Here is a 56319-nt window from a genome sequence, read left to right as displayed (position 1 = left end):
CGTAGTACGAGTTCGGGCGCTTGGCCGGGTCCAGCTTCTTGAAGGTGCCCTTGGAGACGAGCTCCTCGCAGAGGGCCTCGTACTCGGACTCCGAGCCGTCACACCAGACGATGCGGTCCGGCTGGGTGAGGGCCGCGATGTCGCCGACCCAGGAGACCAGCTCCTGGTGGTTGGTCGGGACGTCGGAAGTGGTGCCAGCCGCGATGTCGCGCGCCACGATCGCTCCTTGTTGAGGGGTTTGATTGGTGTTGCCCCGTGGGGGCCGCGACCCGGACGCTTCGCGCTCCGCTCATCCGGTGCCGACCGCACTCATCTGATCATCCGGTGGATGTGCGCATATGTCCAGAGGGCCTCTCACGTGAGCATCGCCACTCCGGTCAATCTTCCGTAAAGCGCACTAACGGAAACCTACGCAACCGTAGGTAGCATGGCCGGCATGACTTCTGACGCCGCTGCCGTGGCCGCTCCGGTGGTCGAACCGGCCGATCCGGAGGCCGATCCGGAGGCCAAGCCGCTCATGCGCGGCTGGCTGCACACCGGCATGTTCCCCGCCGTGGTGATCGCCGGCCTCGTCCTCATGGCATTCACCGACTCGACCCGGGCCCGGGTCGCGTGCGGGGTGTACGTCCTCACCGCGTGCCTGCTCTTCGGCGTCAGCGCCGTGTACCACCGGGGTACGTGGGGTCCGCGCGGCGAGGCCGTCCTGCGGCGGCTCGACCACGCCAACATCTTCCTGATCATCGCGGGCACGTACACACCGCTGACCGTGCTGCTCCTGCCCGACTCCAGCGGGCGGACCCTGCTGTGGGCGGTCTGGATCGCGGCGGCGGCCGGCATCGCCTTCCGCGTCTTCTGGGTCGGCGCCCCGCGCTGGCTGTACACCCCCTGCTACATCGCGATGGGCTGGGCGGCCGTCTTCTTCCTCCCCGAGTTCATGCGGACCGGCGGGATCACGGTCCTGGTGCTCGTCATCGTGGGCGGACTCCTCTACAGCGCCGGCGGGGTCATCTACGGCATGAAGCGCCCGAACCCCTCCCCGCGCTTCTTCGGCTTCCACGAGGTGTTCCACTCGCTGACGCTCGCCGCGTTCGTGGCGCACTACGTCGGCATCTCACTGGCCGCCTACTCGCACTAGCGCCGTGACCAGGCCACGACCGGGGGCCGGCCGCGTGCGCGGCGGGGCCCCCGGTCGTGGCCGGCCGCGTCAGGGGCGGGCCGTCCCCAGCTGATCCGCGAGCTCGGCCGGATCCGTCGTGGGGCGGGCGCAGACGAAGTGCCGGCAGACGTACGCCGTCGAGAGCCCGTCCACGAGGGTCCGCTCGGCGAGCAGCGGGAACTCGCCGCCGCTGCCGTCCGCCGCCTGCGGCAGACCGGTCGCCACCACCGCCCCGGGAGCCGTACCCAGCAGCGCGGTGCGGTGCAGCGCCTCCCGCGCCCGGTCCTGCGGATGCCCGACGACGGCGACCTCGCGCGGCCCGTCGACGAGCGCCTCGGCCACCGCCAGCCCGTGCCCGATGAAGCGCGGCGCGCGCGGCCCGAGCGCGTGCACCACGGCCAGCGCCCGCTCGGCCGCCGTGCGGTGCGGCTCCGAGCCGGTGTGCGCGGCGTACGAGAGCAGCGCGCCGGCGGCGGCGGTCCAGCCGGAGGGGGCGGCGGTGTCGGTCGGGTCCTGGGGCCGGCGGATCAGCCGCTCCGCGTCGTGCGCGGTGTCGTACAGCGTCCCGTCCTCGGCGGTGAACCGGTCCAGGACCAGGTCCACGAGGAACCCGGCGAACTCCAGCCAGACCCCTTCGCCGGTGACCGCGGCCAGCGCCAGGAACCCCTCCGCCACGTCCCCGTAGTCCTCCAGCACGCCGGCGTTGGCCCCGACCTGCCCGTCCCTGCTCGTCCGCGCCAGCCGGGCCCGCCCGGCCGCCGCGTCGAAGTGGACCCGTACGAGGAGGTCCGCGGCCTCGGTGGCCCGCTCGACCAGGTCGGGCCGGTCGAAGAAGGCCCCGCACTCGGCGAGGGCGGCGACGGCCAGTCCGTTCCAGGCGGCGACGATCTTGTCGTCGCGCCCGGGCGCGGGCCGGGCGTCGCGGGCGGCCAGCAGCCGCTCCTTGATGCCCGCGAGCCGCTCCGGGGCGATGTCCGGGCCGTCGGCGGGGAGTTGCAGCACGGACGCCCCGTGCTCGAAGGTCCCCTCCCCGGTCACCCCGAAGCAGGCGGCGGCGAGCGCCGCCTCCTCCTCGCCGAGCACCTCGCGCAGCTGGGCGGGGGTCCAGGCGTAGTAGGCCCCTTCCACGTGCTTCCCGGTGGCCGGGTCCTCGCTGTCGGCGTCGAGGGCGGAGGCGAAGCCGCCCTCGGAGGTGCGCAGTTCGCGGACCATGAAGTCGGCGGTCTCCAGGGCCACGCGCCGGGCGAGCTCCGATCCGGTCGACCGCCACAGGTGTGCGTACACCCGACAAAGCAGGGCGTTATCGTAGAGCATCTTTTCGAAATGCGGTGTCACCCACTCCCGGTCCACGGAGTAGCGCGCGAACCCACCCCCGAGCTGGTCGTAGATGCCACCCCGAGCCATGGCTTCACACGTGTCGGCGGCCATCTGCAGCGCCCCCTCGGACCCGGTCCGGGCGTGGTGGCGCAGCAGGAACTCCAGCACCATGGACGGCGGGAACTTCGGCGCCCCGCCGAATCCGCCGTGCACGGAATCGAACTCCCGCGTCAGGCCGAGCAGCGCCTGCGCGAGCTCCTCGGGACCGGGCGTGCCCGCCTTCCCGTAGTCGAGCTTGCGCCCCGCGAGGTCCCGTACGATCCGCTGCGCGACCTCGGCGACCTCCTCGGGCCGCCCCACCCAGGCGGTCCGCACGCCTTCGAGGACATGCATGAAGGACGGCATGCCGTGCTTGGGCTCGGGCGGGAAGTAGGTGCCGAAGTAGAAGGGCTCGGCGTCGGGGGTCAGGAACACGGTCATGGGCCACCCGCCCTGCCCGGTGGCCGCCTGCACGGCCTCCATGTAGACGGCGTCGATGTCGGGGCGCTCCTCGCGGTCCACCTTGACGTTGACGAAGTGCTCGTTCATGTAGACGGCCGTCAGCTCATCCTCGAAGGACTCGTTGGCCATGACATGACACCAATGACAGCTCGAGTAACCGACGCTCAGCAGGACGGGCACCCCCCGCTCCCGCGCCTCCGCGAAGGCCTCCGGGGACCAGGGCCACCAGTCGACGGGGTTGTCGGCGTGCTGGAGCAGGTAGGGGGAGGTCTCGTTCGCGAGGCGGTTCGGCATGGGGCCATCCTGCCGCACCGGGTCACCGCGCCCGACGACCCCGGCGCCGGTGTCCCGCCCCGGGTCGGTCAGTGGCGCAGGAGGGGGGCCAGGGTCTCGGTCCAGGTGGTGCGGGTGCGGGTCCAGGTGGCGGCGCAGTCGGAGCGGGCCGGGGTGGCGAGGTCCTTGTGCTCGGCGGGGAACGCGCCCTGGACGGCGCAGCGGTGGGACTCCGCGCGGGCGGCGTCCGGGGCGTGCACGTCCGTGGGATCGGGGGGCTGCTCGGCGGCCCCGGCGTCGTAGGCGCGGGCTGCCGTCAGGAGGGTGTCGTCGCCCTCGGGGTCGCGGGTCAGCAGCGCGACCTGGGCGAAGCGGTCGGCGGCGTCCTCCTCGGCGCGGTCCCCCTCGTCCGGGAGGTCCAGCGCGTCGATGAGGGCGTGGCCCGCCTCGTGGTACAGCGTCTCCCGGACGGTCTCGGCGAGGTCCTCGTCACGGCCGAACAGGTCGCGCTGCTCGGTCAGATCGTCGTAGCAGAGCTCGATGCGGCGGGTCTCGGGGTCGTAGCCGGTGCCCTCGCCGTGGCAGGACCGGGCGACCACGGTGACCCGGTGAGGGAGCTCGACGTAGTCGTTGAGGTCGTCGACGGTGAGCTCGACGAGGCCCCAGCTGGTCAGGAAGCGGTGGTGGGGCCGGTCGGCCGCCACGGGCTTCTCGTAGCGGACCGCGAAACCCTGTTCCGGCAGGGGGGCTTGCGGCCAATCGCAGCAGGTCGCCGCGGAGAGCAGCGCCGCGGCCGCGCACAGTTCCCGAGTCCCCCAGCGTCTGCCCACCCGACCACCCTATGCGACCGGTTGAGCGTCAACTCCCTCTGAACTAGCTCAGATTCCCTCGCGCTCGCGACCGTACCGAAGGACACTTGTGACACGGTGCCGGAGCTCTCTGAGGGGGATGCCGATGCGGGACAGCCATCGCGGTGAGGCCGAGCGACTGCTGGGACGGGCCGTGGACGAGGAAGCCCGGCGGGGCGCGGGCGGGGCCGCCGGGACCCCGGAGGCCAAGGCGGCGCTGCTCGCCCGCGGCAAGGAGGCGCTGGACGCGCTCGCGGCGAGCGCCTCCGCCGAGTACGAGGCGTACGCACGGGCCCTGGACGAGGCCGCGGCGGGGGACGAGTCGCTGGGCGAGGCCTTCCGGCGTGCGAACACCTCGACGGCGCTGCTGGTGACGGCCGTGGCCGCGGCCGCCGCGGTCGGGGCCGACCTGGCCTTCGGCGTGGCGCTCGGCACGGCGCTGACCGCCGGGGCCGTCACGGGCGTGGCCGGGGCCACGGCCACCGTCGTCAAGGTGACCGCCCTGCACCTGCCGGCCGCGAACCGGCGCGCCGGTGAGCTGGGCCGCCCGGGCGGCACGGAGCAGCTGAAGCTGCAGTGGCTGTCGGCCCTGGAGGTGCGCGGGATACGGCCGTTCCTGGAGCAGCAGCGCAAGGTGGCGGCCGCGGCCGCCCGCGCCACCCACTCCTCCCCCGGCCACACGAACGGGAGCACCGGGGGCGGCTCCGCCGCCCGCCCCACCAACCGCAGCGCCGAGGCCCGCAGGCGGAGCATGCTGGAGCAGTCCTTCGGCCAGCTCCCCGAGCTCGACGGGGTGTTCGCGGGCCGGCGGGCGGAGCTGGCCCGGATCGCGCAGTGGGTGCAGTCCGCCCGGGCCAGCACCGAGACCCGCCCGGTGGTCGTGGTGCTGCACGGCGAGCCCGGCGTGGGCCGCACCACGCTGGCGCTGCACGCCGCGCAGGCGCTGCGGGACCAGTTCAAGGGTGCCTGCGTGGTGGACCTGCGGGGCGGGGCGGCCGAGACTCCGCTGCCGACCCGCGAGGCGCTGCTGCACCTGATGAACCGGCTCGGCGCCCCCCGGGAGCAGCTGCTCTTCCGGGAGGGCTCCTCGGCGGAGCAGCAGGTGCGCAGGCTCGGCGAGCTGTACCACCAGCACCTGCAGGGCACGCCGGTGACGGTGGTCCTGGACGACGCCGTCGACGCCGCGCAGGTACGGACGCTCGTGCCCGAGCGCTCCGAGAGCCTGGTCCTGGTCACGGCACGGGAGCCGCTGGACCTGGCCGCGGGCCAGGCGGCCTGGGTGTACCAGCTGCCGGTGTCGCGGCTCACGGCGGAGGCGGGCGCCGAGGTGGTCCGGGCGGGCGCGCCGGGGGCCGGGGCGGACGCCGAGGGGGCCCCGTACCGCGAGGAGACCTTGCGGGGGCTGCTCGCGCTGGGTGCGGGGCTGCCGCTGGCGCTGCGCGTACTGGCCCCCCTCGGGACCGCGCGGCGCCCCGAGGGCCTGTCGGCCGCCGAGGGCCCCGCGGACGCCGAGGGGGCCGAGTCCGCGGCGGCCAAGGACGCGGCGGGCGCGGGCGCGGGCGCGGGCGGCGCCGGGGACTCCCTGGACGCCGCGCTCGACCTCGCCTACGCGGCCCTGCCCGAGGAGCGGCGCCGGCTGCTGCGCCGGCTGACCCTGGCCGGCCGGGCCTCGCTCGGCGCGGCCGCGGCGGCGGCGCTGATCGACGCGGACCAGGCGGAGGCCGGGCGGCTGCTGCGCGAGCTGTCCCGGGCGGGGCTGCTGGACCACGTGCGCGGGGACCGCTTCCGGATGCACGACGCGGTGCGCTCGTACGCGGCGGCCCGGCTGGCGCGCGACGAGGACCGGGCCGGGGCCGCGGCGGCGCACGAGCGGCTGATCCGGACGTACGCGCAGCTCGCCGACTCCGTGATCCGCATGGTCGACGGGAAGATGTCCACGCGCGCCAACCACTTCGGGAGCCACGGCTTCGCCTCCCTCGACACGGCGCTGCGCTGGCTGGACGACGAGTCGAGCTTCATCACGGCGGCGCTGCGGCATTCGGAGGGCGTGGACCAGCAGGCGGTGCTCGACCTGCTGGGCGCGCTCTGCGACTTCTGCCTGCTGCGCGGAGACCTGTACCGGCTCGGTGAGATCAACGAGCTGACGCAGGCCGTCGAGGCGGGCCAGCAGGGGGAGGCCGGCCGGCCGGGGCAGCCGGGCCGGCTGAGCCGCTCGGTGCAGTGGCGTACGGGCATCGCGGCCCGCCAGCTCGGTGAGCTCGACAAGGCCCGCACCACCCTGACCTCGGTGGTCGACCAGTACATGGAGGCACATCAGGAGGCCGGCGCGGGCATGGCCCTGGTCTCGCTCGGCATCACCCTGCACCACCAGGGCAACCTGCCCGAGGCCTCGGCCCGGATCCGCGAGGCGCTCGTGCTCCAGGCTCCGCCCGAGCTGGCCGGCGACCGGGCGTGGGCCCTGCACGCGCTGGGCTCGGTCGAGCGCGACCGCGCGAACCTCGCGGAGGCGCTGCGGCTGCTGCGCGAGTCCCTGGTCCTGCACCGCGAGAGCGAGAGCGTGCACGGCGAGGCCTGGGCGCACCTCCAGCTCGGCCAGGTGTACCTGCGCCTGGGCGAGGTGGGGCGCGCGGAGGCGGAGCTGCGCCTGGCCCTGGAGCTGTACGGGCGCACGCGCGACGACCGCGGCCAGGCCTGGGCGCTGACCCAGCTGGGGCGGGCCCGGGTCGTCGACGGGGATCCGGGTCCGGCGCTGGAGCGGCTGCGCGACGCGCTGGCCCGCCACCGGGAGGCGGAGGACGCGCGCGGCGAGGCGTGGACCCTGTACTACCTCGGGCAGGCGCTGGAGGAGGCCGGGGAGCGCGACCGGGCGGTGCGGGAGCTGGAGCGGGCCCGCACGATGTTCTCGCGGATGCGGGACGTGTACGGGCTCGCGCACGCCCGCCACCACTCGGGCCGGGTGACGCGCGACCAGCGGGCGGCGCAGACGGGGAACCTGAAGAACTCCGGCTTCGCCCGGCAGCTCCTGATGGACGCGCGGGCGGACTTCCGGCGGATCGGGCTGGCCCACGGGGAGGCCTGGACCTGCCTGGAGCTGGCGGTGGTGGACGCGGGCAACGCGCGCGTGGCGCAGGCGGTGGGCCTGTGCGAGGAGGCGGTGCGGCTGTTCATCTCCTACGGGGACCGGCGCGGGGAGGACTGGGCGCGCTTCCTGCGCTGCACGCTCCTGCCGTACTCGCTCCCGGGGGAGGCGGACGAGGCGCGCACGGAGCTGGCGCGGCTGGCGGCGGCCCCGCACCCGATGCGGGACGGGCGGCTGGAGGACTGCCTGGAGTCCTACGCGGTGATCCTGGCGCGCGGGGTCGACCCGTCGGAGGGCTGGCAGGCGTGGCGGCTGTCGCTCGTCCCGAACCTGCACTCGCGGGAGATCATGGGGATCGCGGTCCCGCTTCCCCCGCACTAGGCCGTGCCCCCTGTGCGCGTGCGGAAGCCGCCGCCCTGCCGGTTGCCGGCCGGGCGGCGGTCGCACGAAGCGGCGTACGGGCGCCGCGGGCCCCTACGGGGTGCGCGTACCGTCCCCCGGGGTGGGCTCCGGGGCTTCCTTGAAGTCGACCCGGCCCATGTGCCGGCTCATCGACTTCATCAGGCCCCACACCCCGAGGGCGAGGGCCGCGAACACGAGGAAGCCCAGGATTCCGGGGGTCACCTTGTCCTTGTCGAAGGTGTCACCCGCCAGCGGAAGAAGCTCGTTCAGTGCTGCCTGCGTAGCGCTCATAGCTACGCATTCTCCCGGATGCCCGCGAAGAGGTCGGACTCGGGGAGGGAAGTGTCCACGAGCGACTTCGCCAGCTCGTACTCCTCGGTCGGCCAGACGTCCTGCTGGATCTCCATCGGCACGCGGAACCAGCCGCCGTCCGGGTCGATCTGCGTGGCGTGCGCGATGAGCGCCTTGTCCCGGATCTCGAAGAAGTCGCCGCAGGGCACGTGGGTGGTCAGCGTCCGCTCGGCGCGCTGGAACTCCTTCCACCGCTCGAGCCACTCCCCGTACGGGGATTCCATGCCGCGCGCGAGGAGCGCCTCGTGCAGGGCGACGGTGCGCGGCTTGTTGAAGCCCTGGTTGTAGTAGAGCTTCCGCGGCTGGTACGCCGGGCCGAACTCGGCCTCGGGGTACTTCTCGGTGTCGGCCGCGTGCTCGAAGGCCGCCATCGAGATCTTGTGGGTCATGATGTGGTCGGGGTGCGGGTAGCCGCCGTTCTCGTCGTACGTGGTGATGACCTGCGGCCGGAAGGCGCGGATCTTGCGCACCAGGCTGCCGGCCGCCTCGTCGAGGTCCGCGAGGGCGAAGCAGCCCTCGGGCAGCGGGGGCAGCGGGTCGCCCTCGGGCAGACCGGAGTCGACGTATCCCAGCCACTCCTGGTCGACACCGAGGATCTCGCGCGCCTCGTCCATCTCCTTGGCGCGCACCTCGTGGATGTTCTCCTCGATGTACTTGTCGCCCTGGAGCTTGGGGTTGAGGACGGAGCCGCGCTCACCGCCGGTGCAGGTCACCACCAGGACGGACACCCCCTCGGACACGTACTTGGCCATGGTGGCCGCGCCCTTGCTCGACTCGTCGTCGGGGTGGGCGTGGACGGCCATCAGTCGAAGCTGCTCGGTCAAGACAGGATCCTCTTTGAGTCGTCAGGGCGTACGCCTCCTATAGTGACCGAATCGGGGGGTGGAAAAATTCCGGGGGGTCGCCCCGGAATTCGGCGGTGTTCGGGCATCTCGAAGGGAACGATCGATGAGTGCGGTGCGCGAAGGGCTGCCCGAGGGCCGCTACGGCCGGTCGGCGGACGAGCGTGCGGACCGCAAGCTCAAGATCGTCGGTTCGGTGCTGGGCATCGGGCTGCTGGGCGTGGTCGGCTGGATCGGCTGGGACTACGTCGGCGGGCAGAACGTCAGCGCCGAGGTGATCAAGTTCAAGGTGGTCTCCGACAGCGCCGTCGAGGTGCACCTCGAAGTGCGCAAGGACGCCTCGGTCACCGGGGTGTGCACGCTGAGCTCGCAGGACGAGGCGCACGGCGAGGTGGGCCGCGCCGACTTCACGTTCGCGCAGAAGGACGAGCGCGTGGACGAGGTCGTGACGCTGAAGACCACCGGCCGGGCCACGATGATCGACCTGATCGGCTGCCGGGAGGCCGGCTCCGCGAAGTAGCGGGGGACGGGAACCGGCCGGGCCGGGCAACACGCCGGGCCGCGGAGCCGTTCCTTCCGGTGGAGCCGCCTTTCCAGGCTCCGCCGCCGCGCCCTGACGCACTTCACACGCTTGGTGTCCTCCCCCTTCCCGTCCCGAATTGTTAGGCTCGTGGTTTCGTCCGCCGCTGGCGGCTTTTGTAGTCCCCTGTACCGACGAGGAGCACCCGTGACCCAGACGAGCGAGAGCGCCACCTGGCTGACCCAGGCGGCGTACGACCAGCTGAGGGCCGAGCTGGAGTACCTCTCTGGTCCCGCCCGCACGGAGATCACGATCAAGATCGCTGCGGCGCGTGAGGAAGGCGACCTCCGGGAGAACGGCGGCTACCACGCGGCCAAGGAGGAGCAGGGCAAGCAGGAGCTCCGCATCCGCCAGCTGACGCAGCTCCTGGAGAAGGCCAAGGTCGGCACCGCGCCCGCCTCCGACGGCGAGGTGGCCCCCGGCACGCTCGTCAAGATCGCCTTCGACGGTGACGAGAACGACACCATGGAGTTCCTGCTGGCCTCGCGCGAGTACGCGTCCTCGGACTTCGAGACCTACTCCCCGCAGTCGCCGCTGGGCACCGGCGTGATGGGCAAGAGGATCGGCGAGGACGCCGAGTACGAGCTGCCGAACGGCAAGAAGGCCTTGGTCAAGATCCTTGACGTCAAGCCGTTCAACGGCTGATCACCCCCTTCGCAGGATTTCGCCCCGCCGGGCTGCTGCCCGGCGGGGCGAAGTGCTGTGCGGGGCGTGATCGGGCGCCGCGTGGTCAGGCCGTCGCCGAGCGGTACTTGCGCACCGCCAGCGTGCGGAAGACCACGATGATCAGCACCGACCAGAGGATGGACGCGATGACCGGGTGCTGCATCGGCCAGGCCTCGGGGGTCGGGTAGCCCGGCGGGAGGTTCCCGAAGAGCTCGCGGGCCGCCTGGACGGTGGCGCTGAAGGGGTTCCACTCCGCGATGTGCCGCAGGAAGGTCGGCATGTTGTCGGAGGGGACGAAGGCGTTCGAGATGAACGTCAGCGGGAAGAGCCAGATCAGCCCGCCCGAGGTGGCTGCCTCCGGGGTGCGCACCGACAGGCCGATCAGGGCGCCGATCCAGGAGAAGGCGTAGCCGAGCAGGAGCAGCAGGGCGAAGCCGCCCAGGACCTCGCCGATGTTGGTGTGGGTGCGCCAGCCGACGAGCAGCGCCACGACCGCCAGGACGACGAGCGTGAGGGTGGTCTGCACGAGGTCGGCGAGGGTGCGGCCGGTCAGGACCGCGCCGCGGGCCATGGGCAGCGACCGGAAGCGGTCGATGAGGCCCTTGTGCATGTCGTCCGCGATGCCCGCGCCCGCGCCGGCCGTGGCGAAGGTGACGGTCTGGGCGAAGATGCCCGCCATCAGGAACTCTCGGTAGGCGGCGGGCGAGGTGTTGCCGCCGACGGAGATCGAGCCGCCGAAGACGTAGCTGAAGAGGACGACGAACATCACCGGCTGGATCACGCCGAAGATGATCATCTCGGGGATGCGGGACATGCGGATCAGGTTCCGCTTGGCCATGACCAGGGAGTCGCTGACTCCCTGGACGATGCCGCCGCGCGGGCGGGGCGCCGCCAGTTCCGGGGTCGTGGAGGTGAGGGTCACTTCGCCGCCTCCTTGCGGGCCTTGCGGCCGCCCTTGGACTTCGCGTCGGCGGGGGCCGCCTCGCCGTTCTCCTCGGCCGCCAGCTCCGCGGCGTGGCCGGTCAAGGAGATGAACACGTCGTCCAGGGTGGGACGGCGCAGGCCGATGTCGTCGATCTCGATGCCGCGGCCGTCCAGTTCGCGGATGACCTCGGCGAGCAGCTTGGCGCCGCCGGAGACCGGGACGGTCAGCTTGCGGGTGTGCTCCTCGACGGTGGTCTCGCCCTTGCCGAACCCCGTGAGGACCTCGCGGGCGGTGGCTATGTGCTCGCGCTCGTGCACGACGACCTCGACGCGCTCGCCGCCCGTCTGGGCCTTGAGCTGGTCGGAGGTGCCGCGCGCGATGACCTTGCCGTGGTCGACGACGCAGATGTCGTGCGCGAGGTGGTCGGCCTCCTCCAGGTACTGCGTGGTGAGCAGCAGGGTGGTGCCGCCCGCGACGAGCTCCTGGATGATCCCCCACAGCGCCTGGCGGTTGCGCGGGTCGAGTCCGGTGGTGGGCTCGTCCATGAACATCACGGGCGGGCTGACCACGAGGGCCGCGGCGAGGTCGAGGCGCCGGCGCATGCCGCCGGAGTACGTCTTGGCCGTGCGGTCCGCGGCGTCGCCGAGGTTGAAGCGCTCCAGCAGTTCGGCGGCGCGGACCTTGGCCGCCTTGGCGCTCATCTGGTAGAGCTGGCCCACCATTTGGAGGTTCTCGCGGCCGGTCAGGTACTCGTCGACGGCGGCGAACTGGCCGGAGAGCCCGATCGCGCGGCGGACTTCGTTGGGGTGCTTGAGGACGTCGATGCCCGCGACGACGGCCTTGCCGCTGTCGGGCTGGAGCAGGGTGGTCAGGACGCGCACGGTCGTTGTCTTGCCCGCGCCGTTGGGGCCGAGCAGGCCGAGAACGGTGCCTTCGGGGACATCGAGGTCCACGCCGTCCAGAGCCCGTACATCACCGAAGGTCTTGACCAGGCCTTCGGCGTAGATGGCGCCTGGCATATGGATTCTCCCAAGAGTGAATCGGGTCGCAGAATCGTCTTATTCCTACGCAAATCCTAGGGTCGGGGGCCGGAGCCCGCCGTCCGGGCGCCACCGTAACGCGCTATATCGCGTGCCGCCACGGATTTCTAGCTCATGACCTTGTACCCGGCGTTGTGCAGCGAACGCGCGACCTCCGCGCAGTGCTTGGGCCCCTTCGTCTCCAGGTGCAGTTCCACCTCCACCTCCGTGAGCCCGAGGCGCGGATCGGTCCGTACGTGGCTCACGTCCAACACGTTCGCGTCCACCACTGACAACACCGCCAGCAGACCGGCCAGCGCCCCCGGCCGGTCGGTCACGCGCAGCCGCAGCGACAGGTAGCGGCCGGCCGCCGCCATGCCGTGGCGCAGGATCCGCTGGAGGAGCAGCGGATCGACGTTGCCGCCGGACAGGACGGCCACCACCGGGCCGTCGCCGTACCGTTCGGGCTCGCTCAGCAGCGCGGCCACCGGGCTGCACCCGGCCGGCTCGACGACCATCTTCGCCCGCTCCAGGCAGAGCAGCAGGGCGCTGGACAGGGCGTCCTCCGAGACCGTGCGGACGTCGTCGAGCAGTTCCCCGATGATCCTGAAGGGGATGTCGCCGGGGCGGCCGACCTTGATGCCGTCCGCCATCGTGACCGGGTTGTCGACGGACACCGGGTGCCCGGCCTTCAGCGAGGGCGGGTAGGCGGCCGCGCCCGCCGCCTGTACGCCGATCACCCGCACGTCCGGGCGCAGCGCCTTGACCGCGACCGCCACACCGGCCGCGAGCCCGCCGCCGCCGATGCCGAGCAGGATCGTGCGGACCTCCGGGCACTGCTCCAGGATCTCCAGGCCGACGGTGCCCTGGCCCGCGATGATGTCGCGGTGGTCGAAGGGGTGGATGAAGACGGCCCCGGTGCGCTCCGCGTACTCCTGGGCGGCGGCCAGCGTCTCGTCCACGACCTGCCCGTGCATCCGCACCTCGGCGCCGTAGTCCTGGGTCGCCGCCACCTTCGGCAGCGGGGCCCCCAGCGGCATGAACACCGTCGAGCGGACCCCGAGGAGCGAGGAGGCGAGCGCCACGCCCTGCGCGTGGTTGCCCGCGCTGGCGGCGACGACGCCGGCGGCGCGCTGCTCGGGGCGCAGGCCCGCGATGCGCACGTACGCCCCGCGCAGCTTGAAGGAGCCGGTGCGCTGGAGGTTCTCGCACTTCAGGTGCACGGGTGAGCCGGTGAGTGAGGTGAGGTACCGGCTGCCCTCCATCGCGGTCACCCGGGAGACGCCGGAGAGCATCTTCTGGGCCCCCCGGACGTCGTCGAGGATGACCTGCGGGACGGGCTGCGGCACGCGGTAGTTCATGCGGCCAGTCTCGCAGCCCGCGTGGATCGCGGCGCAGGACGAAGGGGCCGGGAGCGGGACCCGGGCGGGCGAAATCCGGCCATCCGGGGCGGCCCGCGCCCGGGCTCCCACACGGGCCGTATCAGTTCTTGTACGAGGAGTACGAGCCGCCGCACGGCCGCGTACTCTGTCCCCCATCCTTGTCGGCCCCATGCGAAGAGAGCTCACGGCCATGCCCTCCACCTCGGCCAGTTCCGACCTGCCCGCGCCGGCCGGCGCGCCCGCCGAAGCCGGTCTCCTCGACGCGCTCCAGCACCAGGTGGCGGTCTTCGCCCGGCGCGCGGAGCAGACCCGCCTGGGCGGGGTCGGCCAGGCCCGCAACTCCATGGACCGGGCCGCGTACCTGCTGCTGAACCGGCTCGACCTGGAAGGCCCGATGGGCGTCAAGGCGCTCGCCGGCGGCATGGGCATCGACTCGTCCACGGTGACCCGGCAGGTCGCGCCGCTCGTCGACAGCGGCCTGGTCAAGCGGACCTCGCACCCGGAGGACGGGCGGGCCGTGGTGCTCGCGCTCTCTGCGCGCGGGCTCGCGCGGCTGGAAGAGGTCCGCTCCTCGCGGCGCGAGCTGATGGCCCGGGTGACGGACGGCTGGAACGAGGAGGAGCGCGAGTCGTTCACCGCGCTGCTGACCCGTTTCAACATCTCGCTGTCCGAGCTGATGTCGGCGGTCTCCGAGGCCGGCCCCGCCTCCTGATCCGGGTGCGACCGACCCCTTGACCGGGGTGGTCCCGCAGGCCGCACTATGTGGTCTGTGGACCACGGGCCGGGCCCTTACGCGGAGTTCGAGGCCTTCGTCGCGGGTGCGGCGGGGCGGCTTCTGCGTGTCGCGATCCTCCTCACGGCCGAGCCGGAGGAGGACGCGCCCGCCGCGCGCGGACTGCTCGGCGGCGCGCTGGCCCGTACGTACGCGAACTGGCGCCGGCTGCGCGGGGACGATCCGTACGACCACACCCGCCAGGAGCTGTGCGCCGCCTTCGCCCGCACGGGCCGCCGCCACCACGGCGGCAGCGGGGTGCTGGCGCCGCTGGGCCCGCTGGAACGGCTCGTGCTGGTCCTGCGGATCTACGAAGGGGTGGCCGAGGAGGTCACGGCGGCCCAGCTGGGGCTGCCGCCCGAGCGGGTGCGGGCGCTGTGCGGCCGCGCCGTGGCCGGGCTGCGCCCCCGGACCGCCGGTGCGCCCGGGGCGGACTCCGCCACCCGGTCCGATCCCGGCCGGGAGGCCGCATGAGCCCCCCGGATCCCAAGGAAGTCCAGGTCAGGAAGCTCATGGAGGGCCCGTACCCCGTGGTGCCGGCCGGATTGGCGGCGGGCGCGGCGGCGCGCGGCGACCGGCTGCTGCGGCGCCGCGCGGTGGTCCGCAGGATCGGCTGGACCCTGCTGGCCACGCTCGTGGTGGCCTTCGTGGTGTGGGCCTCGCTGACGCACGCGTGGACGACCCCGTCGAGCGAGGTCTCCCCGCCCTGGTAGGACGCTCCCCGCACGGGACCCGCCGGACGCTCCCGTACGGGACCCGCCAGACGCTCCCCCAGGGGGCCGTCCGGGCGGGTCCCGCCGGTGATCTTCGCTGCTAGCCCAGCGCCTGCGCGAGGTCCGCCAGCAGGTCGTCGACGTTCTCGATGCCGACCGACAGGCGCACCAGGTCCGCCGGGACCTCCAGCGCCGAACCGGCCACCGAGGCGTGGGTCATGCGGCCCGGGTGCTCGATGAGGGACTCGACACCGCCCAGGGACTCGGCCAGGGTGAAGATCTTGGTGCGGGCGCAGAGCGCGACCGCCTCCTCCTCGCCGCCGGTGACCTGGAAGGAGATCATGCCGCCGAAGTTGCGCATCTGCTTGGCGGCGATCTCGTGGCCCGGGTGCTCGGGCAGGCCCGGGTAGAGGACCTTGTGGACCTTGGGGTGGCGGGTCAGCATCTCCGCGACCTTCGTCGCGTTCTCCGCGTGCCGGTCCATCCGGACGGCCAGCGTCTTGATGCCGCGCAGCACGATCCACGAGTCGAAGGGCCCGGCCACGGCGCCCATCGCGTTCTGGTGGTAGGCCAGTTCCTCGCCCAGCGCCGCGTCGGCGGTGACGAGCGCGCCGCCGACGACGTCGGAGTGGCCGCCCATGTACTTGGTCAGCGAGTGCACGACCACGTCCGCGCCGAGCGCGAGGGGCTGCTGCAGGTAGGGGGACGCGAAGGTGTTGTCGACGACCAGCTTGGCGCCGGCCGTCCGCGCGATGTCGGCGACGACGGCGATGTCGGTGATGCCGAGCAGCGGGTTGGAGGGGGTCTCGACCCAGATGACCTTGGTCTTCGGGGTGATCGCCGCGCGCACCGACGCCGGGTCGGAGGTGTCGGCCACCGACCACTCGACGCCCCAGCGGGAGACGACCTTCGCGAAGAGGCGGAAGGTGCCGCCGTAGGCGTCGTTCGGGATGACCACGTGGTCGCCCGGCGAAAGCAGCGTGCGCAGCAGGCAGTCCTCGGCGGCGAGCCCGGACGCGAAGGCGAGGCCGCGCCGGCCGCCCTCCAGCGCCGCGAGGTTGTCCTCCAGCGCGGTCCGGGTCGGGTTGCCGCTGCGGCTGTACTCGTAGCCGCCGCGCAGTCCGCCGACGCCGTCCTGCTTGTACGTGGAGACCTGGTAGATCGGGGGCACGACCGCACCGGTCTGCGGGTCCGCCGTATTGCCCGCGTGGATGGCGCGGGTCTCGAAGCTCTGGTGCTCGTGGCTGTCGTCGCTCATGGCCCGATGCTATGCCCCGTCCGGCCCCGGCGCGGCCCCGGATCCCGCCGTCCCGTGGCCCCCTATTGGCCTTCGTGCGGGTGCGTCTGGTTCGCTGGGGGCATGGAGATTCTGTGGTTCCTGTTCGCGATCGGCCTGCTCGCGGCGGTCATCGCGCCGTACGTACGGCGCAGGCGCGGTGGCCTGCGCCTCGTCGCGCCCGGCAGCCCCGACGCCGCCGACCCCTCGGACTACGGATTCGCCCGCCAGGAGGAGCTCGACATCCGGATCCCCGGCCCCGACCAAGACCTGATGGACGCCCTGTCCAACGTGCAGCGGACCGGCCAGTGGCAGGCCGCCTCCCAGCTGCTGGCCGGCACCCCGAAGGACGGCGAGGTGCGCTGGCAGCGCGTCCAGGCCTTCGCCGGCTCGGCCGCCCTCGAACTCTCCCGTGAGCCCGGGGCGGGCGCGCGGTGGCTGAAGGCGTGGCGGCTGGAGGCTCCGAAGGACGCGGGCGGTGCGCAGGTGCACGCCGAGCTGCTGGCGCAGCAGATGTGGCGGCGCCCGGAGGGCATGAGCGACGCCGACGTCCGGATCATCGCGGAGGAGGCCCGCGACTCCTGCCGCGCGGCCGCGCTGCTCGCCCCCGGCGACCCGGTCCCGTACATCATCGAGCTGGCCGTCGCCCGGATGCTGCACTACTCGGAGGCCGAGTACGACGTGCTGTGGGCGCTGATCGTCGACCGGGCGCCGCAGCACATGGGCGCGCACCTGGCCGCGCTGAACTACTGGTGCGCGAAGTGGCACGGCTCCCGGGAGAAGGCCGACGCCTTCACCCACCACGCGGCCGCCCGTGCCCCGCGGGGCTCGCTGCTGGCGGCGCTGCCGCTGTTCGCGCTGTACGAGCACGTCCCCGAGGTGGTCCTGATCCGCAGCTTCCACCAGAGCGCGGCCGTGACCCGCGCGGTGGAGGGCGCGCTGTACGCGGTCCACAGCGCGCGGGCCGACGACCCGATGCTGGCGCACGTACGGCACCTGCTGCTGCTGTTCCTGGTCGGCGGCGAGCGCTGGGCCGAGGCGATGGACCAGGTCCGGCACGTCGACGGCTACGTGGGCGCCCTGCCCTGGTCGGCCGACCAGGACCCGGCGGCCTCGTACGCGGTCTACCGCGCCCTGGCGGTCGCCGGCTACGAGGCGAACGGCGGCTCCCCGGCGACCCTGCCGCACTGACGGCACGCCCGCTGCGCGACCGCCAGGGCGCGGTAGCCCTGTCCCTTATACCCATCTGCCGCTGCCGACGAACCCCCCCGGGCTGACTTTCGCGGTTCCCCCGTCCCAGGGGTGAGGGGGTCGTGCCAGTCCGTTCCGAACTCGGCGGGCGGCGGCTCCGTGCCCGGTGATGCCGCCGGTGCGGGGGCGGCCGTCGCGCGCGGGCCGCCGGGTTCGGCCGCGGCCGCGGGACCCGCGGCGGCGAGGGTGGCCGCCGCGAGGGCCAGCGCGCCGAGCGCGCCCATGGTCCTGTGTCGTCTCATGGGCCCGCAGTGAAACCGGGCCCGCCGCGCGAGCGCCAGGGCGGAGCGCCGGCCCTGGCCGGATCGCACCGCCGCCGGACCCGGCCCCCGGTGGTTCGGGCGGCGCGGTGCGGGCGGGACCGGAAATCCGGAATTGCCCCTGCCATATACCTATGGGGGCGCGCGTTTCCGTGCATATGGTGTGGCTCCGGACCATCCCGGGCGCAGCGCCCTCCCGGCTCCCCACGGGAGGGCTGTCGCGCGCCCGGCGCCGGGCCGCACCGCATGACTCCGGACAGTGTCGACTTGATCGCACTCTGTGATTGGATGGGTGATCGGAGTGCCGGGGCGGGAACTCGGTGCGGTGTCGTGGAAGGGCGGACGGATGGCGTTGAACGGCTGGAGACGGTTGGTTCTGGACGGCCTCGTCTTCGGTGCCGTCGCGGCGGCAGGCTGGTGGACGGGCCGTCACGGCCATGACCGGACGGCGTCCTTGCTGTGGTCGCTGAGCGTGCTGACCGCGGTGGTCGCGCTGGGCCGGACCGGGGCCAAGGCCGGTGCCGCGCCCCGGGCTTGACCGCGGGCTACCGTACGGATCGCTCGTTTCGCGTCTTCCGCGTTTCCCACGTCTTCCGCGCGGCCGCCGGTACGAGGGTGTGCTCGGATCCGAGAGCGGTGTCGCAGTCCGCGTGGAGCGTGGTCTCGCCGTCGGACCAGCGCACGACGAGATCGTCCGGGTGGCCGTTGCCGTTGAAGTCGCCGGCCGTCATCACCGCGGCGTGCGGCCAGGTGCGGCCGGGACCCCGCATCCGCACCGCCTTGCCCAGCCCGGACGGTGAGGTGTCCTGGTACTGGACGAGGCTCCCGTCCGACCGGCGCACCGTCAGGTCCCAGTTGTCGTTCCCGGAGAAGTCCCCGGCCGTCATCACGGCGGCGCCCCGTTTGAGCAGGGCGTTGGGGGCCATCAGGCGGCGCTCCCCGCCGAAGGTTCCCCTGCCGACCCGCGTGTGGCCGGTGACCTCCCCGTCCTGCCAGCGGACCACCACATCGGTGACGGCGCCCGCGGTTCCGAAGGCGCCGCCCACGATCTGCTCGGCGTACCTCCAGTCCGAACCCGCCGGGGCCATTCTGACCTCCCCGCCGAGGCCGGCCGCCCCGCCCACGTCCGGGTACAGGGACGATTCCCCGTCCGACCAGACGACCAGCAGGTCGGACAGGCCGCCGCCCGTGAAGTCGCCGCCCGTGATGGTCTTCGCGTGCTTCCAGGTGCCGTTCGCCGCTTTGAGCCGCCGCTCGCCGGAGAACCCGTTGTCGCCGTCCCCGGCGTAGAGGGTGACCTCCCCGTCGCTCCACACGACGATGAGATCGCGGCGTCCCCGTCCGCGCCCGGTGTAGTCGCCCGAGGCCATCAGCCTCGCGTGCTTCCACGTGGAGCCGTTGCCCATGCCGAAGGGCGGGCGGGGTTGCCGGTATCGGTCCTTCTCGTGGCTGCGCCGGCCGGCCTTCGCGTCCTCGTACAGGGTGAAGAAGTAGCCCGAGTACACCGGGCTGTAGGTGATCCGGTGGTACATCGGATGGCTGCCGGGCACTTTGGGGCCGCCGCCCCAGTGGCCGCCGACGTTGCCGATGATCGTCCCCCGGCCGGTCTTCCTGTCCAGGGAGGAGAACCAGGGTCCGCCCGAGACGCCGCCCCACATTCCGGCGCAGTCGATCCTCATCTGGTGGTAGCCGGCCAGCCGTACCGTGTCGGTGGCGCACCGCACGGCCAGGTCCGGCGGATTGCGGTCGATCTTGGGGTAGCCGATGACGGTGACCCTGTTGTCGAAGCGCGGCGTACGGGCCGGCGTGTTCGCGCCCGTCACGTCCTGGAGCTTCCTGCGCGCATGGCCCGAGACCTTGCCGAAGGCGAAATCGAGGTCCGACGTCGCCGTCACGTCGCCGCTGCCCTTGTTCGCCGCGTACTTGAACCAGTTCTTGACCGGCCAGATCCCGTACGGCTGGGACCGCAGGTTCTTGGACCGGTCGTAGTTCGGCACGAACACCGTGTTGGCGGTGAAGGTGCAGTGGTTAGCGGTGAGGATCAGATCCTTCCCGGGGCTGGCGACCACGCTCGCCGTACAGAAGTGGGCGCGCAGCGAGGAGCCCCGCCCGAACAGCACTCCCACGGTTCTGACGCCCGCGAAATGGGCGGCGGTCCGGCCCACGCCGCGTTCGCCACGGGGCCGCCCGGTGTCTTCCGGCGGCTCGCCGCGGCCCGACACCGGAGTCGCCCCGGCGATCCGCTCCGGCGTCCAGAAGGCCAGTGCCTCGGCCACCGCCCGCTGGTCCGCGTCCCGCGCCGGAGCTGCCGGGGCGGCGGCAGTCCCGGTCATCAGCAGGACGGCGGAGGCCGCGGCCACCAGCGGTCCACGCATGCTCGTACGACGCACAGCGCGCATTCCTTCCGTGTCTAATGAACCGGCCCGGTGATCGCGCGGCGGCGGAGCCACCAGACCGTGCCCGCCGCGGCGCCGGCGAGGGCGAGGCCTCCGGCGCCGTACACCCGGAGGTCCGGACCGGCGCCCGCGGGTGAGGTGGACGGGGACGACGGGTCCGCGCACGGGGCCGGATCCGTGCGGGCCGCCACCTTCAGTACGCCGGCCAGCGGTCGGCCCTCGCTGTCCTTGCGCCCCGGCACCCGCACGGGATAGAGCCCCGGGGCGACGTCACACCGCACCCGGGCCATTCCTCCCACGGCCGCCCTCCCGTATTCCTCGGTGACGAGGCTTCGGGCGAAAGCAGCGGAAAGCACGCTCCAATCCGCGCGCTCGACCCAGTCGCCGCCGGAAAACAGGAAAACCTCCACCGCGTCGCCAGGGCGAACGGCACCCATGGGCAGGGACAGTACCGTTTCCGTGGATTCCAATGGCGGAGGCGGACCGGCGCGGATGCCGGGCGGTGCGGGCGCGTCCGATTCCGCGTGCGCCACCAAGGAAGCTGATGCTGTCACGACACAGAAAACGGCGGTCAGGGCCGCGATTCCCGCCCGTGGCACGGGCCGTGGACCTTTCCGCCATGGAATGCGCGCACGTGGAATGCGCGCACGGGGAATGCGAAAGCCGGCGCGCCCGGGACTTCCTGATGAACCGTCGGCCATCCGGGATCGTCCTTTCGCGCGACTCCGCAACCGGCTGGGAAATGCGCGGCCGTCGCGCGTTCATGATAGGCCGGAGAATTCTCCGCGACGGCAAACACCCCGGCCCACGGCGGCCCCCGTGTCGCGCCCCCCGTGTCGCGGCGTCACCGTGTCAGGAGCCCCCGCCGCCCGATATCCTGGCAGGCGTTGGTAACAGCTGTTACCGTGTGCGGTATGGCGAAGACACAGCTGGGCGCACGAGTGGACCAGGACGTCGCGGAGCTCGCGAAGAAGCGTGCCGCGGATCTGGGGCTGAGCATCGGGGACTACCTCGCCCGACTCGTCCAGGACGATGCGAGCGGCCTGCGCGCACGCGGCGTCGAGGCGGCCGCCCGCTTCCTCGCGGAGCACCAGAGCGTCTTCGACGAGGCCGAGGACGGGCAGCGCGAGGGTTCGGGAGCGCGCGCAGCCTGATGGAACTGCACATCGACGTCCCCTGGATCCTGCGCGTCGCCGAAGTCGCGGGCGCAGACGACCCGGCTCCCGACGACTACGGAGTCCCCGTGGCGGCGGTCGCCCGCCACCGCGCCGAGCTCTTCGAAGAGCCGGTCTACGAGGGCCCCTACGCGAAGGCCGCCGCTTTGGTGCACACCTTGGGCCGCTGTCGCTGGCTCGAACGCTCCAACCTCGCCGTGGCCGCCGCGACCGGTGTCATGTACCTGGGCGCCGCCGGCATCGCGGTCAAACCCACCCGCGACGACGCCATCGCACTGAAGGACCTCCTCCTCGACCCGGGGTGCACCGCCGAGCGGATCTCCGCCGTGCTGCGTTCCTGGCCCACCGCCGCCGGCTGACGCGGAGGTGGAGGGCGCCGGCGCCGTTCGGCCCCGCTCGACCGGTCGCCCGTCGGCCGGACACCGTTGAAATCGAGCCGTTGGCGTCGCTCCCGGCATTCCGCGGGGGAGGACCGGCCGATCCGGGGCAAGCGCGTCCAGGACCTCACGGGGTCCCGCCGGTGGCCGAAGGGCCGGTGCGCGCTCCCCGTGAGCACGGATCCGACTTCCGAAGGAGAACGGCCATGCTGATCACCGTCAGTCGCTCAGGGGGCTTCGCCGGCGTGGACAAGGTGCGGAAGATCGACACCTCCGTCCGGCGGGACGCCGCGGAATGGGAAGACCTCGTGCGGCGCGTCCTGCCGTCCGTGGCGGACGGCTTCCACTACCGGATCACGGTCGACGACCAGGTGATCGACCTCGACGAGACGGTCCTGACCGGTGATCAACGGGAGCTGATCCGAGCGGTCCTCGGTGAAGGAGCCTGATCCGCCGTCACCTTCACGAATCGACTTCACCGCACCCGCCGACAGCGAGGGGCTGGCAGCATCCCCGCATGAGCATGCACGGACTGCCCCGCGAAGACCGCGAGTCGAGCCCGCACACCGGCTACACCCGCGCGCACTGGGAGGCAGCCGCCGACGGGCTGTTGCGTGCGGCGTGGCGGTGGGCCACGCCGCGCGGAGCCCTGCTCGACCTGCCGGGACCGGCTTCTGCCTCCGGGGTGCGCTCGGACGGGCTCGAGGGGTACGCCCGTACCTTCCTCGCCGCGGCGTTCCGGGTGGCCGGCGCCGGGGGAGCGGACCCGTCCGGCTGGCTGGAGAGGTACGCCGACGGGCTGGCGGCGGGGACCGCGGCACCCGGCCGTGACGATGCGGAGTCCTGGCCGGTCATCCGAGACATCCACGCGAAGGGCCAGCCGATGGTCGAGTCGGCCTCGGTGGCCCTCGGGCTCCGGCTGACCAGGCCGTGGCTGTGGGACCGCCTCGACGGCGCGGTGCGGGACCGGACCGAGGAGTGGCTGCGGGGCGCACTGCGCCACGTGCCCGCACCCAACAACTGGTACCTCTTCCCCTTCACCGTGGCCGGCTTCCTGGAGTCGGTGGGGCGCGGCGACGCGGAGACGGCCCGGGCCCGCAGGCTCGGCTTCGAGCTGCTGGAGGGCTGGTACCGGGGCCAGGGGTGGTACGCCGACGGCGACGGCCGGGCCTTCGACCACTACAACGGCTGGGCGCTGCACCTGTATCCGGTGCTCGACGCGCATCTTGCCGTCCGGTCCGGCCCGTCCGATCCGTCCGGTCCGGCGGCCCCGCACGGCGACCGGCTGCGGACGCACCTGGACAGCCTGTCGCTGCTCTTCGGGGCGGACGGGGCGCCGATCCACTTCGGGCGCTCGCTGACCTACCGCTTCGCCGCCGCGGCCGCCGTCGGCCTGGGATCCGTCACCGGCCACACCCCCCTCACCCCCGGCACCTCGCGCAGGCTGATCAGCGGATCGCTGCGGTACTTCCTCGACCGGGGCGCCGTCGACGACGAAGGCCTGCTCAGCCTCGGCTGGCACGGCCCGCACGGGGCGACCCTGCAGCCGTACTCCGGGCCGGCCTCGCCGTACTGGGCGTCCAAGGCCTTCGTCTGCCTGCTCGCCCCGGCGACGCACCCCCTGTGGACGGCGACGGAGGAGACCGCCCCCAGCGAGGGCCCCGACCGGGTGCTCGCGCTGGCGGCGCCCGGGCTGCTGATCCAGACCACCCGCGCCGACGGGATCGTACGGCTGCACAACCACGGGAGCGACCACGTCGGGCCGGACGAGTCGCAAGCGGCCGCGGACGAGGACCCGCTCTACGCCCGCCAGGCCTACTCCACCCGCACCGGCCCCACCGCGCGTACCGACGCCCCGGACAACCACCTCGCCGTGGTGGTGGCGGGCCTGCGCAGCGCCCGGCGCCGGATCCACCCGCTGGGGGCCGGGCACGGGGACGGCTGGGGCTGGGCGGCGTCCTGGCACCGTCCGGTCTTCCCGGGCGGCTTGCCCACGCCGCCGGGCCTGCGGGTGGAGAGCGTCACCGTCGTCCGGGGCCGCCACGAACTGCGCGTACACCGGGTGCACGGGGCCCCGTACGGCGCCCGCGTGGAGCAGACCGGCTGGGCCACGGGCCCCGGCGAGCCGCTGCGCTCGGAGCTCCACCCGCTGTACGGGTGGGACGTGGGGGACGAGGCCGGGGCGCCCGCCGGGACCGCCTTCACCCGGTGGGCCCGCGTGCCGCGCCTGACGGCCGGGGCCGGGGCCGGGGGAAACGGCCTGTACGTGGCGCTGGCCGCGCTCACCGGAAGGCCGGACCAGGTACCGGACCCGGTGGCCGTGGCGGCCGCGGTGGTCACCGAGGTGGGGGCGGACGACGGGTCCCTCGAAGTGCGCTGGGCGCAGGACGGATCGCTGACCCGCGTCACCTTCGACCCCCTCCGCGTGGAGCGTCTGCCCCCGCGCGAGTGAGCGGCGCGCCGTTGTCGCGACGGGGGCGAGCGTTCGTGCTTGGCTGGTTCCATGACCGAAGCCCGCACGATCCAGCGGCTGATCCGGCTCGCCGCCGGTCTGCCGCTGGTGCTCGCCCCACTCCTGCTCACCACGAGCCCCGCGCACGGGGACCCCACGCCCACCGCGAGCCCCTGCGCGGCCGTCACCGTGCCCGAGGGCCACGCCTGCGTGCCCGACCCCAAGCAGTGCTTCACCACCCCTTGCCCCCAGTACACGGTCGTCCCGCTCCCGGAGACCGAGCGGACACCGCTGGTCAGGGCGATAAGCGGCTCGGGCACAATCGGGAACCATGACCACTCGCCCTGACCCCGCTGTCCTCTACCCCGACGTCGTGGCCCGCGGCAGCCTCGCCGAGGCGCTGCGAGCCGAGGCACAGGGGCGGCTCGGCACTTCCCCCGTCACCCCCGAGGACTGCACTCCGTTGATCTTCGCGGACGTCGCCAGTACCGTTCCGCACCGCGAACCGCTGGAGATCCGGGCCTCGTGGAGCGAGCGGAGGTGGTCGATCCGCGGCAAGGAGCGGTACGAGGACGCGACCCTCTTCGACGGCGGGACGGATGACCTGGCCGAGCTCGTCAGGGCCGCCCAGGCGTGGCGCGACGGGGCATCCCTGACCGACATCCGCCGGGCAGCCCCCTTCGTACACCTGACCGGACGGTGCGAGGTGCCCGACGGCGATCCCGGGCGCATGGTCGAGGCGGAATGGCAGTTCATGCGCCGGCAGGCGGCGGAACTGGAGTACGACTGGCAGGCGACGTACCAGGCCCTGATCGAGGCGGCGTACGCCGAGCCGGCGCTGCGCGCCCTCTACCCGTTCACGAGCCACTGGGCGCTGCGCTTCTCGAGCATCACCCGGCCCGGCCTGGAAATCGTCGGATCGAGCCTGTGCGCGAACGGCGACGGCACGTACGGGCTGGGCCGGGGGTTCATGACGATGGACCTCGGCACGTTCTCCACACCACAGGAGGCAGTGGCGCTGGCCGTACGCCACCTGCCGGACGGCCTCGGCCCGGTCACGCGAGGGGTGTGACCCCGCGCGTGCCGGGACCTGTGCGGCGGAGCCGGCGGTCGTCCGGACCGGGCTGTCAGGGGCCGTGGAGCTCGGTCTCCCACGCTTCGAACGGAGGCTCCACCCGGTACCCGGGATCCAGGCTGCGGCGGATCCACTGGGCGGCGCGGTACTGGGCGTCGCCGTCGTTGAGCGTCTGCCCGTGATCGTCGACTTCGAGGACGTTCGCGAAGATCGCGAAGATCATTTCGAGGTCCGAGCCGAACTCGAGCAAGTGGGCGCGGTAGTCGATCCCCTCGAGCAGATCGACGTCCAATGTGCCGTTGCCCAGGTAGAAGGCGAAGAACCGGAGAGCGGCCCGTACATCTGTCGGAAGGTGTGTCACGAGACCATCTTCCGTGTCGGGAGCGCGGGACGGGCGCCGGGTCCTACCTGAGGGCTTCGAAGGAGGCGACGAGGTCGGCGGGGGAGGGGAGCGCGGTGATGTCGGTCTGCGCGGCGGCGGCGGCCTTGCGGAGGTCCTCGTCGGTGATGAGGCGGTCGAGCAGTGCGGCGTCCACGGTGTCGCCGCTCGCGCGCAGGGCGAAGCCCAGGCCCGTGGCGGCACCGACGTTCACGAAGTGGTCGGCGCCCTGCGGGAGGATCAGCTGGGGGACGCCCCGGGCGGCCGCGGTGAGCATGGTGCCGGAGCCGCCGTGGTGCACGATCGCGTCGGCGGTGTCCAGCAGCTGGGCCAGCGGCACCCAGGGCAGGGGGCGGACGTTGGCGGGAAGGGTGCCGAGCGGGCTCAGGTCGGTGTCGCCGACGGCGAGGAGGAACTCGGCGTCGACGGAGGCGGCTTCGGCGATCACCCGGCTGACCGGACTGACGCCCGCGAAATCGGGCACCACCGTCCCGAGGGTGACGATGATCCGGGGCCGGGAGCCACGGGCCACGAGATCGCGGGGCAGGGTGCCGCCGCCGTTGTACGGCACGTAGCGGACCCGCCAGCCGGTGCCGTCCCCGCCGAGGGAGGCGGGCACGACATCGAGGACCGTGCGGGTGGCCGGACCCTCGACCTCGCGGACCCGGTACTCGTCCGCCAGGAGATCGGCGAGCATGCCGACCATGGCGAAGCCGGACATCACGCCGAAGTTGTGCACCACGGCGGGTATGCCGAGTGCCGTCGAGACGAGCGGCGCGGCAGGCTGGAACGCGTCGTGGACGATCACGTCCGGCCGCCAGGCGGTGGCGACCGCGAGCAGGTCGTCGATGGTGACCCGGCCGTGTTCGGCGAAACCGACCGCTGCCTGCCGCAGGATGTCCTCCAGGCTGGTGTCGTCCGTGACGAACTCCGGGTCCCTGCCGTCCGAGACGCGCCGGAAGGCCTCGATCAGGGTCGCGCCGTCGCCTATCTCGACGGTGGGCAGGCCGGTCTGCCGCAACTGGTCGAGCGGGGCCGAACCGGCGAACAGCACCTCGTGCCCGGCGGCCTGGAGCGCCTGGGCGGTCGGCACCATCGGGAACAGGTGGCCCGCCGCAGCGGGACCGGTGAACAGGATGCGCACGGTGGTACTCCTCGGGTGGAGCTGCTCTTTGATTCCTCTGACAGATCATCGAACGATTCGCCTCCGCGTCAGATTCCGCTGAGATAGACGAGTTTCGGCCGATTCCGGGGGTGGTCGCGGGCCTCGCGAACCCCCCGCGCGCCCGGACGCGCGAGTTCCGCGGCACCGCGCGGAGGGGCGCCCCCGCCGCCGGAATACCGGCCTGTCGGCGGCGGTTGGAGGCGAGGAACCCCACCGCGACCCGGGGCGCGGCCGATGGCGCCCCGGACTGACATGGAGCGTGCCCGTGGCCCGATCGTTCCTCTTCCTCCTCGGCAGCGCCCGAGCCGAGGGCAACGCCGAGCTCCTGGCCCGTGCCGCGGCGGAGCAGCTGCCGGGCGACACCGAGCAGCGCTGGCTGGACCTCTCGCGGCTCCGGCTGCCCGACTACCAGGACGTGCGCCACGCGGGCGGGACGTGGCCGCGGGAGGAGAGCGACGAGGCGCTGCTGCGGGAGGCGACGCTCGCCGCCACCGACGTCGTGATCGCCTCACCGCTGTACTGGTATTCCGTGTCGTCCTACGCCAAGCGCTACCTCGACCACTGGTCGAAGTGGCTGGTCACCCCGGACCCGGGCTTCAAGGAGAAGATGGCCGGCCGCACCTTGTGGGGAGTGACGGCCATGGCGCACAGCGAGGAGGTCGTCGCCGAGCCGCTGGTCCTCACCCTGCACCACAGTGCGGCCTACATGGGCATGCGGTTCGGCGGCGTACTGCTCGGCAACGGCTCCCGGCCCGGCCAGGTGCTCGCCGACGAGCGGGCGGCCGCCCGGGCCAAGGCGTTCTTCGCCCGGGAGGCACCCCTCGCCCGGTTCCCTTACGAGGAGGGGTGACGAGGCGGGCGGCCGGGCCGGCACCCGGCCCCGCCCCGCCCCCCCGTGGCTCAGTCCCCGTGGCTCAGTCCACGTAGGTGAAGGGGAGCGGCGCCGTGAGCTGCCCGCAGGGGGTCGCCGCGAAGACGGAGACGGTCGCCGCCGCGGGCCATTCGGGGGCGACGGCGATCAGGGCGCTGTCGCTGAGGGCCACCACGCCGGTGGCCTCCCGTCCCGTGAAGCAGCCGTCGGGTCCCAGGGAGCCGAAGAGCACCCGGGTGTAGGGAGTCAGGCCGGTGCCGCTCAGGGTGACGGAGATGCCGCCGCTCTTGGGCCCGGTGTCCGGCTGGAGGGCGACGAGCTGCCCCTGCGGGGCCTCGGTGGGCGAGCCCGGGTGGACGGGTAGGGCGGCGGGTGAGCAGCGCGCCGGCCCGTCGGCCTCGGCGCGCGGGGCGGAGTGGACGAGTTGCAGGCTGCACAGGGTCAGCGAGGCGAGCAGGACGCCCAGGGAGCGGCGGCGGACACGGGTCAAGGCGGTGCCTCTCGGCGGAGGGGGCGGGGTCGGAGGAACCCCGGATCCGCCCCATCATGCGGAAGCCGTGGTCGCTGAAGCCAGGACAAACAGGCTGATGTCGCACAATAGGGTCCGGCGCACGTCCCGTGCCGTCCCTGCCGTCCCTGAGTTGGCGCGGGCGCACCCGCACCGCGCGTACTGGCTGATCGCGCGGAGGCCGTCCGCAGGGTGTGGCTGCACACCAACTCCGACGACCACCCGAGCGCGCCCCTCAACTACCGACGCCGGGGGCTGCGCGTCTACCGCACCGAGACCGTCGAGTGGCGCACGGACCCCGGGCCGGAACCCGCACCCGGTCACAGGGGCGGCCGGCTCGACCCCGTGACCGGCCCCGCTCTCAGTGCGCCGTGGCCCTGGCCGGTTCCGGTGACGGTGCGGGCGTACGGTGCGGCGGGTACTCGGTCGGCGTGGGCCCGGGGCGGACCGGCCACCACATGGCGCGGCCGAGGATGACGGCCAGGGCGGGGACCAGCACCAGCGAGAGGACCAGCGCGGAGAGCATGATGCCGAGCGCCATCGCGAAGGCGACCTGTTCGCTTCCCGGGGTCGTGGCCAGGGTGGCGAAGGAGCCGGCCAGCACCAGCCCGGCCGTCGCGATGGCCGGTGCCGTGTGCCGGACCGCCCGCGCCACCGCGGCCCGGGCCGGGCCCGGGCGCCGCATCTCCTCGCGGATCCGGTCGGCGATCAGGATGTTGTAGTCGGTGCCCAGTGCGACGACGAACAGGAACAGCACCAGCGGAAGGGTGAAGTTGACCCCCGGTTCACCGAGGACGTGCTGGAACAGCAGGGTGGCGGCGCCGAGGGCGGCGGCGAAGCCGAGTCCGACCGAGAGCAGCAGGACAACCGGCGCCGCCACGCTGCGCAGGAGCAGCAGCAGGATCAGTGCGATCAGCGCGGCCGCGACCGGGAACACGATCCTGAGGTCGTGGTCGACGGCGGTCTCGACGTCGGCGAGTATCGCCGGCGTCCCGCCCACGTGCGCCGTCGTCCCGGCCGGCGCGTGCTGGGCGGCCACGGCCCGGATCGGGCCGGAGGCCAGGTCGCGGGCCTCCCGGCTCTGCGGGTCGGCGGTCGGGTAGAGGTCGATGCGGGCGGCGCGGTGGTCCTCGTTCAGGACGGTCCCCGCGACCTGGCCCACGCCGTCGACCCGGGAGAGCGCGCCGGAGAGCCCGTCGAGTCGGGCGGTGGTGAGCGCGCCGCCGTCCGTGGCGGTGACGAAGACGCTCGTCGGGTCGGACACCCCCGCCGGCAGCGTGCGGGCGATCTCGGCCGCGGTGGCCGCCGCGGGGGTCGGGTCACCGGTGCCGCCCCGGCCGTAGTCCATGCGCATCCCGGTCAACCCGGAGGCCAGTACGGCCAGCAGGGCGACGGAGGCGGCCAGCAGCGCCAGCGGCCGTCGCGCGACCAGTGTGCCGAGGCGGGCGGCAAGGCCTTCCTTCGGCTCGCGGCGCAGGGCCCGGGAGGGCCAGAACATCTTGCGCCCGGCGGCCGCGAGCAGCGCCGGCATCAGCGTGAGGCTGCCGAGCAGCATCACCAGTACCGCCACCGCGATCGCGGGGCCCAGCGAGCGGAACTGCCCGAAGGTCGCCAGCCCCAGCGTGGCGAACGCGGCCACGATGGTCAGCGCCGCCGAAGTGATGGCGGCACCCACCCGGCCGGAGACCTGCAGGGCCGCCTCGCGGGCGGGCTGCTCGGGCCGGGCGCGCAGTTGTTCGCGGAAGCGGAACAGCAGGAACAGCAGGTAGTCGATGCCGATGCCGAGCAGGACCACATTGATCAGCCCCGGGGTGCCCGCGTCGAGCTTGCGCCCGGTGAGCAGCGCGGCACCCGCGACGGCTCCGCCCGCCACGCCGCCGATCACGGCGACCGCGAGCAGCGGAAGCAGTGCCGCCAACAGGCTGCGGAACACCAGCACGTTCAGCAGGACGATGAGCACCGTGACGAGGGCGCCCCCGACCTTCGTGGCGGTCTCGTGGGCGTCGGCGGTGTCGACGGAGTCGGCGAGCCCCCCGGTGAAACCGGTGCGCATCCCCGCCTCGGAGAACTGCGCCCGGGCGGCGTCCCGGAAGGTCCGGTAGACGCCCTGGACCCCCTTGTCCGCGGGGTTCCCGGCCAGTTGGACGGAGAGCAGTTCGAAACTCCGGTCGGGCGCCGTCATCGCCGGTGAGATCCGCGGCGTCTGGGAGCGGTCAGGGACCAGGAACGCCGGGACGTCCTCCTCCTCGGGCATGACCACGCGGCGTTGGGCCAGCTTCGCCGCCTCGGCCGCGATCCGCTGCCGGTCGGCGTCGCTGAGGGCCTTGCCGTCGGACCGGGCGACGAGCAGCGTCGCAGTGGTGGCGTCGGGGTCCGCCCCGAACTCCTCCTCGGCGATCCGCAGCGCGGCGGCCGAGTCGTAGCCGCGGGGAAGGAAGTCCCCGGTCTGGTGCTGGGTGACGCGGGCGGTCAGCATCGGGGTCAGGGCGGCCAGGGCGATGCCCAGCAGCACCCAGAGGGCTATGACCTTCCAGGGGTGTCTGGTGGAGCATCCGGTCAGGGCGCGGATCACGTTGTCCTCCGGCGGACGGACTTGAGTGCGGACTTCTGCCGGGGGCTCCCGGCCGGTCTCCAGACCATCACCGCGAGGGGCAGGCGGGCGTCGTGGCAGCGGATGATCCACACCGGGGCCCCGGGTCCCTCCCCGGCCCGCGACCAGGACCCTGCTCCCAGATGGCCTCGCCCTTGCCGCCGATGCCGCCGCCACGACCGCTGTGCGACCCTTTTGTGAGAGGCCGGGAGGCCGGAAACAGGGGGGATCAGACATGCTCAGGAGCCGATACGGCGCGCCCGGCGACGATGTCCGGGAGCCGCGGCACACCGACGGCGACGGCGACGGCGACGGGCACGGCGACGGCGACAACCCGCCGTGGACCCGCAACGACGCCCTCCTGACCGGCGGGGCCTGCGCGCTGAACCTGCTCAGCTACGCGCTCTTCAACGACCCGGACGGCCGACACGACGCGAGCGTGGCCGGGTTCCTCCTCGTCGCGCTGGCGGCCCTGCCCCTGCTCGCCCGGCGCAGCCACCCGGTGGCGGCCTTCGCCGCCGTCCTGGCGCTCGACCTGACGGCCGCCGTGGCCGTGCCGCTGCCCAGCCACTTCGGAGCCGTCCTGGTGGTCGCCCTGTACTCGGTGGCCAGGGCCCGCCCCGGCCGGGTCACGGCGGCGGCCTCCGTGGCGACGGCATTGCTGATGGTGCTGAGCCAGGGCATCGGCCGGACGCCGCCGTGGCAGGAGACCGTCAGCCCGGCCCTCTCCACCCTGATCGTGGTCGGCGCCGCCATGGCGGTCAACCGCTGGCAGCGGGAGGTGGCGGCCAACCGCAGCCTGCTCGCCGACCGGGCGGTCGCCGATGAACGCCGCCGCATCGCACGGGAGTTGCACGACATCGTGGCCCACCACATCACCACCATGCAGCTGATGGCCGGCGGAGCCCGGGCCAACCTCGCCGAACCGGAGGTGGTCCGGGACGCCCTGGTCACCCTGGAGGCCTCCGGGCGGCTCGCGCTGCGCGAGATGCGCCAACTCCTGGACGTACTGCGGGCCGACGACGAACCGGAGGGCGCGCCGTCGCTGCCCCAGCCCGGTGCCGACGACCTCGACCGCCTGGTGGCCGAGTCCCGCGGCGCCGGACTGTCGACCGAGTTCACCGTCCGCGGGGCGCCGCGTCCGCTGCCGCCGACCCTCGGCCTCACGGTGTTCAGGATCGTCCAGGAGGCCCTCACCAACGCCCGCAAGCACGCGGGGCCCGCGCGCGCGACCGTACGGCTGACGTACCACCCGCGACGGATCGCCGTCGAGGTACGGGACGACGGAGGGGGCGCACCGCCCCCGGAGGGGGCGCCGGCGGCGGGCTCGGGCGGTTACGGCCTGATCGGCATGCGCGAGCGCGTCGCCCTGCACGGCGGCACCCTCACGGCGGGCCCGCAGGCCGACGGCGGATTCGCCGTGACGGCAGACCTCCCGCTGACCGCGGACGAGGCGGCGGAGACTGCGGAGACGGCCGTGACGGCCGTGACGGCCGTCCGGCACGAGGGAGCACACCGATGACCGCAACCGGGCCGACGACAACGCAGCCGACGACGACACAGCCGACGCCGATGCCGCCACCGGCACGGATCAGGGTGCTGATCGTGGACGACCAGCCGCTGGTCCGGCGCGGCCTGTCGCTGATCCTCGCCCCCGACCCGTCCTTCGAGGTGGTGGGAGAGGCCGAGAACGGCGCCCAGGCCGTCACCCTCGCCGGTCAACTGCGCCCCGACGTCGTGGTGATGGACATCCGCATGCCCGTCCTCGACGGGGTCGCCGCGACCGGGGAGATCGCCGCCACCGTGCCCGGCTGCCGGGTCCTGGCCCTGAGCACCTTCGACATGGACGAGTACGTCGTGGGCGCCCTGCGCGCCGGGGCGTACGGGTTCCTGCCCAAGGACAGCTCCCCGGAGGAGCTGAGCGCGGCGATCCACACCGTCCACGCCGGCGAGGCCGTGGTCGCGCCGCGCCTGCTCATGGGGCTGATCTCCACCTACGTACGGGCCCCCCGCGGCGCACTGCCGGAACTCACGGGCCTGGACGGACTCACCCCCCGCGAGGTCGAGGTGTTGCGCCTGCTGGCCACCGGCCTCGACAACACCGGGATCGCCCGCGCCCTGGACATCAGCCCCTCCACGGTCAAGAACCACATCACCAGCATCTTCGACAAGCTCTCCGTCCGTGACCGCGCCCAAGCCGTCATCGCGGCCTACGAATCGGGCCTGGTCACCGCCCGCCCACCGGCCGGGCACCAGACGCGCTCCTAGGGGGTGGGTCTCGGATCTCGCCGGTCGCTGGCTACCCTGCCGCTGTGGAGACCTACTTCGATCCCGTGCCCCTGCTCGGCGACGCGCGCGTGGTCTTCCGCGGCGAGTGGACGGAACGGAAGTGGCTGAACGTCCCCGGTCCGTTCTACGGGGCCGACACCGACAACTGCGGCACCGGCCGGATCCACGCACCGGAACTCGTGCTCTACGAGGCCGAGCACTTCACCGAGTACGTCCACCGCCAGCCGCGGACGGAGGCTGAGCTCCGGCGGCTGGTCGACGCCGCCGAGGACGATCCGATGATGGGCTACGGCTGCGACGGGGACGCGCACTGGACTCCGGCAGCGGTCCGGGAGTGGTGGCGCGACCGGGGCAGGATCCGGGAGTACCTGGCGGGTCAGCGCGCCCGGTTCGAGGCCGATGACGCGAAGTCGGGGCAGGGTACGGCCGCTGCCGCCCGCGACTACGCCGCGTACCTCGACGGCGGCCTCGCCCCGCACCTGCGGGTCTACCTCTTCTGGCTCGAAGAGCGGCGCCCGCCGACGCCGGCGGACCTGCTGCCGCAGCTCTCCCTGCCGGCCGGAGCGGCGGCACCCGCTCCCGGGCCGTGAGGTCGAACGCCGGTTCCACAGGGGGGCTTTGGCCGACCATACGACCCGGACCATGCGACGCGGACCGTACGCGGACCGGACACGGCACGGCCGCAGGGGACACCGACAAGAATCCGCGGCCACTTCTGGCGAAGATCACCATCACCGGGCCGGGCCGCCCTCACCCAGGATGTGAGCAGGGCCCATCCGGTGCGGGACCCGGGGGCGGAGACCGCCTCGGCTGGTCACCGCGCCGGAGGGCGAGTTCGGCACCGTCAGCCCCGACGGGGCCACCGGCCGGCCGGAAACCGCCGACGTCGTCCGCCGTCGCGTGGAACCGCCCGTCACCGAGGCGACCACGATCCCCGCACCCGAAGGACCCCACAAGTGAGCCTCCGCGAGATCAAGCCCGGCAACCGCGGCTACCTCTACGTCAACAGCCATCCGACCGGCTGCAAAGCAGTGGTCGACCGCATGTGGCAGCAGGCACCGGACCCCGTCGGCGACCGGCCCGGCCCGGTCGCCCTCGTCATCGGCTCCAGCGCCGGCTACGGACTCGCCGCGACCCTGGTCGGCCTGCGCGCCCACCGGATGCGCGGACTCGGCATCGCCTTCGAGGCCGCCGAGACCGAGCGCCGCACGGCCGGCGCCGGCTGGTACCGCACCGCCCGGGCCGCCGAACTCGCCGCCGAGACCGGCGCCGACTTCACCTTCCTCAACGGCGACGCCTTCTCCGACGCCGTCAAGGACGAGGCCGCCGACCGGCTCGCCACCCGCTTCGGCGCGATCGACCTGCTCATCTACAGCATCGCCGCCCCGCGGCGCACGGACCCGCTGACCGGCGAGGTCCACCACTCCGCCATCAAGCCGCTCGGCGCCGACTACCGGGCCAAGACCCTCGTGTTCGAGGACGGCACCCCGCGGATCGGCGAGATGCGCCTGGAGGCCGCGGACGAGGCCGAGCGCGACGCGACCGTACGGGTCATGGGCGGCGCCGACTGGGAGATGTGGATCGACACCCTGCAGTCCAGGGGCCTGCTCGCCGACGGCTTCCGGACCGTGGCCCTCTCGTACGTCGGATCCGACATCACCGCCCCCATCTACCGGGCCGGAACCATCGGCGCCGCCAAGCAGGACCTGGAGGACACCGCCCGCACCCTCGCCGCCCGGCTCAAGGGCACGGGCCACGCCTACACCGTCGTCGCGGGCGCGGCCGTCACCCAGGCCTCCACCGCCATCCCGAGCATCGCGCTCTACACCAGCATCCTCCACCGCGTCGCCGGTGACGGCTGGCAGACCACCGTCGACCAGGCGACGGCCCTGTGGAGCCGGCTCGCCGGCGACGCCGAACTCGGACTGGACGACCAGGACCGCATCCGGCTGGACGACTGGGAGATGGCTCCGGGAGTCCAGGCTGCCGTCCGCGCGGCCTGGGACCAGGCCGACACCGACACGATCGGGACCGGCGCGGACACCGGTTGGTTCCGCGACCAGGTCGGCCGGCTCTACGGCTGGGACGTGCCCGGCGTCGACTACGAGGCCGTGGCCGAGACCACGGTCCCGTGGCCCGAACCCGCTGGGGCCGGTCAGCCAGCAGGGAGGCATTTCAGGTCATTGTGACCGGAGGCCCGGCCGACGCGGCGGAGCCACCCCAGGCTGGAACGGAGCCCCGGCCCTGCCGGGACGGGGCATCGTGATCGAGATGCGCAGGGGGAAGGGGAAACCGTGGGGGTACGCACATGGATGCGAGGGGGCGGCGTCGTGGTGGGGGCCGCGGTGCTGGCGGTCGGCGTGGCGTCGGTGCCGGCCGGGGCCGCCGACCAGTGGCGGCCGAGGCCGGGGACGCTGTACATCTCCGACCTGCCCAAGACCGAGTCGTGGCGCGCGGCCCCGGTCTCGCGGGGCTGGGGCGCCGCGTACGACTGCCTGGCGGGCTGGCCGCAGGAGCGGCCCGAGGTGAACGTCTGGAACCGTGATTTCACCACGGCGGAGACCGCGTTCGCCCAGCAGAAGGTGGTGGCCTTCGCCACGGAGGCCGAGGCCATCGCGTTCGCGGCCGCGACCCGACAGCGCTATGCCGACTGCCCGAACCGCCCGCAGGAGCCCGGCGTGACCGCGACGGGCTTCGACCACGGAGTCGTGGACGTGGAGGAGGGCGCCACCCTCCAGGGGATGCGCACCTTCAACGCCAACGCCCATGAGCGCCCCGACTTCAATTACCTGTGGGGCGTGGGCCGGGACGGGGACACCGTGACGCTGGTCCTGTGGTCGAGCTACTGGGGCGATCCGCCCGTGGCCGCTTGGAAGAACACGCTGCGGACCGCGGTGAACAAGCTGTACTGAGCACGACGGCGCCGGGCGGGAACGCACCGCCCCTGCCCGGCGCCGACCGGCCGCGCTGGAGGGGCCCGTGACGCGAGCACGGGTGCCGTTTGGCGCGGTTTCATCCCATTCGCCGCTACGTTGTTCCGGTGACCGATCCCGCACCGCCCGCCGTGGCGCCCCCGGCTCCGTCCCCGGCCTCGCCGGCCAGGGCCCTGCTGCCCTTCGTCCTGCCCGCGCTGCTGATCGGGGTGGGCTCGAGCCTGCTGCTGACCGGTGTGAGCGAGGCTGCCGACCTGTTGAAGGACGTCTTGTGGGAGACCCTTCCCGACGCGTTGGGGGTCGGCCGCTGGTCCGCGCTGTGGATGATGACCGTGCTGACGGCCACGGGCATCGCCGTCGGCCTCGTGGTGTGGAAGGTCCACGGACACGCCGGTCCTGATCCCGCGACCACGGGGGTGGTGGACCCTCCGCTGCCACCGGGAGTGGTCCCCGGCCTGCTGCTGGCCAGCGCGCTCGCCCTGGCCGGGGGAGTGAGCCTGGGTCCGGAGAATCCGATCACCGCCGCCAACATCGCGCTCGCCTACTGGCTCGGCCGGCGCCTCGCACCCGGCAGCCCGGCGCAGCTCTGGGTGGCCCTGGGCGCGGCGGGCACCGTCGGGGCGCTGTTCGGCACTCCGGTGGCGGCCGTCCTGATCCTCACGGAGTCGATGGTGTCGGCTCCCCGGCAGGGGCCGTCGGTCGAGGGCGGGCGCGCGCCCACCCTGTGGGACCAGCTCTTCGCCCCGCTGATCGCGGCCGGCGCGGGCGGGGTGACGACCGTACTGCTCTCCGCGCCCACCTTCCGCCTGCCCCTGCCGGCCCTCGACGGGCCCCGGTGGCCCGACCTGGTCGCCGCCCTGGTGGTCTCCGCCGTCGCCGCGACCCTGGCCATGGCCGCCGTCTACCTCTTCCCGTACGTGCACCGCGTCTTCCACCTGCTGCCGCATCCGGTGCTCGCCCTGACCTTGGGCGGAGTGGTGCTGGGCCTGCTGGGGGTGCTCGGCGGCCACCTCACGCTGTTCAAGGGGCTGGAGGAGATGGGCCAGCTGGTCGCCGATCCGCAGGGGCACTCCGCGGGCGCGCTCGTCCTGATGGCGGTGGTGAAGCTGGTGGCCGTACTGGTGGCCTGCGGGTCCGGATTCAGGGGCGGCCGGATCTTCCCGTCCGTCTTCGCGGGGGTCGCGCTCGGCCTGGCCGTCCATGCTCTGGTGCCAGAGGTGCAGCCGGCGGTCGCGGTGACCTGCTCGGTGCTCGGCGTGCTGCTGGGCGTCACCCGGATGGGCTGGGTGAGCCTGTTCACCGCCGCGATCCTCGCCCCGGACCCCGGCCTGCTCCCGCTGCTGTGCGTGGCGCTGCTCCCGGCCTGGCTCCTGGTCACCGGCCGCCCCCAGATGCAACTGAACGACTCCGGAGTCCCCTTGCGCTGATGCCTTCCGGACGCGCGGCGACATCGGACGGCCTAGTGCTGTGGCATGCGTCGATCCGTGGCCGGAACGGAGCGTCACCGTGCGGCCCGTCACCGTGCGGGCAGGTTGATGCGGTAGCCGTTGTGGGAGTCTCCGCGCATCGAGCGCGCCAGGTCGGCCATGTCCCGCGCCTGGGACGAGGACAGGCCGCGGGCCCTGCCACAGCAGTGCGGCGGCGTCCACGGCCTCGGGGGCCACAGGCCCTGGTTCCTCGGGCAGGAGCACTCCGGACAGCGCGGCCAGTTCGCCGGCGCCGATCCCCAGGAGGGCGGCGAAGTCGGTCACCAAGCGGGGCGTCAGCTCCTTGCGGCCCTCGCCGATCACGCCGTAGGCGGGCGCCGACAGGTACGTGGGCGTCACGATCGTCACGATGTGCGCCAGGCCGCCCCAGCTGAGGTTGCGGTACCGGAGCATACGGATCACCCGACCGCCCGGACCGTCGGCGAACGTCTCGAACCGCTGCGGGGCGAAGGGGCGAGGGCGCTCCTCCTCGGGCAACGAGCGCATGATCCGCAGGAGTTCGATCCGCTCCGCCGGCGGGAGGTGGACCCCGTCCATCACGATGTACGAGACGCACGGCGCGGCCTCGGCGTCCAAGGGCGCCAAGTCCTCCGGGACCTCCAACCCCGCGAGGACGAACAGATCGACGGCGTGCAAACCCAGCACGGGCGCGAGGCGCCGCAGCAGGTCTTCGCCGGGGGTCTCCCCGGCGAGCACGGCTCGGACCCCGTCCGCGGCCACCCCGGCGCGGTCGACCAACTCCTGCGCGCCGATCTCCCTGCGGTCCAGCAACAACCGCAGCATCGCACCGAATTCGGGAGGGGATCCGGTCACGACGCCGCCCGCGACGGGTGCGCCTCCGACGCGTCCGGCGCGGCCGCCCGGCGGTGCCTGACGTTGACGGCCGCGGCCCTGGCCAGCACGACGGGGCTCAAGAAGCGCAGCGGACCGATCAGGCGGGACGCGAACAGGTGCATGTGCCGCGCCAACGCGTCATCACGCGTCGCCGCCGAGAACAGCAGCCGCTCCAAGGGATTGAACGGACGGGCCTTGGCGAAGTCGACGGCCAGGAACTGGTGGCCGCGCAGCCGGCGCCGGTGCCTGCGCGCGTACCCCACGAGCGACTGGTCGAGGTCGCCCCGACCGGCTGCGGCCGAGGCGACGGCCTCGGCCAGCCATAGCGCGGACTCCAGCGCCCATCCGCATCCCACGCCCCACAGGGGGTCGCTGGTCAGGGCGGCGTCGCCGATGAGCGCGACGCCCGGTGCGGTCGGCCTGCGGCTGTGCAGCGGGTAGTCGACCGTGCCGATGATCTTCGTGATGCGCTCGGCGGTGTCGATGGCCGGTGCCTCGGGCAGGGCCCGGACGAACTCCAGGAAGCTGCGTTCGAGGTCTTCCCGGAAGGCCGGCAGCCGCCTCTTGTCCGGGAGCACCGCGAGGACGGTCACCCCGTCGTCGTTGGGGAACGCGTACGCCATGTCGGGTTCGAGGAACCAGGCCTGGCCGATCCCGCCGGGCAGCGGGAGGTTGCGGAAGTGCGCGAGGTAGCCGAACCGCGCGTTCTCGTACTGCCGGGCAGGCACCTCCGCGAACTTCGCCACGGCCGAGTCCTTGCCGTCGGCGCCGACCACCAGGCGGGCCCGTATCTCGCGCTCGCCCTGCGGCGTCGAGGCGCGCACCCCAGAAGTCCGCCCGGCTTCCCGGACCAGCCCGGTCACATGATGCCCGAGGAGCAGGTCGACGCCGGGGGTCCGCGCCGCGTGCGCCCTGATCAACGGGTCGAGGGTGCTGCGCCGGACGTTGTACCCGTACGGCAGCCCGGCACCCGCCGGCGCGGCCTTCGGCTCGATCCATCCCCAACGGGTGTACCAGCGGGCGTCGTTGTGGAGGGCGCCCGCCTCCTCGAGCGCGGGTACGAGGCCGAGTTCGTCCAGCACCGGGTGGGCGTTGGCGGTCAGGGAGTGGGTGCAGAGCACCTTGTACGCAGCGGGGTCCGAGCGGCGCTCCAGCAGTGCGACGCGGACGCCGCGTCGGGCGAGCAGGATCGCCGCGGCGCTGCCGGCGAGGCCGGCCCCGCTGATGACGACGTCGTAGTCGTCACCCGCGCTCTCAGACTGGGTCATGTGCTGATCGCTCCGTTCGGGGTGTGGTGCCGTACGTGGCCGGCGCGAGGGTCGACGGCCGCGGCCGTTCTGTGTGACCATGCGGGCATGAAGATCACTGCCCGAAAGGGCCATGCCGCGTAGGCGGCCGGGCGCGTTGCGCGCGCCCCACCCCGCGCTCTTCACCGAGCGCGCACCCTACCGGATCGACCGGTTGTCGCCGAGGGCGTCCGCGTCCGTGTACCGGGCCGAGCGGTACGCGGACGCCGAAGGCGTGTGGCCCGGTGCCACGGAGACGGCCTTGTTCTGGTACCGGCGGTTCCTGGCCCGGCCGGGCCGGTACCTCGAGATCGGCTATGCCGTGTGTCCGTGTCCCTCGGACGGCCTCGAGGACGTGGCCGAGGCCAGGGACGTCCTGGAGCACGTGGCGCTGCTGCTTCCCGTCCCGGAGCGCCGGGAGTTCAGGGCGTTCCTCACCCGGCTCGATGCCGAACTGTGGAGAAGGACTCTTCCCGATCCCTTCGCGTTCCGCGACCCCCGCAGGAAGGGCGGCTGGTGGCACCACCGGCTCCGGGGCGACCGCCCGTTCGGCTGAGGCGCCCGCCCCACCCGCACGGGACGGGCTCACCACGTGGCGTGCAAGGCCTGCGGCGAGCGGTGGATCAAGGTGGGGCGCATGGTCGGCGCGGGGGCCTCGGGATCCAGCCGGAGGTCCGGCAGGCGACGGACGAACAGTTCGAGCGTCAGGCGCAGTTGCTCGCGGGCCAACTGTGAGCCGGGGCAGCCGTGCGGTCCGTGGCCGAAGGACAAGTGGTGGGGACCGGCGGGGCGGGTGATGTCGAAGCGGTCGGCCCGCTCGTACCGGTCCTCGTCCCGGTTGGCCGAACCGTAGGCGACCAACACGTTGGCACCGGCGGGGAGCTTCGTGCCGGCGAGCGACACCGGCCGGGTGGCGGTGCGGCGGAAGGCCTGCACGGCCGTGTCGTAGCGTGCCGCCTCCTCCACGGCGGCCGGTACGAGCGCCGGATCGGCGCGCAGCGCCTCCCACTGCGCCCGGTCGCGCAGCAGGTGCAGCAGCGTGCTGCCGATCATCGCGCTGGTGGTGAGGAATCCGGCGATCAGGAGGTTCTGGAGGCTGGCCACCAGCTCGTGGCGCTGCTCCAGGGTGAGTTCGTCGTCGCCGGGGGCCAGCGCGGCCACCATCGCCGAGCACAGGTCGTCCCGGGGAACGGCACGCCGGTCGCGTATGTAGCCGTCCAGCAAGTGCTGGAGCGCCACGACGTCCGCGGCGGCGGCCGCCTGCGCCTGCGGTGGCATCGGTCTGAACAGCAGCTCTTCGGCCCGGTGGCCGCCGTGCACCGCGGCGGGCACGTCCTGCGGATCCAGCCCGATCAGCCGGCCGACCACCTCCCCGGGCAGTCGGCGGGCGTACGCCTCCACCAACTCGGCCGAGCCGTCCGCCTCGATGCCGTCCACCAGCTCCCGCGCGCACTCCCGGGCGTACGGCACCAGGGCGGCCACGCGTGCGGTGGACAGCCCGCGGTTCAGGACGGCCCGGTGCCGCCGGTGATCGGCGCCGTCCGTGGAGACGACGGTGGGACGCGGTGCGAACCCCTGCGGCAGGACACCGAGCGCCGCTTCCGAGAGCGGGATGTCGGGCAGCAGGGAGTTGGCGGAGGAGAAGTCCGCGGCGCGCAGCAGCACTTCCCGCACGTCCTGGTCCCGGGCCACCAGCCACGCGTCGAACTCGGGGACGTGGATCAGCCCCTCGGTCCGGCGGGCGCGGGCGTAGAGCGGGTACGGGTCCAGGTACAGCTCGTCGCGCCTTGCCTGGTCGTGGGACGGCACACGGGCCTCCGGATCGCGGTCGGTAGCGGGGTGCGGGACGGCCCGCGCGGGTGAACTCCGGTGCCGGGCCATGATGCAGGAGCCGGGCCGCGCAAGGAAGTGTGCCTCCGCCCCGCCCGCCCCGAACCGTCCGGGGTCACCGCGCCTTGGACGAAAAAGCTCCTGGACGGAGCCTCGCACAGGGCACAGACTGCGGTGGGCGCTCAAGTGGCGCCAGAGCGGACGGCGATGGGGGATTCCCGGTGTTGCACATTCACTTCACTGCCGAGGACCTGGCCCGGACCCGGGTGGCCGCGACGATCGGCGCGGCCGCGGAAACCATGTACAGCCTGCGGCTGTTACGCGACTGTGCCACCTACGCCCTGCCCTTCCATCCCTGGCAGACGGCGGTTCGCGGGCGGCTGGGCGCGAAGGCCCGGCCGTTCACGAGCCTGCTGGCCGTGGACGGCCCGGACGTCGACCTGACGGTGCTCATGGGCGACACCCCGTCCATCGAGGAGGGGGTCGAGAACCTGATGCGGGTGTCGACCGCCCGGTTGCGGACCGAATTCGAGCACATCGCCTTCCATCCCTCGCAGTTGCCGTGGGCCCGGAACCTGGTCGGGGGAGACCTCGAAGCCCGCCGGCAGTTCGCCGAGGGACTCGCCGCCTGCAACGAGGCGATGGTCGCTCCCTACTGGAGCAGGGCGAGAGCCCATCTGGAGGGCGTGCGGACGACCTTCGCACGGAGACTGCTCGACGGCGGGGTCGAACGCCTGCTGGAAGGGCTGTGCGTCCCGCTGGTGCGGTGGCGGCCACCCGTACTGGAGGTCAGGTACCACCGGAACGTCGAGGTCCACCTCGGGGGACGCGGACTCGTCATCGCGCCGACCGTCTTCCTGTGGCGGGACCCGGCCCTGCTGTGGGACCCGCAGGACGCCGCCTCGGCGCCCACGCTCGCCATTCCCACCATCGGCGACGAGAAGGCGGGCGCGGCCCTGTGGGGCGGGACGCGAGCCGTGGACCAGTCGCTGGGCGCACTGCTGGGACGCACCCGGGCCGCCGCGCTGAAGGTCGTCACCGAGGGGTGCAGCACCACCGAGCTGGCGAAGCGCCTGAACGTGTCGATCGCGGTGGCGAGCGAGCACGCGACGGTGCTGCGCAACGCCAAGCTCATCACCACCACCCGGCGGGGCAAATCCGTGGTGCACACCGTCACGCCGCTCGGCACCGAACTCCTGGGAACGCACCAGGGCCCGGCTCCCGGTGACCTCAGGAGCGAACGGGTCGTTCGCTGAACCCGTGCGGAAGCCCCCGCCTACTCCGTCTGCCCCGCCTGCCCCGTCTACTCCGCCTGCTCCGTACCGAAGGCCGCCCACGGTCCGAGGGCGAACCCGCTGCCCTCCCGCCGTACTTCGACGGCGCCCGCACCCGCGAAGTGCGCGGGCACCACCAGCTCCCTCTCGGCTGCCGCTCGTTCGAGGATCCGGCGGCGGCTGGCCGCCGCACTCGCCGGATCCAGGCAGAAGCAGCTGTTGCAGGAAGGCGCGAGGATCTGCACGGGACTGTGCAGGAGATCGCCGACGAAGACCGCCCGGTCATCCCCGGACGTGAGGCGCAGCACGGAGGAGCCGGGCGTGTGGCCGGGCGCTGATTCCAGGGTGAGGTGTTCGTCTATGCGGTGCACGCCGTCCCACAACAGGCTCTGCCCGGCCCGGTGGACGGGCGCGATGCTGTCTTCGTAGATCAGCCGGTCGTCCTCGCGCAGGCCGTTCGCGTACCCGTTGTCCGGGCCGAAATGGAAGTCGTCCGCGGCCGGGATGAGGTACTGGGCGTTGGGGAACGCCGGCACCCACTCCCCGTCCGAGGCAACGGTGTTCCAGCCGACGTGATCGCCGTGGACATGGGTGTTGACGACGACGTCGACGTCCTCCGGGCGGACGCCCGACCGCGCCAGCTCACCCAGGAAGTCTCCCTCCCGGTGGTGGAACTGCGGCGAGCCGGGCCGCTCGCGCCCGTTGCCCACCCCGGTATCGACCAGGACGGTCCTCCCGCCGCTGCGCAGCACCCAGGTCTGCAGCGCCATCACCGCCCGGTCCGTCTCCGGATCCCAGTGGTCCGGCGCCAGCCAGTCCTCGTTGCCCTTCCACGCCTCCGCGGCGGCCCGCGGAACCAGACCGGGTGCGGGCGCGAACGCCCCCTGCCACTCGACGACCCGGATGACCTCGACATCGCCCAGCATGATGCCCTGCACGCTCTCGCTCTTCATGCCCTCAACCCTAGGAAGAGCGGTTGAGTCTCTCAATGCCCGTCCGGCTCAGCTGAATACGCGTCCCTCTCACCTCTGATGCCGGAGATATCCTGGCCCGATGGATGTGGTGAGCGACGCGATCTCGACCGTACGCATCGGGCTGCCCTCCTCCGCGCAGCCCGCCCCCGCCCCCCCGCCCGGCTCCGGCCGCCGGACCCTCGCCTCGTTCGCCGGGGCCTGGGCCTCCGCCGACCCGCCCCACCTCGCCGTGAGCCCCGGCTCCCCCGCCGAGGCCTACCTCACCACCACCCCCGCCGACCGGGCCCGCTGGCGTGCGCACTGGGACGCCGTCGCCCCTGCCTGGGGCCTCGCCGCCGGCTCCGTGCACACCCTGCACACCGGCGGCCCGCTGCACGGGCCCGTCGCGCACGGACTCGCCGTCGGCGCCCATCTCGCGGTGTCCAACGGGGAGTTCTGGAACGCACTGGCCTACCACGGCAACGGCTACACCCGCGAGCGCGAACGCCTGCGCAAGGCCTGGGGCATCACCACCCCCGAGGACTGGCACGACGTCCTGCGCCGCATGCTCGCCGCCGAGATCGTCAGTCCCGTCTGGGAGTTCGCGCTGCGGGTGCGCCGCGTCCTGGCCTCCGACTTCGCCGGCGCCGTCGACGTGGAGCACTGGCGGCACGCGGCCGCCTCCACCCTGCGCCGCAGCGCCGAGCGGGCCGCCGAGCCGCAGCTCACCTCCGAGGGGGTCACCGTCGCCGAGCCCCGCCCCACCGCCGAGGTGGAGGGCGAGGTCGCGGGCGTGCAGCGGCTGATCGGCCGGATCGCCCGCTACGAGCAGCGCTTCCGCGCCGACGGGCTGCTCGCCGAAGGGGACTGGGTCCGCTCCGTCGAGGGCTGGGACTACGGCCGGGCCTCCCAGATGGCCCGCTGGGGCACGGGCACCCGCTACGGCACCCTGGCCGACGCCGAGCGCGGGGTCCTGCGCGCCGGAGAGGCGGCGCGCGAGACGTACCGCTCGTGGGAGGAGTTCTCGGCCGGGTACGCGCTGGGCCGCTGCCTGCACTTCGACGAGGAGGAGTTCGGGGAGTGGTACGCGGGGGCCCTGGCCACCCACCTCACCCTGACCACCGACCCGGCGGGGCCCTGGCGCAACATCCCGTGGCGGGACCGGCCGGACTTGCCGTAGTCGGCCCGGGGGCGCCGGCAAACCCGGGCCCGACCCCGTACGCCCCGACTACCGTGACCGCCATGACTCTTGAGCTGAACGACACGGTCCGCAAGCTGCTCGACGCCCCCCACCCGGCGGTGCTGGCGACCCTGAACCCCGACGGCAGCCCGCAGAGTTCGGTGGTGTGGGTGACCCGGGACGGGGACGAGATCCTGATCTCCACCCAGCGCGGGCGCCGCAAGGAGCTCAACATCGCGCGGGACCCCCGGATCGGCCTGACCGTCTTCGACCTGGCGAACCCCTTCCTCTACGCCGAGATCCGCGGCACCGCCAGCGTCACCGAGGACACCGGCCGGGCCGTCGCCGTCCGCATCGCGGAGGAGTACGAGGGCCCGGGCGCGGGGAAGGCGTACGCGCAGGCCCCGGCCGAGGACGTACGGGTCGTCGTGCGCCTGACCCCGTCCAAGGTCCTCGGCAACGCGGCCCGCTGAGGCCCCGGGCCCGGTCACGGCACCGGGAGACGGCCTAGGGCAGCCGGGGCCGCAGCGCCGTCCAGGCGTCGGCCGCCGCCGCCAGCGGGTCGGTGGCGGCGAGGTGCGGGCGGGCCGGGGCCATGCACGGGATCAGGTTCTTGATGCGGCGCAGGCGCAGGATGGCGGGGCGCGGCAGGTCCCGCCAGGCGCGGGCCTGCTCGGCCGCCTGGGCCGGGGTCAGGTCGATGCGGGCCAGCACGTCCCGGCAGAGCGCGGCGGGATCGCGGTCGGGGTCCCCGGCGGGTCCGGGGCCGAAGCACCGGATCAAGTAGCCGCGCACGTACGGCTGTTCCTCCGGCCGGCCGGCCCGCTCGATGGCGGCCAGCACGATCCGGCCCCAGCGCAGCCGCACCCCGTCGGGCAGGGAGTCGTCCTGCATCCAGGCGGTCGCCAGGGCCCGCAGCGGGCCCGGATGCGGTTCCTCCAGCAGCGACGGCCCGGTGGCCAGCCACGCCTCCAGCTCCGCCAGCGCGTGGCCGTCCGGAGGTACGTACGTCAGCACCTGCCCCCGCGCGAGCAGCGCGACCACGGCGCCCGCGAGGCGGACCGTGGCCGTGTGCCCCGCGTCGCAGAAGTCCACGGTGCGCCCGTACCGCTCGATCCGGCGCAGTCGGAGCCTGAGCTCCCCGGCCGCGTAGACCTGCCCGGCCCGGGCCGTACCGCCGACGCACCGCACCACGCACACGCCACCCGTGGCATCGGCCGTCTCGACGGCGTACACCTGCAACTCGGCGATGGACACCCTGCCCCACCCCTCTCCCGGGCGGGGAGGCTACCGCGTCCCGGCGCCGGGGACGTGCCGGACCGGGCAACCTCCTGAACGGCGCGACGGGGTCACGGCATCAGGACGGCTCCAGCACCAGGCGGATCTCGGTGATCTCGTAGCCGGCGCGGGTGAAGGCGGCGGCCATCGGGGCGTTCACGGTGTCCGTGGTGGCGGTGATGCGCTCGGCGCCCTCGGCGGCGTGGAAGCGGGTGATCTCGGCGAGGATCTCGTCGATCAGCCCGCGGCCGCGCTGTTCGGGGACCACGCCGAGGTAGCCGACGTTGCGGTGGTACGGGGTCGCCGACGGGATCGCCATCCCGGCGAGGGTGCCGTCCGGCAGGTGGGCCAGGCGCCACCAGGAGCGCTCGCCGGGGCAGTCGGTGTAGAACTCGATGTCGTCGCGCGCCAGTTCCGCGGCGTCGATCGTGCGCAGCTCGCTCTGCGTGTGCAGGTCCAGACTGCCGCTCGCGAGGCGGGTGAAGGCGTCGAGGAACTCCTCGTCCGTGCCCTCGCGGAAGACGAGCCGGCCGGTGGGGGCGGCGGTTCCGGCGGCCGGGGTCCACTCGAAGCGCAGCCGCTCGATCTCGCGGGTCAGCCCGGAGGCGTACGCCGCCTCCTGCCGCCAGGCGACGGCGTCGGCCAGGCCACCGGGGGCGGTGCGCCAGTCGCGGGGCAGGGAGATGTTGTAGTCGGGGGCCTTGCCGAAGGCCTCGTGCCCGGCGGCGAGCAGCCCGGCGGCGACGGCGGCCGGATCGGCGGCGGAGCTCCGGACCTGGAGGCAGTCGAGGGCGATCGGCAGTTCTCCGTCGGCGCGGCCCCACCACAGGGCGCGGGCGAGGATCTCGCCGTTGTCGTCCTCGGCGAACCAGGTCCACTCGGGACGCATCTGGCGCGCGGCGAGCTCTTCCCGGATCTTCTCGGGGGTGAGGGCGGGGACGGGGCCGTCGGCCGGGTAGGCGAGGGCGCGGTCCAGGTCGGTGGGGTCTGCGGTGGCAGAGCGGAAGCGCATGGGCCGATGATCACACCGGACGGGCTCGCCCGCCACAGCATTTGCGCACGTCAGAGCGGTCTGGGGCAGGGCAGAGGGGAAGGCCGGCCCCGGGCGGGTGCCCGGGGCCGGCCTTCGCCGTCAGGACCAGGTGATCAGACGGCGGGGGTGCTCCAGGACGGCGGCGATGTCCGCGAGGAAGCGGGAGCCGAGTTCGCCGTCGATGAGGCGGTGGTCGAAGGAGAGCGCCAGCGTGGTGACTTGGCGGGCCTTGACCTTGCCCTTGTGGACCCACGGCTGGAGCTTGATCGCGCCGACCGCGAGGATCGCGGACTCGCCGGGGTTCAGGATGGGCGTGCCGGTGTCGACGCCGAAGACGCCGACGTTGGTGAGGGTGATGGTGCCGTTCTGCATGTCGGCCGGGGAGGTCTTGCCCTCGCGGGCGGTGGCGACCAGCTCGGACAGGGCCGTCGACAGCTCGGGGAGCGTCTTGGCGTGGGCGTCCTTGATGTTCGGGACGATCAGCCCGCGCGGGGTGGCCGCGGCGATGCCCAGGTTGACGTAGTGCTTGAGCACGATCTCCTGGGCCGCCTCGTCCCACGAAGCGTTGACCTCGGGATTGCGGCGGACCGCCACGAGGACGGCCTTGGCGATCAGCAGCAGCGGGTTGATCCGCAGGCCGGCGAGGTCCGGGTCCGCCTTGAGCTCCTGGACCAGCTTCATCGTGCGGGTCACGTCGAAGGTGATGAACTCGGTGACGTGGGGCGCGGTGAAGGCGGAGCCGACCATGGCCTGGGCGGTGATCTTGCGGACGCCCTTGACCGGGATGCGGGTCTCCCGCGCGGACGCGGGTGCCTCGGCCGGGGCGGATGCCGGGGCCTGGGCCTGGGCCTGGACCGGAGGCGCCTCGGGAGCCGGGGCCAGGGCCTGCGGGGCGATGGCCGCGGCGGCCGCCGCGTGCACGTCCTCCCGGGTCACGACGCCGCCGTCGCCGGTGGGGACCACGACCGCCAGGTCGATGCCGAGGTCCTTGGCGAGCTTGCGCACCGGCGGCTTGGCCAGCGCCCTGGCACCGGATCCGGTGCCGTTCTGCGCCGGCAGCACGACGGCCGGAACCACGACGGCCGGCGCGGCGGGGGCAGCGGCGGCCGGAGCCGCCTGGGCCACGCCCGTGCCGTTCCGCGCGGCGACCGCGGGCTGCGGCGCCTTGCGCGGGCGGCGCTTCGTGGAGGCCGTGGAGACCCCGTAGCCGACGAGGACGGGCTGGCGGGCCGCGGGGGCCTCGGGCTCCGCCTCGGCGGCGACCGGGGCAGCGGCCACCGGGGCCGCGGCGACGGCCGCGGCCGGAGCCTCGTCCGCCGGACCCGTCTGCACGGAGATGATGACCTGGCCGACATCGACCGTCACGCCCTCCTCGAAGAGGAGCGCGTGCACGACGCCGTCGAAGGGGATCGGGAGCTCCACCGCCGCCTTGGCGGTTTCGACCTCGCAGACGACCTGGCCGTCGGTGACGGTGTCACCGGGCTGGACGTACCACTTGAGGATCTCGGCCTCGGTGAGGCCCTCGCCCACATCGGGCATCTTGAATTCGCGGATGGTCACGGCTCTCCTCAGTACGCCAGCGAGCGGTCGACTGCGTCGAGCACCCTGTCCAGGCCCGGCAGGTACTCGTCCTCCAGGCGGGCCGGCGGATACGGGGCGTGGTAGCCGCCCACCCGCAGCACGGGCGCCTCCAGGTGGTAGAAGCACCGCTCCGTGATGCGGGCGGCGATCTCCGAGCCCACGCCGAGGAACACCGGCGCCTCGTGCACGACGACGAGGCGGCGCGTGCGCTCCACGGAGGCCTGCAGCGTGTCGAAGTCGATCGGGGACATCGAGCGCAGGTCCACGACCTCCACCGACTTGCCCTCCTCGGCGGCGGCCGCGGCGGCCTCCAGGCAGACCTTCACCATCGGCCCGTAGGCCGCCAGGGTGATGTCCGTGCCGGTGCGGGCCACCCGCGCGCCGTGCAGCGCGTCCGGGATGGCCTCGACATCGACCTCGCCCTTGTCCCAGTAGCGCCGCTTCGGCTCGAAGAAGATCACCGGGTCGTCGCTGAGGATGGCCTGCTGAAGCATCCAGTAGGCGTCGCTCGCGTTGGACGGCGAGACCACCTTCAGGCCCGGGACGTGCGCGAACAGCGTCTCCGGAGACTCCGAGTGGTGCTCGACCGCGCCGATGCCGCCGGCGTACGGGATGCGGATGACGACCGGCATCTTGATGGTGCCGAGCGAGCGCGCGTGCATCTTGGCGAGCTGCGTGACGATCTGGTCGTACGCCGGGAAGACGAAGCCGTCGAACTGGATCTCCACGACCGGCCGGTACCCGCGCAGGGCCAGGCCGATCGCGGTGCCGACGATGCCCGACTCGGCGAGCGGGGTGTCGATGACCCGCTCCTCGCCGAAGTCCTTCTGCAGTCCGTCGGTGATGCGGAAGACGCCGCCCAGCTTGCCGACGTCCTCGCCCATGATCAGGACCTTCGGGTCCTCTTCCAGGGCCTTGCGCAGCGAGTCGTTGAGCGCCTTCGCGATGGTGAGCTTCTGTACGGCCATGACGGTCACTCCCCGCCTTCGAAGGACGCGATGTAAGCGGCGAACTGCGCGCGCTCCTCGTCGACGAGCGCGTGCCCGTCCGCGTAGACGTTCTCGAAGATCGCCATGGTGTCGGGGTCGGGCATCGAGCGCACGACCTCGCGCACCCGCTTGCCCAGCGCCTCGCTCTCCACCTCCAGCTGCTCGAAGTACGCCTCGTCGGCGCCTCCGGTGGCCAGCAGGTGGGCCTTCAGGCGCAGGATCGGGTCCTTGGCCTCCCAGGCCGCCGTCTCCTCGTCGCGCCGGTACTTCGTCGGGTCGTCGGAGGTGGTGTGCGCGCCCATGCGGTACGTGAACGCCTCGACCAGCGTGGGCCCCTCGCCCCGGCGGGCCCGCTCCAGCGCCCACCGCGTCACCGCGAGGCAGGCCAGTACGTCGTTGCCGTCCACGCGGACGCCCGGGAAGCCGAAGCCCTGTGCGCGCTGGTAGAGCGGTACGCGCATCTGGCGCTCGGTGGGCTCGGAGATCGCCCACTGGTTGTTCTGGCAGAAGAACACCACGGGCGAGTTGTAGACGGCCGAGAAGGTGAAGGCTTCCGCGACGTCGCCCTGGCTGGACGCGCCGTCGCCGAAGTAGGCGATGACGGCCGAGTCGGCGCCGTCCTTGGCCACGCCCATCGCGTACCCGGTCGCGTGCAGCGTCTGGGAGCCGATGACGATCGTGTACAGGTGGAAGTTGTTGGTGGTCGGGTCCCAGCCACCGTGGTTCACACCGCGGAACATGCCGAGGAGGTTCGTCGGGTCGACCCCGCGGCACCAGGCCACGCCGTGCTCGCGGTAGGTCGGGAAGACGTAGTCGTCGTCGCGCAGCGCCCGGCCGGAGCCGATCTGCGCCGCCTCCTGGCCCAGGAGCGAGGCCCACAGGCCCAGCTCGCCCTGGCGCTGCAGGGCGGTCGCCTCGCCGTCGAAGCGGCGGGTCATGACCATGTCGCGGTAGAGACCGCGCAGGTCCTCGGTGGTGATGTCGGCGACGTAGGGTGCGAATTCGGCGATGTCGGGATGGTCCGCGACCTCGCGCCGTTCGCCCTCGGGCGTCAGCAGCTGTACGAGCTGGGGCTCGGCGTCATGCGTCTTCGCGGTGGCAGCGGCGGGCTTGGCGGCGCTTGCCGCGCCGGCCGGCCGCTTGGTGCCGCTGCTGCGTCGCGGCTTGCGCGCGGCAGTGCTCTCCACGGTCACGATTGCTCCTCCGTCGGTCCGGCACCCGGGTTCTCCGGGGTCCAGTGCGGCTCACCTGCATCTCTGCCCGCGCACGGGGTGGGTGCGCTTCGGGTGTGGGATTCAGGCGTGACAGGTGCCCCGGCGAGTGCCCTGCGCAATGCACGTTACCCAGTGCGTCGCATAACTGCGAAACCCCGTTTGACCTGCGATTTTGCTTGGATTTCCAAGTAAATCCGCGGAAGCGGGAACAACCACTGGTCACAGCCTTGCAGGGGGCCGGAACAACGGCACGTTATCCCGGCCTTCACCGGCAGGGAAGGGTTTGAGTGTTTGAATCCTCGACCCCTTGTACGACGCGTGCGCGCCGCCCCGTCGTGCTGGCGCGGTGCCGCCGCCGGGCCCGGCGGCGGCGACATGTCTGCTTGCTCCGATTGCGCCCGCTCCGCCCGCAAAAGCGCGCCTTGGAACACTTCGCCGCTAGGATGGACGCAGAAAGGAGCCCTGTTCTTGACACGGACGGCTCTTTTCTGCTGAGTCTCCGCCGGTGGTCATCCGGGGACGCACAACCACTCGGACGGGTAGTCGATGAGCGCACAAGACGGTCAGGCAAAGATCAAGGTTTTCCTCCTGGACGACCACGAAGTGGTGCGTCGGGGCGTGCACGAGCTGCTGTCGATGGAATCCGACATCGAGGTCGTCGGCGAGGCCGGGACGGCCGCCGACGCACTGGTCCGCATCCCCGCCACCCGCCCCGACGTGGCCGTCCTCGACGTCCGGCTGCCGGACGGCAGCGGCGTGGAGGTCTGCCGCGAGGTCCGCTCGCAGAACGAGGACATCAAGTGCCTGATGCTGACCTCGTTCGCCGATGACGAGGCGCTCTTCGACGCGATCATGGCCGGTGCCTCGGGCTACGTGCTGAAGGCGATCCGCGGCAATGAGCTGCTCAACGCCGTACGGGACGTCGCGGCCGGCAAGTCGCTGCTGGACCCCGTCGCCACGGCCCGCGTGCTGGAGCGGCTGCGCGACGGCAAGAACGGCAAGGGCGACGACCGGCTCTCCAACCTCACCGAGCAGGAGCGCAAGATCCTCGACCTGATCGGCGAGGGCCTGACCAACCGCGTGATCGGCGAGCGCCTGCACCTGGCCGAGAAGACCATCAAGAACTACGTCTCCAGCCTGCTCTCCAAGCTGGGCATGGAGCGCCGCTCCCAGGCCGCCGCGTTCGTGGCCCGCCTGCAGGCCGAGAAGCGGCACTGACCGGCACCGGCTGACCGGCACCGGCTGATCGGCACCCTTTCCCGCAACGCAGCGTGACGCCCCGTGGCCGTGTCATTCCACGGGGCGTTCCGTTTGATTCGGGACCAACGTCCCCGATGTGCGGGGCGGGCTCCTCTTTTCCGGCACCGTGTCGGTACCGGAAAGTGGGTGACATGTCCCCAGAGGAACTCCACGCCACCGAACTGCTGCGCCGGGTGCCGTACGGCCGAGTGGCCACCAGCATGCGCGCGCTGCCCTTCCTCGCTGTCGCCCGCCACATCGTGGTGAACGGCAAGGTAGTCCTGAGAATGCACGCCGGATTCGGCTACCACCACGCCTGCAACGGCAGTGTGGTCTCCTACGGCGCCGACAACTTCAACACCGCCGAGGCCCGGTTGTGGTCGGTGCAGTTCACGGGGACCGCGAACATCGTCGAACCCACCACCGCCGAACTGGAACTCTTCGGCCCCGGTCCGCATTTCGTGGACGGCGCGGTGTTCGACCCGGTCTACATGCGCATCGAACCCCAGCTCGTCACCGTGCACACGCTCGCGGGGAACCTGGACCGGCAGTACCAGCACGCGCTCTGAGGACTTTGGTCCCGAGCGGAGAAAGGCCCGGCGGAATTCCGCCGGGCCTTTCTCCATGACTCAGGGTGAGCGGCGCGGCTCAGTCCTGGTCGACGCCGCGCCCCTCGGGGGTCGGCGTCGGCGTCGGGGTCGGCGTCGGCTTCGGCGTCTTCGACGGGCTCGGGGTCGGCGTCGGCGTGGGGGTCGGCGACGGCGACGGGGTGGTGGACGGCGACGAGCTCGGCGTGTACTTGCTGCGGCTCGGCGTCGGCGAGTTGTCGTACGAGTGCGAGGTCTCCGGGGTCCGCGACGGGGTGTTCTCCGGGGTGGGGCTGCTCGACCCGCTGCTCGATGAGGAGGAGACGACGGGCGGGGGCGTGTCCGAGGTCCCGCCCTTGCCGCCGAGGCCGTTGACCGCGTACGCCACGCCGCCCGCGACCGCGAGGACCGCGAGGACGGCGAACAGCCACAGCTTCCAGCGGCCGCCGGAACGGTCGTCGTACCCGTCGTAGCCGTCGTAGCCGCCGTTGCCGCCCTGGCCGCCACCGCCGCCGGGGAAGGCCGAGCCGTCGTCCGGGTTCAGCGGCGGCACCATCGCCTGCTGGAACTGCGAGGTCGAGGAGTGCGCGCCGTACTGCTGCTGGCCGTGGCCGCCGCCGGGCATCGGCATCGCCGTGGTCTGCGAGGGGCCGCGCCCGTGCGGCAGCGCCATCGTGACCGGGCCGGTGCTCCAGGTCCCGGAGTTCGGCCCCTGGTCGTGCAGCATCTGCAGGGCGTACTGGACGAGCCCGCGCATCTCCTCGGCGCTCTGGAACCGGTCGTCCGGGTCCTTGGCCAGCGAGCGCATGACGAGCCCGTCGAGCTCCTGCGGGATCGCGTGGCCCTCCGGCAGCTGCGAGGGCGGGATCGGCGCGTCCTGGACGTGCTGGTAGACCACCGACAACGGGGTCTCCCCGGTGAACGGGGGCCGCAGCGCGAGGAGTTCGTAGAGCAGGCAGCCCGTCGCGTACAGATCGGAGCGGTGGTCCACGGCCTTGCCGAGAGCCTGCTCCGGCGACAGGTACTGCGGGGTGCCCATGACCATGCCGGTCTGGGTCATCGTCGACTGCACGCCGTGCAGGGCGCGCGCGATGCCGAAGTCCATCACCTTGACCGCGCCGGTCTCCGTGATGATCACGTTGGCGGGCTTGATGTCCCGGTGCACGATGCCGTGCTGGTGCGAGTACGCGAGCGCTTCGAGCACGCCGGAGGTGATGATCAGCGCCTGCTCGGGGCCCGGGGCCTCGGCGCTGATCAGCAGGTCGCGGATGGTGCGGCCCTCGACCAGTTCCATGACGATGTAGGGGACGACGCTCGGGCCGACCCGGTCCTCGCCCGAGTCGTACACGGCGACGACGGCATGGTGGTTGAGGCCGGCGACCGACTGCGCCTCGCGCGTGAAGCGGGCCTTGGACACCGGGTCCTCTGCGAGGTCCGGGCGCAGCAGCTTGACGGCCACGGTCCGGCCCAGCCGGACGTCCTCGGCGGCGAACACCTCGGCCATGCCGCCGCGTCCCAGACGGTGGGTCAGCCGGTAACGGCCGTCTCCCACCAGGCCGCCCGCGCCCCAGTGCTCCGGACCGTCTGCCATCCCGGCGCCGCTTCCATCGGGTTCGGGTGCCATCAGTCCTCGCCGTCGTCTGTCTCGGCCGCCGCTCAGCGGTAGGTCCTCGTCGTGTGCTCCGACGAACGCTACAGCCTCGCAACCGGTCGCCGTCCGGACAAGGACCCCGGGTGGCCTTGTGGTCACGGAACGGGCACCCGGCTTGACGTGTGTGTGCCCTCCGGCAGACTGAGCGCCACGTGCGCTCGGCCAGAGGCGCAGGGACACATCCCGAGGGGAAGCAACAGTCATGAGCCAGGACGGCACTCAGGGCCAGTACGCGGGCGGCTCTCTGGCCGGTGGCCGTTACCAGCTAAGGGATCTGCTCGGTGAGGGCGGAATGGCTTCCGTCTACCTCGCCTACGATTCCGCGCTCGACCGGCAGGTCGCGATCAAGACGCTGCACAGCGAGCTCGGGCGCGAGCAGTCCTTCCGCGAGCGCTTCCGCCGCGAGGCGCAGGCTGTAGCGAAACTGTCGCACACGAACATCGTCTCGGTCTTCGACACCGGCGAGGGCGTGGTCACCTTCCCCGGCACCGGCCGGGACGACGGCGCGGTCATGCCGTACATCGTCATGGAGTACGTCGAGGGGCAGCCGCTCGGCTCCGTCCTGGACGGGGACGTGCGCCAGTACGGGGCCATGCCGGCCGACAAGGCGCTGAAGGTGACGGCCGATGTGCTGGCCGCCCTGGAGAGCAGCCACGAGATGGGGCTGGTCCACCGCGACATCAAGCCGGGCAACGTCATGATGACGCGGCGCGGCGTGGTCAAGGTGATGGACTTCGGCATCGCGCGGGCCATGCAGTCGGGGGTCACCTCGATGACGCAGACCGGCATGGTCGTCGGCACGCCCCAGTACCTCTCCCCCGAGCAGGCGCTCGGCCGGGCCGTGGACGCCCGCTCCGACCTCTACTCGGTCGGCATCATGCTCTTCGAGCTGCTGACCGGGCGGGTGCCCTTCGTCGCGGACTCGGCGCTGGGCATGGCGTACGCGCACGTGCAGGAGGACCCGGTCGCGCCGTCCTCCATCAACCGCTCGGTGACCCCGGCGATGGACGCGCTGGTGGCGCGGGCCCTGAAGAAGAACCCGAACGAGCGTTTCCCCACGGCGGCCGCCATGCTCGACGAGGTCGCGCGGGTGGCGGGCGCCGGTCACACCGGGGCTCCGGTCATCGTCCCCGGCTCGCACCCGACCAACAGCGGCGCCGGGCTCGGCTCGGCCGTGTTCCCGCCGGTGGACTCCTCCCTCCAGGCGCCGCCGCCGTCGGTGCAGCAGCCGTACCAGGCTCCGCAGACCCCGGTGCCGTACGCGTACGCGCCGACCCCGCCGCCGGTGCAGACGCCCGCGCCGGGCTCGTACGGGTACCCGCAGCACCAGGCGCAGGCGCCGGCCCCGCAGCCGTACGGCGCGCCCGCGACCCCGCCGCCGTACTCGGTGTCGCCGCAGGGCGGTCAGGGGCAGGGCGGCGGCTCCGCCCCGGCGAAGAAGAACACCCCGGTCGTGGTGGGCGCCGTCGTGGTGGCGCTGCTGGCCGTCGGCGGGCTGCTCTACGCGCTGGACCTGGGCGGCGCCAAGGACAAGGCCAACACCGGCCCGAACCCCTCGAACTCCGCGTCCGGTTCGGCGCCGGCCGGGCACAAGGGTCCGGACCTCTCGCGCACGATCGCCGAGTCGAAGTGCAAGGAGCCCTCGAAGTACACCAGCAAGGCGGACAAGGTGACCGCGCCGGACTTCCGGTACCTGAACCAGGTCTCGGTGAAGGCGTGCATCCGGGCCGGCGGCTGGAAGTACGAGGAGAAGCCCCGGGACGAGGCGGTCTACGGCGAGGGGATGATCATCGAGCAGCAGCCCGCCGGCGGCACCGCGATCGACCCGAAGGACACCACCTTCACCCTGTGGATCTCGACGGGCGACCCGGAGTGAGAGAGCGGGGCGGCGCCCGCCGCCCCGCGCCGCGTACTCGTACAGCCCGTACGGGATGCCGGTTTTGTCCGGTTATGCAAATCTGAGTGCGTGACATACGCCCGCGCGCTGCGCTGGACCGCCGGGGCAGCGATGGCGACCGCCACGCTGCTGGTCTCGGCGCCCGCGCACGCGGCGCCTGCGCGGGCGGCATCCGGACACGCG

Annotated in this window: 54 protein-coding genes and 1 pseudogene (2 of these 55 running past the window's edge); 31 read left to right on the top strand and 24 right to left on the bottom strand. The window is 73.0% G+C overall.

The window, feature by feature from the left end:
- Positions 1–217: the start of a phosphoenolpyruvate carboxykinase (GTP) gene (locus DRB89_RS18315; protein WP_112451181.1), read on the bottom strand. The gene continues 1658 nt to the left of window position 1, outside the view; only the first 217 of its 1875 coding nucleotides appear in the window; it begins with the start codon at positions 215–217; its stop codon lies off the left edge, out of view.
- Between the two features lie 210 nt (positions 218–427).
- Here DRB89_RS18315 and DRB89_RS18310 point away from each other — a divergent pair, with 210 nt between their 5' ends.
- Positions 428–1135 (top strand): hemolysin III family protein, encoded by a 708-nt coding sequence (locus tag DRB89_RS18310; RefSeq protein ID WP_204357840.1) that lies wholly within the window; start codon positions 428–430, stop codon positions 1133–1135.
- Positions 1136–1204: 69 nt separating this feature from the next.
- Here the strand turns inward: DRB89_RS18310 and DRB89_RS18305 are convergent, their stop codons facing one another.
- Together DRB89_RS18305 and DRB89_RS18300 are read right to left on the bottom strand one after the other, a co-directional pair.
- Positions 1205–3268 carry a thioredoxin domain-containing protein gene (locus DRB89_RS18305; protein ID WP_162688633.1) on the bottom strand — a complete coding sequence of 688 codons (2064 nt, stop codon included), beginning with the start codon at positions 3266–3268 and terminating at the stop codon, positions 1205–1207.
- A 68-nt stretch (positions 3269–3336) separates the two neighbouring features.
- The gene (locus DRB89_RS18300; protein WP_112451183.1) at positions 3337–4077 is read right to left on the bottom strand and encodes a DUF4344 domain-containing metallopeptidase; all 741 of its coding nucleotides are present in this window, start codon (positions 4075–4077) and stop codon (positions 3337–3339) included.
- 124 nt (positions 4078–4201) lie between these two features.
- On the opposite strand from DRB89_RS18300, the gene DRB89_RS18295 reads away from it, so the two are divergent.
- Positions 4202–7555 carry an ATP-binding protein gene (locus DRB89_RS18295; protein ID WP_204358146.1) on the top strand — a complete coding sequence of 1118 codons (3354 nt, stop codon included), beginning with the start codon at positions 4202–4204 and terminating at the stop codon, positions 7553–7555.
- 93 nt (positions 7556–7648) lie between these two features.
- Here DRB89_RS18295 and DRB89_RS18290 read toward each other — a convergent pair whose 3' ends face one another.
- Positions 7649–7867 carry a hypothetical protein gene (locus DRB89_RS18290; protein WP_112450913.1) on the bottom strand — a complete coding sequence of 73 codons (219 nt, stop codon included), beginning with the start codon at positions 7865–7867 and terminating at the stop codon, positions 7649–7651.
- A 2-nt stretch (positions 7868–7869) separates the two neighbouring features.
- Complete coding sequence (gene mca, locus DRB89_RS18285) at positions 7870–8751, bottom strand: mycothiol conjugate amidase Mca (RefSeq protein ID WP_112450912.1); 882 nt, start codon at positions 8749–8751, stop codon at positions 7870–7872.
- 124 nt (positions 8752–8875) lie between these two features.
- Between mca and DRB89_RS18280 the strand changes: the two genes are divergently transcribed.
- Together DRB89_RS18280 and greA are read left to right on the top strand one after the other, a co-directional pair.
- Positions 8876–9289 (top strand): DUF4307 domain-containing protein, encoded by a 414-nt coding sequence (locus tag DRB89_RS18280; protein WP_112450911.1) that lies wholly within the window; start codon positions 8876–8878, stop codon positions 9287–9289.
- A gap of 207 nt (positions 9290–9496) precedes the next feature.
- A complete protein-coding gene (gene greA / locus DRB89_RS18275) occupies positions 9497–9994 on the top strand; it encodes a transcription elongation factor GreA (protein ID WP_112450910.1) in 498 nt (165 codons plus the stop codon).
- An 85-nt stretch (positions 9995–10079) separates the two neighbouring features.
- Here the strand turns inward: greA and DRB89_RS18270 are convergent, their stop codons facing one another.
- The 3 genes from DRB89_RS18270 to ilvA form a co-directional block, all read right to left on the bottom strand.
- The gene (locus tag DRB89_RS18270) at positions 10080–10937 is read right to left on the bottom strand and encodes an ABC transporter permease (protein ID WP_112450909.1); all 858 of its coding nucleotides are present in this window, start codon (positions 10935–10937) and stop codon (positions 10080–10082) included.
- Entirely contained in the window at positions 10934–11959 is a 1026-nt protein-coding gene (locus DRB89_RS18265; protein ID WP_112450908.1) for an ATP-binding cassette domain-containing protein, read from the bottom strand. Before DRB89_RS18265 ends, DRB89_RS18270 begins: the two co-directional genes overlap by 4 nt.
- Before the next feature lie 128 nt (positions 11960–12087).
- Complete coding sequence (gene ilvA, locus DRB89_RS18260) at positions 12088–13320, bottom strand: threonine ammonia-lyase (RefSeq protein ID WP_112450907.1); 1233 nt, start codon at positions 13318–13320, stop codon at positions 12088–12090.
- 211 nt (positions 13321–13531) lie between these two features.
- Here ilvA and DRB89_RS18255 point away from each other — a divergent pair, with 211 nt between their 5' ends.
- From DRB89_RS18255 to DRB89_RS18245, 3 genes are read left to right on the top strand one after another with little or no spacing between them, the layout of a single operon-like run.
- Positions 13532–14053: a MarR family transcriptional regulator gene (locus DRB89_RS18255; RefSeq protein WP_112450906.1), complete on the top strand. Its 522-nt coding sequence runs from the start codon at positions 13532–13534 to the stop codon at positions 14051–14053.
- Between the two features lie 57 nt (positions 14054–14110).
- Complete coding sequence (locus tag DRB89_RS18250) at positions 14111–14587, top strand: sigma factor-like helix-turn-helix DNA-binding protein (RefSeq protein ID WP_239516209.1); 477 nt, start codon at positions 14111–14113, stop codon at positions 14585–14587.
- The gene (locus DRB89_RS18245) at positions 14584–14826 is read left to right on the top strand and encodes a hypothetical protein (RefSeq protein ID WP_112450904.1); all 243 of its coding nucleotides are present in this window, start codon (positions 14584–14586) and stop codon (positions 14824–14826) included. Before DRB89_RS18250 ends, DRB89_RS18245 begins: the two co-directional genes overlap by 4 nt.
- Positions 14827–14926: 100 nt before the next feature.
- Here the strand turns inward: DRB89_RS18245 and DRB89_RS18240 are convergent, their stop codons facing one another.
- Positions 14927–16084: a cystathionine gamma-synthase gene (locus tag DRB89_RS18240; protein WP_112450903.1), complete on the bottom strand. Its 1158-nt coding sequence runs from the start codon at positions 16082–16084 to the stop codon at positions 14927–14929.
- A 102-nt stretch (positions 16085–16186) separates the two neighbouring features.
- Between DRB89_RS18240 and DRB89_RS18235 the strand changes: the two genes are divergently transcribed.
- Positions 16187–17293 carry a hypothetical protein gene (locus tag DRB89_RS18235; protein ID WP_112450902.1) on the top strand — a complete coding sequence of 369 codons (1107 nt, stop codon included), beginning with the start codon at positions 16187–16189 and terminating at the stop codon, positions 17291–17293.
- Between the two features lie 612 nt (positions 17294–17905).
- Positions 17906–18151 (top strand): hypothetical protein, encoded by a 246-nt coding sequence (locus tag DRB89_RS18225; RefSeq protein WP_162688632.1) that lies wholly within the window; start codon positions 17906–17908, stop codon positions 18149–18151.
- Positions 18152–18158: 7 nt separating this feature from the next.
- On the opposite strand, the gene DRB89_RS18220 is transcribed toward DRB89_RS18225, so the two are convergent.
- Complete coding sequence (locus tag DRB89_RS18220; protein WP_204357718.1) at positions 18159–20003, bottom strand: trypsin-like serine protease; 1845 nt, start codon at positions 20001–20003, stop codon at positions 18159–18161.
- A 20-nt stretch (positions 20004–20023) separates the two neighbouring features.
- Positions 20024–20365, bottom strand: coding sequence for a hypothetical protein (locus tag DRB89_RS18215; RefSeq protein ID WP_162688631.1), 342 nt, complete (start codon positions 20363–20365; stop codon positions 20024–20026).
- A gap of 558 nt (positions 20366–20923) precedes the next feature.
- Between DRB89_RS18215 and DRB89_RS18210 the strand changes: the two genes are divergently transcribed.
- From DRB89_RS18210 to DRB89_RS18185, 6 genes are all read left to right on the top strand, one after another.
- On the top strand, positions 20924–21163 hold the full coding sequence (locus DRB89_RS18210; protein WP_112448754.1) for a hypothetical protein: 240 nt from the start codon (positions 20924–20926) through the stop codon (positions 21161–21163).
- Complete coding sequence (locus DRB89_RS18205; RefSeq protein WP_112448753.1) at positions 21163–21543, top strand: fic family toxin-antitoxin system, toxin component; 381 nt, start codon at positions 21163–21165, stop codon at positions 21541–21543. The genes DRB89_RS18210 and DRB89_RS18205 overlap by 1 nt, the downstream gene beginning before the upstream one ends.
- A gap of 224 nt (positions 21544–21767) precedes the next feature.
- Complete coding sequence (locus DRB89_RS18200) at positions 21768–22010, top strand: protealysin inhibitor emfourin (protein WP_112448752.1); 243 nt, start codon at positions 21768–21770, stop codon at positions 22008–22010.
- Between the two features lie 68 nt (positions 22011–22078).
- Positions 22079–24013 carry a DUF2264 domain-containing protein gene (locus DRB89_RS18195; RefSeq protein ID WP_112448751.1) on the top strand — a complete coding sequence of 645 codons (1935 nt, stop codon included), beginning with the start codon at positions 22079–22081 and terminating at the stop codon, positions 24011–24013.
- Between the two features lie 51 nt (positions 24014–24064).
- Positions 24065–24361, top strand: coding sequence for a hypothetical protein (locus DRB89_RS18190; RefSeq protein WP_112448750.1), 297 nt, complete (start codon positions 24065–24067; stop codon positions 24359–24361).
- The gene (locus tag DRB89_RS18185) at positions 24345–25085 is read left to right on the top strand and encodes a DUF6193 family natural product biosynthesis protein (RefSeq protein ID WP_112448749.1); all 741 of its coding nucleotides are present in this window, start codon (positions 24345–24347) and stop codon (positions 25083–25085) included. Before DRB89_RS18190 ends, DRB89_RS18185 begins: the two co-directional genes overlap by 17 nt.
- 55 nt (positions 25086–25140) lie before the next feature.
- On the opposite strand, the gene DRB89_RS18180 is transcribed toward DRB89_RS18185, so the two are convergent.
- Together DRB89_RS18180 and DRB89_RS18175 are read right to left on the bottom strand one after the other, a co-directional pair.
- A complete protein-coding gene (locus tag DRB89_RS18180; protein WP_112448748.1) occupies positions 25141–25449 on the bottom strand; it encodes a hypothetical protein in 309 nt (102 codons plus the stop codon).
- A gap of 43 nt (positions 25450–25492) precedes the next feature.
- A complete protein-coding gene (locus DRB89_RS18175) occupies positions 25493–26611 on the bottom strand; it encodes a glycosyltransferase (protein WP_112448747.1) in 1119 nt (372 codons plus the stop codon).
- A gap of 286 nt (positions 26612–26897) precedes the next feature.
- Between DRB89_RS18175 and DRB89_RS18170 the strand changes: the two genes are divergently transcribed.
- Entirely contained in the window at positions 26898–27482 is a 585-nt protein-coding gene (locus DRB89_RS18170) for an NAD(P)H-dependent oxidoreductase (RefSeq protein ID WP_112463342.1), read from the top strand.
- A 64-nt stretch (positions 27483–27546) separates the two neighbouring features.
- On the opposite strand, the gene DRB89_RS18165 is transcribed toward DRB89_RS18170, so the two are convergent.
- The gene (locus DRB89_RS18165) at positions 27547–27993 is read right to left on the bottom strand and encodes an IPT/TIG domain-containing protein (RefSeq protein ID WP_112448745.1); all 447 of its coding nucleotides are present in this window, start codon (positions 27991–27993) and stop codon (positions 27547–27549) included.
- 204 nt (positions 27994–28197) lie between these two features.
- Between DRB89_RS18165 and DRB89_RS44620 the strand changes: the two are divergent.
- A pseudogene (locus tag DRB89_RS44620) lies at positions 28198–28296 on the top strand (GNAT family N-acetyltransferase); the annotation flags it as partial.
- 76 nt (positions 28297–28372) lie between these two features.
- Here the strand turns inward: DRB89_RS44620 and DRB89_RS18155 are convergent.
- The gene (locus tag DRB89_RS18155) at positions 28373–30583 is read right to left on the bottom strand and encodes an MMPL family transporter (protein WP_112463341.1); all 2211 of its coding nucleotides are present in this window, start codon (positions 30581–30583) and stop codon (positions 28373–28375) included.
- A gap of 253 nt (positions 30584–30836) precedes the next feature.
- Between DRB89_RS18155 and DRB89_RS18150 the strand changes: the two genes are divergently transcribed.
- The 6 genes from DRB89_RS18150 to DRB89_RS18125 all read left to right on the top strand — a co-directional run bounded on the left by DRB89_RS18150 (position 30837) and on the right by DRB89_RS18125 (position 37250).
- Positions 30837–32123, top strand: a complete 1287-nt coding sequence (locus tag DRB89_RS18150; protein WP_112448743.1) for a sensor histidine kinase — start codon at positions 30837–30839, stop codon at positions 32121–32123.
- Positions 32124–32173: 50 nt separating this feature from the next.
- Positions 32174–32869: a response regulator transcription factor gene (locus DRB89_RS18145; RefSeq protein ID WP_112448742.1), complete on the top strand. Its 696-nt coding sequence runs from the start codon at positions 32174–32176 to the stop codon at positions 32867–32869.
- Positions 32870–32913: 44 nt separating this feature from the next.
- Positions 32914–33480, top strand: a complete 567-nt coding sequence (locus DRB89_RS18140; RefSeq protein WP_112448741.1) for a ferredoxin — start codon at positions 32914–32916, stop codon at positions 33478–33480.
- Positions 33481–33846: 366 nt separating this feature from the next.
- Positions 33847–35079 carry an enoyl-[acyl-carrier-protein] reductase FabV gene (gene fabV, locus DRB89_RS18135; protein WP_112448740.1) on the top strand — a complete coding sequence of 411 codons (1233 nt, stop codon included), beginning with the start codon at positions 33847–33849 and terminating at the stop codon, positions 35077–35079.
- A gap of 105 nt (positions 35080–35184) precedes the next feature.
- Entirely contained in the window at positions 35185–35802 is a 618-nt protein-coding gene (locus tag DRB89_RS18130; protein WP_162688629.1) for a hypothetical protein, read from the top strand.
- 128 nt (positions 35803–35930) lie between these two features.
- The gene (locus DRB89_RS18125) at positions 35931–37250 is read left to right on the top strand and encodes an ion channel protein (protein ID WP_204358145.1); all 1320 of its coding nucleotides are present in this window, start codon (positions 35931–35933) and stop codon (positions 37248–37250) included.
- Positions 37251–38119: 869 nt separating this feature from the next.
- Here DRB89_RS18125 and DRB89_RS18120 read toward each other — a convergent pair.
- Positions 38120–39412 (bottom strand): NAD(P)/FAD-dependent oxidoreductase, encoded by a 1293-nt coding sequence (locus DRB89_RS18120; protein ID WP_112448738.1) that lies wholly within the window; start codon positions 39410–39412, stop codon positions 38120–38122.
- Positions 39413–39548: 136 nt separating this feature from the next.
- Between DRB89_RS18120 and DRB89_RS18115 the strand changes: the two genes are divergently transcribed.
- Positions 39549–39986, top strand: a complete 438-nt coding sequence (locus DRB89_RS18115; protein ID WP_239516208.1) for a hypothetical protein — start codon at positions 39549–39551, stop codon at positions 39984–39986.
- 29 nt (positions 39987–40015) lie between these two features.
- On the opposite strand, the gene DRB89_RS18110 is transcribed toward DRB89_RS18115, so the two are convergent.
- Complete coding sequence (locus DRB89_RS18110; protein ID WP_239516207.1) at positions 40016–41239, bottom strand: cytochrome P450; 1224 nt, start codon at positions 41237–41239, stop codon at positions 40016–40018.
- Between the two features lie 242 nt (positions 41240–41481).
- Here DRB89_RS18110 and DRB89_RS18105 point away from each other — a divergent pair, with 242 nt between their 5' ends.
- Entirely contained in the window at positions 41482–42516 is a 1035-nt protein-coding gene (locus DRB89_RS18105; protein ID WP_112448735.1) for a winged helix-turn-helix domain-containing protein, read from the top strand.
- Between the two features lie 47 nt (positions 42517–42563).
- Here DRB89_RS18105 and DRB89_RS18100 read toward each other — a convergent pair whose 3' ends face one another.
- On the bottom strand, positions 42564–43487 hold the full coding sequence (locus DRB89_RS18100; protein ID WP_112448734.1) for an MBL fold metallo-hydrolase: 924 nt from the start codon (positions 43485–43487) through the stop codon (positions 42564–42566).
- Between the two features lie 100 nt (positions 43488–43587).
- On the opposite strand from DRB89_RS18100, the gene DRB89_RS18095 reads away from it, so the two are divergent.
- Both DRB89_RS18095 and DRB89_RS18090 read left to right on the top strand, forming a co-directional pair.
- Complete coding sequence (locus tag DRB89_RS18095; protein ID WP_112463340.1) at positions 43588–44667, top strand: DUF1266 domain-containing protein; 1080 nt, start codon at positions 43588–43590, stop codon at positions 44665–44667.
- Positions 44668–44729: 62 nt separating this feature from the next.
- Positions 44730–45140 carry a PPOX class F420-dependent oxidoreductase gene (locus tag DRB89_RS18090; RefSeq protein WP_112453185.1) on the top strand — a complete coding sequence of 137 codons (411 nt, stop codon included), beginning with the start codon at positions 44730–44732 and terminating at the stop codon, positions 45138–45140.
- Positions 45141–45174: 34 nt separating this feature from the next.
- Here DRB89_RS18090 and DRB89_RS18085 read toward each other — a convergent pair whose 3' ends face one another.
- The 5 genes from DRB89_RS18085 to pdhA all read right to left on the bottom strand — a co-directional run bounded on the left by DRB89_RS18085 (position 45175) and on the right by pdhA (position 50741).
- Positions 45175–45924, bottom strand: coding sequence for a hypothetical protein (locus DRB89_RS18085; protein WP_112446717.1), 750 nt, complete (start codon positions 45922–45924; stop codon positions 45175–45177).
- Positions 45925–46024: 100 nt separating this feature from the next.
- On the bottom strand, positions 46025–46957 hold the full coding sequence (locus DRB89_RS18080; protein WP_112446716.1) for a GNAT family N-acetyltransferase: 933 nt from the start codon (positions 46955–46957) through the stop codon (positions 46025–46027).
- 120 nt (positions 46958–47077) lie between these two features.
- Positions 47078–48517 carry a dihydrolipoamide acetyltransferase family protein gene (locus DRB89_RS18075; protein WP_112453184.1) on the bottom strand — a complete coding sequence of 480 codons (1440 nt, stop codon included), beginning with the start codon at positions 48515–48517 and terminating at the stop codon, positions 47078–47080.
- A gap of 29 nt (positions 48518–48546) precedes the next feature.
- Complete coding sequence (locus DRB89_RS18070) at positions 48547–49527, bottom strand: alpha-ketoacid dehydrogenase subunit beta (RefSeq protein ID WP_112446715.1); 981 nt, start codon at positions 49525–49527, stop codon at positions 48547–48549.
- A gap of 5 nt (positions 49528–49532) precedes the next feature.
- Complete coding sequence (gene pdhA, locus DRB89_RS18065; RefSeq protein WP_112446714.1) at positions 49533–50741, bottom strand: pyruvate dehydrogenase (acetyl-transferring) E1 component subunit alpha; 1209 nt, start codon at positions 50739–50741, stop codon at positions 49533–49535.
- 567 nt (positions 50742–51308) lie between these two features.
- Here pdhA and DRB89_RS18060 point away from each other — a divergent pair.
- Together DRB89_RS18060 and DRB89_RS18055 are read left to right on the top strand one after the other, a co-directional pair.
- Positions 51309–51980, top strand: coding sequence for a response regulator transcription factor (locus tag DRB89_RS18060; protein WP_112446713.1), 672 nt, complete (start codon positions 51309–51311; stop codon positions 51978–51980).
- 173 nt (positions 51981–52153) lie between these two features.
- On the top strand, positions 52154–52570 hold the full coding sequence (locus DRB89_RS18055) for a pyridoxamine 5'-phosphate oxidase family protein (protein WP_112446712.1): 417 nt from the start codon (positions 52154–52156) through the stop codon (positions 52568–52570).
- 79 nt (positions 52571–52649) lie between these two features.
- Here the strand turns inward: DRB89_RS18055 and DRB89_RS18050 are convergent, their stop codons facing one another.
- Positions 52650–54179 (bottom strand): protein kinase, encoded by a 1530-nt coding sequence (locus tag DRB89_RS18050; protein WP_112446711.1) that lies wholly within the window; start codon positions 54177–54179, stop codon positions 52650–52652.
- A 262-nt stretch (positions 54180–54441) separates the two neighbouring features.
- Between DRB89_RS18050 and DRB89_RS18045 the strand changes: the two genes are divergently transcribed.
- Positions 54442–56115, top strand: coding sequence for a Stk1 family PASTA domain-containing Ser/Thr kinase (locus DRB89_RS18045; RefSeq protein ID WP_112446710.1), 1674 nt, complete (start codon positions 54442–54444; stop codon positions 56113–56115).
- A 90-nt stretch (positions 56116–56205) separates the two neighbouring features.
- Positions 56206–56319, top strand: partial view of a hypothetical protein gene (locus DRB89_RS18040; protein WP_162688628.1) — the start only. The gene runs 387 nt beyond the window's last position; the window shows 114 of its 501 coding nt (coding positions 1–114); it begins with the start codon at positions 56206–56208; its stop codon lies beyond the right edge, outside the window.

Source organism: Streptomyces sp. ICC4, from assembly GCF_003287915.1.
Taxonomy (GTDB): Bacteria; Actinomycetota; Actinomycetes; order Streptomycetales; family Streptomycetaceae; genus Streptomyces; species Streptomyces tritrimontium.
This window is presented reverse-complemented; position numbering and strand designations above follow the sequence as displayed.

Bases quoted from the DNA above. Each gene is read 5' to 3' on its own strand.
- DRB89_RS18080 (WP_112446716.1), bottom strand. From the start codon at position 46,957: ATGCGCTTCCGCTCTGCCACCGCAGACCCCACCGACCTGGACCGCGCC.
- DRB89_RS18150 (WP_112448743.1), top strand. From the start codon at position 30,837: ATGCTCAGGAGCCGATACGGCGCGCCCGGCGACGATGTCCGGGAGCCG.
- DRB89_RS18100 (WP_112448734.1), bottom strand. From the start codon at position 43,487: ATGAAGAGCGAGAGCGTGCAGGGCATCATGCTGGGCGATGTCGAGGTC.
- DRB89_RS18075 (WP_112453184.1), bottom strand. From the start codon at position 48,517: ATGCCCGATGTGGGCGAGGGCCTCACCGAGGCCGAGATCCTCAAGTGG.
- DRB89_RS18280 (WP_112450911.1), top strand. From the start codon at position 8,876: ATGAGTGCGGTGCGCGAAGGGCTGCCCGAGGGCCGCTACGGCCGGTCG.
- DRB89_RS18055 (WP_112446712.1), top strand. From the start codon at position 52,154: ATGTCCCCAGAGGAACTCCACGCCACCGAACTGCTGCGCCGGGTGCCG.
- DRB89_RS18045 (WP_112446710.1), top strand. From the start codon at position 54,442: ATGAGCCAGGACGGCACTCAGGGCCAGTACGCGGGCGGCTCTCTGGCC.
- DRB89_RS18195 (WP_112448751.1), top strand. From the start codon at position 22,079: ATGAGCATGCACGGACTGCCCCGCGAAGACCGCGAGTCGAGCCCGCAC.
- DRB89_RS18120 (WP_112448738.1), bottom strand. From the start codon at position 39,412: ATGACCCAGTCTGAGAGCGCGGGTGACGACTACGACGTCGTCATCAGC.
- DRB89_RS18310 (WP_204357840.1), top strand. From the start codon at position 428: ATGGCCGGCATGACTTCTGACGCCGCTGCCGTGGCCGCTCCGGTGGTC.
- DRB89_RS18290 (WP_112450913.1), bottom strand. From the start codon at position 7,867: ATGAGCGCTACGCAGGCAGCACTGAACGAGCTTCTTCCGCTGGCGGGT.
- ilvA (WP_112450907.1), bottom strand. From the start codon at position 13,320: ATGAACTACCGCGTGCCGCAGCCCGTCCCGCAGGTCATCCTCGACGAC.
- DRB89_RS18190 (WP_112448750.1), top strand. From the start codon at position 24,065: ATGACCGAAGCCCGCACGATCCAGCGGCTGATCCGGCTCGCCGCCGGT.
- DRB89_RS18210 (WP_112448754.1), top strand. From the start codon at position 20,924: ATGGCGAAGACACAGCTGGGCGCACGAGTGGACCAGGACGTCGCGGAG.
- DRB89_RS18090 (WP_112453185.1), top strand. From the start codon at position 44,730: ATGACTCTTGAGCTGAACGACACGGTCCGCAAGCTGCTCGACGCCCCC.
- DRB89_RS18145 (WP_112448742.1), top strand. From the start codon at position 32,174: ATGCCGCCACCGGCACGGATCAGGGTGCTGATCGTGGACGACCAGCCG.
- DRB89_RS18205 (WP_112448753.1), top strand. From the start codon at position 21,163: ATGGAACTGCACATCGACGTCCCCTGGATCCTGCGCGTCGCCGAAGTC.
- DRB89_RS18185 (WP_112448749.1), top strand. From the start codon at position 24,345: ATGACCACTCGCCCTGACCCCGCTGTCCTCTACCCCGACGTCGTGGCC.
- DRB89_RS18200 (WP_112448752.1), top strand. From the start codon at position 21,768: ATGCTGATCACCGTCAGTCGCTCAGGGGGCTTCGCCGGCGTGGACAAG.
- DRB89_RS18060 (WP_112446713.1), top strand. From the start codon at position 51,309: ATGAGCGCACAAGACGGTCAGGCAAAGATCAAGGTTTTCCTCCTGGAC.
- DRB89_RS18095 (WP_112463340.1), top strand. From the start codon at position 43,588: ATGGATGTGGTGAGCGACGCGATCTCGACCGTACGCATCGGGCTGCCC.
- DRB89_RS18255 (WP_112450906.1), top strand. From the start codon at position 13,532: ATGCCCTCCACCTCGGCCAGTTCCGACCTGCCCGCGCCGGCCGGCGCG.
- DRB89_RS18235 (WP_112450902.1), top strand. From the start codon at position 16,187: ATGGAGATTCTGTGGTTCCTGTTCGCGATCGGCCTGCTCGCGGCGGTC.
- DRB89_RS18295 (WP_204358146.1), top strand. From the start codon at position 4,202: ATGCGGGACAGCCATCGCGGTGAGGCCGAGCGACTGCTGGGACGGGCC.
- DRB89_RS18070 (WP_112446715.1), bottom strand. From the start codon at position 49,527: ATGGCCGTACAGAAGCTCACCATCGCGAAGGCGCTCAACGACTCGCTG.
- DRB89_RS18265 (WP_112450908.1), bottom strand. From the start codon at position 11,959: ATGCCAGGCGCCATCTACGCCGAAGGCCTGGTCAAGACCTTCGGTGAT.
- DRB89_RS18305 (WP_162688633.1), bottom strand. From the start codon at position 3,268: ATGCCGAACCGCCTCGCGAACGAGACCTCCCCCTACCTGCTCCAGCAC.
- DRB89_RS18245 (WP_112450904.1), top strand. From the start codon at position 14,584: ATGAGCCCCCCGGATCCCAAGGAAGTCCAGGTCAGGAAGCTCATGGAG.
- DRB89_RS18240 (WP_112450903.1), bottom strand. From the start codon at position 16,084: ATGAGCGACGACAGCCACGAGCACCAGAGCTTCGAGACCCGCGCCATC.
- DRB89_RS18050 (WP_112446711.1), bottom strand. From the start codon at position 54,179: ATGGCAGACGGTCCGGAGCACTGGGGCGCGGGCGGCCTGGTGGGAGAC.